Source organism: Salinivibrio proteolyticus (assembly GCF_001996165.1).
Taxonomy (GTDB): Bacteria; Pseudomonadota; Gammaproteobacteria; order Enterobacterales; family Vibrionaceae; genus Salinivibrio; species Salinivibrio proteolyticus.
Window position 1 is genome coordinate 1 of sequence record NZ_MUFP01000024.1, and the last position, 57671, is coordinate 57671.

52 protein-coding genes, 2 tRNA genes and 3 pseudogenes are annotated in these 57671 nt (G+C 50.1%); 31 read left to right on the forward strand and 26 right to left on the reverse strand.

Going from position 1 to position 57671, the window contains the following annotated elements:
• Positions 1 to 185 (forward strand): annotated as a pseudogene (locus tag BZJ19_RS14950) (IS4 family transposase); the annotation flags it as partial.
• Between the two features lie 38 nt (positions 186 to 223).
• On the opposite strand, the gene BZJ19_RS14955 reads toward BZJ19_RS14950, so the two are convergent.
• Positions 224 to 1129 carry a LysR substrate-binding domain-containing protein gene (locus BZJ19_RS14955; RefSeq protein WP_069589352.1) on the reverse strand — a complete coding sequence of 302 codons (906 nt, stop codon included), beginning with the start codon at positions 1127 to 1129 and terminating at the stop codon, positions 224 to 226.
• A 203-nt stretch (positions 1130 to 1332) separates the two neighbouring features.
• Here BZJ19_RS14955 and focA point away from each other — a divergent pair, with 203 nt between their 5' ends.
• On the forward strand, positions 1333 to 2790 hold the full coding sequence (gene focA, locus BZJ19_RS14960) for a formate transporter FocA (protein WP_077676226.1): 1458 nt from the start codon (positions 1333 to 1335) through the stop codon (positions 2788 to 2790).
• A 93-nt stretch (positions 2791 to 2883) separates the two neighbouring features.
• On the opposite strand, the gene BZJ19_RS14965 is transcribed toward focA, so the two are convergent.
• Positions 2884 to 4071: an MFS transporter gene (locus tag BZJ19_RS14965; protein ID WP_077676227.1), complete on the reverse strand. Its 1188-nt coding sequence runs from the start codon at positions 4069 to 4071 to the stop codon at positions 2884 to 2886.
• A 228-nt stretch (positions 4072 to 4299) separates the two neighbouring features.
• The gene (locus BZJ19_RS14970; protein WP_069589348.1) at positions 4300 to 4965 is read right to left on the reverse strand and encodes an energy-coupling factor ABC transporter permease; all 666 of its coding nucleotides are present in this window, start codon (positions 4963 to 4965) and stop codon (positions 4300 to 4302) included.
• A 172-nt stretch (positions 4966 to 5137) separates the two neighbouring features.
• Between BZJ19_RS14970 and BZJ19_RS14975 the strand changes: the two genes are divergently transcribed.
• The 3 genes from BZJ19_RS14975 to BZJ19_RS14985 all read left to right on the forward strand — a co-directional run bounded on the left by BZJ19_RS14975 (position 5138) and on the right by BZJ19_RS14985 (position 7577).
• Entirely contained in the window at positions 5138 to 5638 is a 501-nt protein-coding gene (locus tag BZJ19_RS14975) for a YfbU family protein (protein WP_069589346.1), read from the forward strand.
• Between the two features lie 143 nt (positions 5639 to 5781).
• Positions 5782 to 6630 carry a 23S rRNA (guanine(745)-N(1))-methyltransferase gene (gene rlmA / locus BZJ19_RS14980; RefSeq protein WP_077456176.1) on the forward strand — a complete coding sequence of 283 codons (849 nt, stop codon included), beginning with the start codon at positions 5782 to 5784 and terminating at the stop codon, positions 6628 to 6630.
• A complete protein-coding gene (locus tag BZJ19_RS14985; protein WP_077676228.1) occupies positions 6627 to 7577 on the forward strand; it encodes a ChaN family lipoprotein in 951 nt (316 codons plus the stop codon). Before rlmA ends, BZJ19_RS14985 begins: the two co-directional genes overlap by 4 nt.
• Positions 7578 to 7742: 165 nt before the next feature.
• Here BZJ19_RS14985 and yfbV read toward each other — a convergent pair whose 3' ends face one another.
• A complete protein-coding gene (yfbV, locus tag BZJ19_RS14990) occupies positions 7743 to 8192 on the reverse strand; it encodes a terminus macrodomain insulation protein YfbV (RefSeq protein WP_069589343.1) in 450 nt (149 codons plus the stop codon).
• Between the two features lie 357 nt (positions 8193 to 8549).
• Between yfbV and BZJ19_RS14995 the strand changes: the two genes are divergently transcribed.
• The 3 genes from BZJ19_RS14995 to BZJ19_RS15005 all read left to right on the forward strand — a co-directional run bounded on the left by BZJ19_RS14995 (position 8550) and on the right by BZJ19_RS15005 (position 13273).
• Positions 8550 to 9746, forward strand: a complete 1197-nt coding sequence (locus tag BZJ19_RS14995; protein ID WP_069589341.1) for an acetate kinase — start codon at positions 8550 to 8552, stop codon at positions 9744 to 9746.
• 107 nt (positions 9747 to 9853) lie between these two features.
• Complete coding sequence (gene pta / locus BZJ19_RS15000; protein WP_077479046.1) at positions 9854 to 12001, forward strand: phosphate acetyltransferase; 2148 nt, start codon at positions 9854 to 9856, stop codon at positions 11999 to 12001.
• Positions 12002 to 12118: 117 nt separating this feature from the next.
• Positions 12119 to 13273 (forward strand): amidohydrolase, encoded by a 1155-nt coding sequence (locus tag BZJ19_RS15005; protein WP_077676229.1) that lies wholly within the window; start codon positions 12119 to 12121, stop codon positions 13271 to 13273.
• A gap of 90 nt (positions 13274 to 13363) precedes the next feature.
• Here BZJ19_RS15005 and BZJ19_RS15010 read toward each other — a convergent pair whose 3' ends face one another.
• Positions 13364 to 15631, reverse strand: a complete 2268-nt coding sequence (locus tag BZJ19_RS15010; RefSeq protein ID WP_077676230.1) for a TonB-dependent receptor plug domain-containing protein — start codon at positions 15629 to 15631, stop codon at positions 13364 to 13366.
• A gap of 118 nt (positions 15632 to 15749) precedes the next feature.
• Complete coding sequence (locus BZJ19_RS15015) at positions 15750 to 16373, reverse strand: LysE family translocator (protein ID WP_198536735.1); 624 nt, start codon at positions 16371 to 16373, stop codon at positions 15750 to 15752.
• A gap of 266 nt (positions 16374 to 16639) precedes the next feature.
• On the opposite strand from BZJ19_RS15015, the gene metN reads away from it, so the two are divergent.
• The 3 genes from metN to metQ all read left to right on the forward strand — a co-directional run bounded on the left by metN (position 16640) and on the right by metQ (position 19279).
• Positions 16640 to 17674, forward strand: a complete 1035-nt coding sequence (gene metN, locus BZJ19_RS15020; protein ID WP_069589335.1) for a methionine ABC transporter ATP-binding protein MetN — start codon at positions 16640 to 16642, stop codon at positions 17672 to 17674.
• Positions 17664 to 18350, forward strand: coding sequence for a methionine ABC transporter permease (locus BZJ19_RS15025; protein WP_077661809.1), 687 nt, complete (start codon positions 17664 to 17666; stop codon positions 18348 to 18350). The genes metN and BZJ19_RS15025 overlap by 11 nt, the downstream gene beginning before the upstream one ends.
• Before the next feature lie 113 nt (positions 18351 to 18463).
• On the forward strand, positions 18464 to 19279 hold the full coding sequence (gene metQ / locus BZJ19_RS15030; protein WP_069589332.1) for a methionine ABC transporter substrate-binding lipoprotein MetQ: 816 nt from the start codon (positions 18464 to 18466) through the stop codon (positions 19277 to 19279).
• Between the two features lie 132 nt (positions 19280 to 19411).
• Here the strand turns inward: metQ and BZJ19_RS15035 are convergent, their stop codons facing one another.
• The 3 genes from BZJ19_RS15035 to BZJ19_RS17470 are packed head-to-tail and all read right to left on the reverse strand — an operon-like array spanning position 19412 to position 22193.
• Positions 19412 to 20428, reverse strand: coding sequence for a CNNM domain-containing protein (locus BZJ19_RS15035; RefSeq protein WP_077676231.1), 1017 nt, complete (start codon positions 20426 to 20428; stop codon positions 19412 to 19414).
• The gene (locus tag BZJ19_RS15040) at positions 20425 to 21798 is read right to left on the reverse strand and encodes a hemolysin family protein (RefSeq protein ID WP_077676232.1); all 1374 of its coding nucleotides are present in this window, start codon (positions 21796 to 21798) and stop codon (positions 20425 to 20427) included. The genes BZJ19_RS15035 and BZJ19_RS15040 overlap by 4 nt, the downstream gene beginning before the upstream one ends.
• Positions 21795 to 22193 carry a 3-keto-5-aminohexanoate cleavage protein gene (locus BZJ19_RS17470; RefSeq protein WP_420876442.1) on the reverse strand — a complete coding sequence of 133 codons (399 nt, stop codon included), beginning with the start codon at positions 22191 to 22193 and terminating at the stop codon, positions 21795 to 21797. Before BZJ19_RS17470 ends, BZJ19_RS15040 begins: the two co-directional genes overlap by 4 nt.
• On the opposite strand from BZJ19_RS17470, the gene BZJ19_RS17300 reads away from it, so the two are divergent.
• A complete protein-coding gene (locus BZJ19_RS17300; protein ID WP_235608252.1) occupies positions 22122 to 22295 on the forward strand; it encodes a hypothetical protein in 174 nt (57 codons plus the stop codon). The two genes, BZJ19_RS17470 and BZJ19_RS17300, sit on opposite strands and share 72 nt — an antisense overlap.
• Before the next feature lie 167 nt (positions 22296 to 22462).
• Here the strand turns inward: BZJ19_RS17300 and BZJ19_RS15050 are convergent, their stop codons facing one another.
• Positions 22463 to 22774, reverse strand: a complete 312-nt coding sequence (locus BZJ19_RS15050; RefSeq protein ID WP_077676233.1) for an ArsR/SmtB family transcription factor — start codon at positions 22772 to 22774, stop codon at positions 22463 to 22465.
• Positions 22775 to 23121: 347 nt separating this feature from the next.
• On the opposite strand from BZJ19_RS15050, the gene BZJ19_RS15055 reads away from it, so the two are divergent.
• The 10 genes and pseudogenes from BZJ19_RS15055 (at position 23122) to BZJ19_RS17145 (ending at position 31760) form a co-directional block, all read left to right on the forward strand.
• The gene (locus BZJ19_RS15055; RefSeq protein ID WP_077676234.1) at positions 23122 to 24663 is read left to right on the forward strand and encodes an MFS transporter; all 1542 of its coding nucleotides are present in this window, start codon (positions 23122 to 23124) and stop codon (positions 24661 to 24663) included.
• Between the two features lie 153 nt (positions 24664 to 24816).
• A complete protein-coding gene (locus BZJ19_RS17165) occupies positions 24817 to 25215 on the forward strand; it encodes a hypothetical protein (protein WP_077676235.1) in 399 nt (132 codons plus the stop codon).
• A 59-nt stretch (positions 25216 to 25274) separates the two neighbouring features.
• Positions 25275 to 25517 (forward strand): addiction module antidote protein, encoded by a 243-nt coding sequence (locus BZJ19_RS15065; protein WP_235608254.1) that lies wholly within the window; start codon positions 25275 to 25277, stop codon positions 25515 to 25517.
• 322 nt (positions 25518 to 25839) lie between these two features.
• Positions 25840 to 26013 carry a homocysteine S-methyltransferase family protein gene (locus BZJ19_RS17055; protein WP_420876443.1) on the forward strand — a complete coding sequence of 58 codons (174 nt, stop codon included), beginning with the start codon at positions 25840 to 25842 and terminating at the stop codon, positions 26011 to 26013.
• An 85-nt stretch (positions 26014 to 26098) separates the two neighbouring features.
• The gene (locus tag BZJ19_RS15070; RefSeq protein ID WP_077676236.1) at positions 26099 to 27109 is read left to right on the forward strand and encodes a Gfo/Idh/MocA family protein; all 1011 of its coding nucleotides are present in this window, start codon (positions 26099 to 26101) and stop codon (positions 27107 to 27109) included.
• An 8-nt stretch (positions 27110 to 27117) separates the two neighbouring features.
• Complete coding sequence (locus BZJ19_RS15075; protein WP_077676237.1) at positions 27118 to 28623, forward strand: SgrR family transcriptional regulator; 1506 nt, start codon at positions 27118 to 27120, stop codon at positions 28621 to 28623.
• 153 nt (positions 28624 to 28776) lie between these two features.
• Positions 28777 to 28980: pseudogene (locus tag BZJ19_RS15080) on the forward strand (addiction module antidote protein); the annotation flags it as partial.
• Between the two features lie 338 nt (positions 28981 to 29318).
• Positions 29319 to 30356, forward strand: a complete 1038-nt coding sequence (locus BZJ19_RS15085) for an adenine-specific methyltransferase EcoRI family protein (protein ID WP_235608260.1) — start codon at positions 29319 to 29321, stop codon at positions 30354 to 30356.
• A 9-nt stretch (positions 30357 to 30365) separates the two neighbouring features.
• The gene (locus BZJ19_RS15090) at positions 30366 to 31445 is read left to right on the forward strand and encodes a GmrSD restriction endonuclease domain-containing protein (protein WP_077676239.1); all 1080 of its coding nucleotides are present in this window, start codon (positions 30366 to 30368) and stop codon (positions 31443 to 31445) included.
• Positions 31446 to 31595: 150 nt separating this feature from the next.
• A complete protein-coding gene (locus BZJ19_RS17145; RefSeq protein ID WP_157891207.1) occupies positions 31596 to 31760 on the forward strand; it encodes a hypothetical protein in 165 nt (54 codons plus the stop codon).
• A 258-nt stretch (positions 31761 to 32018) separates the two neighbouring features.
• Here BZJ19_RS17145 and BZJ19_RS15095 read toward each other — a convergent pair whose 3' ends face one another.
• The 5 genes and pseudogenes from BZJ19_RS15095 to BZJ19_RS15110 form a co-directional block, all read right to left on the reverse strand.
• Positions 32019 to 33872 (reverse strand): ATP-binding protein, encoded by a 1854-nt coding sequence (locus BZJ19_RS15095; RefSeq protein ID WP_157891208.1) that lies wholly within the window; start codon positions 33870 to 33872, stop codon positions 32019 to 32021.
• Between the two features lie 177 nt (positions 33873 to 34049).
• Positions 34050 to 34472, reverse strand: a complete 423-nt coding sequence (locus BZJ19_RS15100; RefSeq protein ID WP_025674526.1) for a CBS domain-containing protein — start codon at positions 34470 to 34472, stop codon at positions 34050 to 34052.
• The gene (locus BZJ19_RS17410) at positions 34469 to 34819 is read right to left on the reverse strand and encodes a P-II family nitrogen regulator (protein ID WP_069587355.1); all 351 of its coding nucleotides are present in this window, start codon (positions 34817 to 34819) and stop codon (positions 34469 to 34471) included. The genes BZJ19_RS15100 and BZJ19_RS17410 overlap by 4 nt, the downstream gene beginning before the upstream one ends.
• Positions 34820 to 34840: 21 nt before the next feature.
• Positions 34841 to 35608: pseudogene (locus BZJ19_RS15105) on the reverse strand (DUF1538 domain-containing protein); the annotation flags it as partial.
• Positions 35608 to 36333 (reverse strand): DUF1538 domain-containing protein, encoded by a 726-nt coding sequence (locus tag BZJ19_RS15110; protein ID WP_077676242.1) that lies wholly within the window; start codon positions 36331 to 36333, stop codon positions 35608 to 35610. The gene BZJ19_RS15110 and the pseudogene BZJ19_RS15105, both read right to left, overlap by 1 nt.
• A 235-nt stretch (positions 36334 to 36568) precedes the next feature.
• Between BZJ19_RS15110 and BZJ19_RS15115 the strand changes: the two genes are divergently transcribed.
• Positions 36569 to 37462, forward strand: coding sequence for a TIGR01777 family oxidoreductase (locus tag BZJ19_RS15115; protein WP_077479685.1), 894 nt, complete (start codon positions 36569 to 36571; stop codon positions 37460 to 37462).
• 133 nt (positions 37463 to 37595) lie between these two features.
• Here BZJ19_RS15115 and BZJ19_RS15120 read toward each other — a convergent pair whose 3' ends face one another.
• Together BZJ19_RS15120 and BZJ19_RS15125 are read right to left on the reverse strand one after the other, a co-directional pair.
• Entirely contained in the window at positions 37596 to 40037 is a 2442-nt protein-coding gene (locus tag BZJ19_RS15120; RefSeq protein WP_077676243.1) for an ABC transporter permease, read from the reverse strand.
• Positions 40027 to 40713: an ABC transporter ATP-binding protein gene (locus BZJ19_RS15125; protein WP_077479687.1), complete on the reverse strand. Its 687-nt coding sequence runs from the start codon at positions 40711 to 40713 to the stop codon at positions 40027 to 40029. Before BZJ19_RS15125 ends, BZJ19_RS15120 begins: the two co-directional genes overlap by 11 nt.
• Here BZJ19_RS15125 and tesA point away from each other — a divergent pair.
• From tesA to BZJ19_RS15140, 3 genes are all read left to right on the forward strand, one after another.
• On the forward strand, positions 40712 to 41326 hold the full coding sequence (gene tesA, locus BZJ19_RS15130) for a multifunctional acyl-CoA thioesterase I/protease I/lysophospholipase L1 (RefSeq protein WP_077661817.1): 615 nt from the start codon (positions 40712 to 40714) through the stop codon (positions 41324 to 41326). The genes BZJ19_RS15125 and tesA overlap by 2 nt on opposite strands.
• 11 nt (positions 41327 to 41337) lie before the next feature.
• Positions 41338 to 42183, forward strand: a complete 846-nt coding sequence (locus tag BZJ19_RS15135; protein WP_077676244.1) for an SDR family oxidoreductase — start codon at positions 41338 to 41340, stop codon at positions 42181 to 42183.
• 392 nt (positions 42184 to 42575) lie between these two features.
• Positions 42576 to 43430, forward strand: a complete 855-nt coding sequence (locus BZJ19_RS15140) for a co-chaperone YbbN (protein WP_077479690.1) — start codon at positions 42576 to 42578, stop codon at positions 43428 to 43430.
• A gap of 21 nt (positions 43431 to 43451) precedes the next feature.
• Here BZJ19_RS15140 and cueR read toward each other — a convergent pair whose 3' ends face one another.
• Positions 43452 to 43898, reverse strand: coding sequence for a Cu(I)-responsive transcriptional regulator (cueR, locus tag BZJ19_RS15145; RefSeq protein WP_077457310.1), 447 nt, complete (start codon positions 43896 to 43898; stop codon positions 43452 to 43454).
• Positions 43899 to 44005: 107 nt separating this feature from the next.
• Here cueR and BZJ19_RS15150 point away from each other — a divergent pair, with 107 nt between their 5' ends.
• Positions 44006 to 46948: a cation transporter gene (locus BZJ19_RS15150; protein ID WP_235608258.1), complete on the forward strand. Its 2943-nt coding sequence runs from the start codon at positions 44006 to 44008 to the stop codon at positions 46946 to 46948.
• A gap of 12 nt (positions 46949 to 46960) precedes the next feature.
• Complete coding sequence (locus tag BZJ19_RS15155; RefSeq protein ID WP_077676245.1) at positions 46961 to 47398, forward strand: DUF411 domain-containing protein; 438 nt, start codon at positions 46961 to 46963, stop codon at positions 47396 to 47398.
• Positions 47399 to 47586: 188 nt separating this feature from the next.
• Here BZJ19_RS15155 and BZJ19_RS15160 read toward each other — a convergent pair.
• Together BZJ19_RS15160 and BZJ19_RS15165 are read right to left on the reverse strand one after the other, a co-directional pair.
• Positions 47587 to 47663 (reverse strand) — tRNA-Pro (locus tag BZJ19_RS15160).
• Between the two features lie 141 nt (positions 47664 to 47804).
• Positions 47805 to 47881: transfer RNA gene (locus BZJ19_RS15165), tRNA-Pro, on the reverse strand.
• A gap of 306 nt (positions 47882 to 48187) precedes the next feature.
• Here BZJ19_RS15165 and BZJ19_RS15170 point away from each other — a divergent pair.
• Together BZJ19_RS15170 and smrA are read left to right on the forward strand one after the other, a co-directional pair.
• Positions 48188 to 48325, forward strand: a complete 138-nt coding sequence (locus BZJ19_RS15170) for a DUF3149 domain-containing protein (RefSeq protein ID WP_069587366.1) — start codon at positions 48188 to 48190, stop codon at positions 48323 to 48325.
• Positions 48326 to 48472: 147 nt separating this feature from the next.
• Positions 48473 to 49057, forward strand: a complete 585-nt coding sequence (gene smrA, locus BZJ19_RS15175) for a DNA endonuclease SmrA (protein ID WP_077457314.1) — start codon at positions 48473 to 48475, stop codon at positions 49055 to 49057.
• A gap of 100 nt (positions 49058 to 49157) precedes the next feature.
• On the opposite strand, the gene BZJ19_RS15180 is transcribed toward smrA, so the two are convergent.
• The 6 genes from BZJ19_RS15180 to BZJ19_RS15205 form a co-directional block, all read right to left on the reverse strand.
• A complete protein-coding gene (locus BZJ19_RS15180; RefSeq protein ID WP_069587367.1) occupies positions 49158 to 49772 on the reverse strand; it encodes a LysE family translocator in 615 nt (204 codons plus the stop codon).
• An 18-nt stretch (positions 49773 to 49790) separates the two neighbouring features.
• Entirely contained in the window at positions 49791 to 50264 is a 474-nt protein-coding gene (ybaK, locus tag BZJ19_RS15185) for a Cys-tRNA(Pro) deacylase (protein ID WP_069587476.1), read from the reverse strand.
• A gap of 98 nt (positions 50265 to 50362) precedes the next feature.
• Positions 50363 to 52036 carry a bifunctional UDP-sugar hydrolase/5'-nucleotidase UshA gene (gene ushA / locus BZJ19_RS15190; RefSeq protein ID WP_077676246.1) on the reverse strand — a complete coding sequence of 558 codons (1674 nt, stop codon included), beginning with the start codon at positions 52034 to 52036 and terminating at the stop codon, positions 50363 to 50365.
• Between the two features lie 309 nt (positions 52037 to 52345).
• A complete protein-coding gene (locus BZJ19_RS15195) occupies positions 52346 to 53692 on the reverse strand; it encodes a Na+/H+ antiporter NhaC family protein (RefSeq protein ID WP_077676247.1) in 1347 nt (448 codons plus the stop codon).
• A 321-nt stretch (positions 53693 to 54013) separates the two neighbouring features.
• A complete protein-coding gene (locus BZJ19_RS15200; RefSeq protein WP_077676248.1) occupies positions 54014 to 55561 on the reverse strand; it encodes a DHA2 family efflux MFS transporter permease subunit in 1548 nt (515 codons plus the stop codon).
• Positions 55562 to 55563: 2 nt separating this feature from the next.
• Positions 55564 to 56604, reverse strand: a complete 1041-nt coding sequence (locus BZJ19_RS15205; protein WP_077676249.1) for an HlyD family secretion protein — start codon at positions 56602 to 56604, stop codon at positions 55564 to 55566.
• A 131-nt stretch (positions 56605 to 56735) separates the two neighbouring features.
• Between BZJ19_RS15205 and BZJ19_RS15210 the strand changes: the two genes are divergently transcribed.
• Positions 56736 to 57662 (forward strand): LysR family transcriptional regulator, encoded by a 927-nt coding sequence (locus BZJ19_RS15210; RefSeq protein ID WP_077676255.1) that lies wholly within the window; start codon positions 56736 to 56738, stop codon positions 57660 to 57662.
• Positions 57663 to 57671: the final 9 nt, after the last annotated feature.

The following is a 57671-nucleotide window of genomic DNA, read 5'->3' on the forward strand; positions in this document are numbered from 1 at the left end:
TGAGTCAGTTGCAGGTGCTCCCGGCTGTCGCACCTGGAAGGTACCCAGAAGTGCTCCGATATATCCTCGACATGGCAGAGAGCTTTGTACTTCCAGAGAGGCGAGAGAGGACATACCCAAGAGCAGTAAAGAAAAGGCCCAATCGCTATGCGACTAGGCCTTCTAAAAGACGCAACTCAGCTTAATTCACATGCATTAGCCATTTTGGGCCGGCTTTTTTGTACTACATATCACGGCGACGCGCTTTGGTCATCCGTGTTGCTTCGCGAATAATACAGTCGCGTAACGGGTTCGCTGCCGCATCCGCGCGCCAAATAAACGAAAGCGTCCGCCGCATATTCAGCTCAGGGACATTCAAAGCCACCAACTCGTCGCGCTCAATCCATTTTTCTACGTCCAAGTACGGTAAACAGCTGAGATAACTCGAGTTTGCGACCAAGGTTCTCAGCACAGGCACTTGCTCATACTCGCGGCGCACATCCAGATCTTCAATCACACCGTGAATCGCACTATCAAAGCTGTGCCGCGTTCCTGCGCCGGGTTCACGCAATACCCATTGCGCCTGCTCGAGTTGCGCCAAGCTAACGTGGTCAAGCTGCGCATAAGGATGATGCTTTGCCGCAACCACGACAAGATGATCATGGCACCAAACTTGTTGCTTTAAGCGGCTGTCGTCGCAACGCCCCTCGATGATCCCCAAATCATGTTGATACTGGCGCACACTGTCGATCACTTTCTGGGTGTTTTTCACCGTAAAGTCGATTCTAAGCTCTGGAAAGTCACTATCAATAATACTGATAAGGTCAGGAATAAGATGCTCGGCCGCCGTTTGACTGGCAATTAAGGCAATATCGCCACTGACCACATGCTGGCCGTCAAATCCTGCTTCAATTTGCTGCGCATCAAACAATAACTGACGCGCCTTCGGACGTAGCCACGCTCCCCAGTAGGTCAGCTGCATTTGCTTTCCCTGCCGTTCAAACAGCGGCCGACCCAATAATTTTTCCAATTGTGACAAGGCCATACTGGTTGCCGATTGCGTCAGTGCCAATTGGTCGGCGGCTCGACTCACACTGCCACTGGCTGCAACCGCTTCAAAAACGGCTAATTGCTTCAGTGAGTAGCGCATGTTTTTTACCCTTCTACGATGCCTGATTTCAATGACACCACACTATCAACTTTTGTGATTATTACCCTAAGCAATATCAATTTTACTCCTTATATCGCGCCGCTTAGTCTGGATGTATTCACAATCCGTCTAAAAAGGAGTACAACCTGTATGTTGATATGTCTTAGCCCTCGGGCAGAGTGTGCCGCCAGAGGAGACAGCCAATGGTGAGTGCAACTCAAATCAAAAAGCCCGAAGGGCCAGCGGCGTTACTCGCCCAAGCTGAAGAGTATGCGGTGAGCAAAACCCGCAAATCTACCCGGATGGCGATTGGGCTTGCCATGATGGCCGGCTTGTTTATCGGGTTAGCATTTGTGTTTTATCTCACGGTTACCACTGGCAGCAACGCTGGCTGGGGGATCACCCGCTTGCTGGGCGGATTAGCATTCAGCATGGGCTTGATTCTGGTGGTACTGGGCGGCGCGGAATTGTTTACCAGTACCGTGCTCTCCATGCTGGCGCGTGCCAACGGCAAGATCTCAACCGCAGGCTTACTGCATACCTGGGCGAGAGTCTATCTCGGCAACTTACTCGGCGCCTTATTGCTGGTGTTGATCGTGATGACCGCGGGGTTATATCAGCTTGATGACGGCCAATGGGGACTCAACGCGCTGCACGTTGCCCAACACAAGCTCCATCACACTTGGATCCAAGCCTTTGCACTGGGTGTGCTTTGTAACTTACTGGTTTGTCTTGCGATTTGGATGACGTTTACCTCGCAAAACCCACTTACTAAAGCGGTAATGGTGATCTTGCCCGTAGCCATGTTTGTCAGTACCGGCTTTGAGCACAGTGTCGCCAACATGTTTATGGTGCCACTGGGCATGAGTATTGCCACCTTTGCCCCTGACAGTTTTTGGCAAGCGGTGGGAGCCAGCCCAGAGGCATTTAGCGATTTAAACTTGGCCCGATTTATCAGCGCCAATCTGATCCCTGTCACCCTTGGCAATATCCTTGGGGGCGCAGGACTGGTCGGCATGGGGTACTGGCTAATTATTAACCCTGAAAGAGAAAAGAAAACAGCGCAGATTGCTTCACTCGCTCTGCCTTCGGCTTCCTATTCTGAGAGTGCGATTATGACCCAAGAAACATTAACCATCGAAAAACACATGAAACCCGCTCAGTGTGCATTGAGCGCACGCCAGTATGTCGCCGATGCATTAGAAAAGCTCAACCAATACCAACTATCCGGCGCTCCAGTTCTCGACGATGATGGTGATCTGGTGGGCTTTTTCTCGGTACAAGATGTTCTGGTCGACCTGTGGTGGAACGATTACCAGCCGGATATGGATGCAAAAGTAGAATCCCTGATGCGCACTGAAGTACAAACCGTGGACGCCGATCAATCGGTGATCGAACTGGCGCAATATATGAGCATTGATAACAAAGTGGTTTATCCGGTCAGCGATACCGGGATCGCCACCCACTTTACCAATCAATCCGCGCTAGAGCGTGCGAAAACACAGACGGTCTCGCGTCCTTACATCTATCCAGTGATGCGCGATAATCAGCTAGTTGGTGTGATTACTCGAGCCGATGTGGTCCGAGCGCTAGCCCCCTTGTATGGCAATGCCATGGATATCTTGCCAGCCGACGCCAAAGAGGGGCTTGTCACCGCGTAACACACAGAGACGCTAAGCCTCATACAACAACGCCCCAGCCAATGACTGGGGCGTTTGCTTTATCGTTTGTTGCCTTATCTGTTCTGAACGATGTCAGGCCGCACTGAGGTCGGGCATTTGACGACGCTCTTTCACATACATCACCAACATATAAACCGCCGTACTTAACAAGCAAATGGCCAAATAAGTCATCAAGCCATTAGGGCCAGAAAATGCATTATCTGCCAGCAACGGGCCTGATACGGAGCCGACGCTGTACGCGAGCAGCAATACTTCGGTTGCCGCCACGATTTTCTCAGCTGGCAGCCCGACACAGGCATAGGTAATCGCCACAGGATAAATTGCAAACACAGCGGCACCCAACACGACTAATCCGATGCCCATTTGCCATTGGCTACCCGCAAAAGCAATTAAGGCGACAGCCCCGGTGCCAATCACACATAGCCATGTCATCAGCAGCACTTTACTCATTCTTGCCGATGCGAGACCAATAACGGGCTGTACGGCCATTCCGCCGACAATCACGAGCGCCATCATCGCACCCACTTGTTGATGATCACTGACTCGCTCAGCCAAATACAATGGCAATAAGCCATAAACGGCACCGAGCGTCAGCCCAGACACCAAGCAACCAATATAGGCCGCTTTACGCAAAGATTTGAGCGATCCTAAACGTGCACTATGTCCTTCCTCACGGCGAGGTTCGCCATGACGTGCAAACAAAGGCACCATGATCGCAAGCGTGATCAGTCCACCAATGAGCCAATAAGGCTGATTGCCGGTCACACCGACATAACCTACGCCGAGCTGTCCCAAGGCATTACCGCCGTACAAGGCCGCCATGTAAAAACCTAATCGCTTCGCACGCTGGCGATCAGAGTCGGCCATCAGCAACCAAGACTCAACCACCACAAAGACACCGGCAATGGCAACGCCCGCCACAAAGCGCGCAAGTAACCAGACACCTTGCCCTTTAATCGCCGCCATGGCGGTAATAGAGAGCAGCACAATACCCAAAAACATCACCAGCGCACGGCGATGCCCCAACATAGCAACAATACGTGCACTGAACGTCGCACCCAATAACAAACCGGCGTAAAACGCACTGGCTAGCCATGCGGCCAGATGCGGCGCCAACCCCAAAGGTGCAAGGGCAAGCGGAATCAAGCTCATCAAATAGCCACTGGCAATCGCAAAGCCGGTTAAACTCACCAACGGCACCCAAGGGAAAGCCGACGGAGTCACGCAACCACCATGAGACACAGAGGAAGTCTTGTTCATTTAAGTACGCTCATTATATTGGAGAAATCAGGCACGAACGGGCCGAGACGCGCGCACTATGACGCCGCTTTTCGCCAAGGTAAAGCGAGTAATTTCTTTGCTGATGATAAAAAAATTTGATGGAAGGATTCACGGGCGCCTATAGATAAAAACGCCATAAAGTCAGAGGGATAAACGTAACACCTGCCCGCTTTTTTAACGACTTTGTCAGCAGGTGTCACGTCTTTTTTATCGCTCAGGCGATAAATACTCGCGATCATAAAAGGTGCGTAACCAATGCGGCCGATACACCGCCATCACGGTCACCGCCATCCCATTTAGTAGCGCTTCAGGGAACCACATCAGCAACGCAATTTGCAGATAATTGTGCACAATTTCTTGCCAGCTATAACGGTCCGCCGCCCAATACCATAGCGAACTCACCGACAGCTGAAACACAATGGTCAGCGCAGCGCCCAAAAAGGCGGCAATAAAAATGTAGATAAATAAATGGCGCGTTAAGTAATGGTAACTCAGCGCAAAAATGGCATAGCTAAACAGAATGGGGAGCACGGCTGTGGTCAAGGCCGTCATACCAATATCGCCAAGAGGCACAAACCCAAACACCGCCATAAGCGTCAAAGGCACCGTGGTAATCCAAATGGCGATTCGCCAGCCGTGGCATAGAGCCAGTGTCGTGACACCTAAAAAGTGGATATCGAGCCCTTCYTTGATCCCTGCTTGCAAGGCCCAAAGCACAAACAGTACAACCGCGGACGAAAACGCCAAATGCTGGTAGCCAACTTCCTGACGGAGTTTAGGGAAAAACTCCCGTGGGTAAGTGACATAAAGCACCGCCACAAACACAATCCAACCCAGCCATTGCCAGCCACTTAGCGCGGCTAAATCACTCATATCGCATCCTTACTAAAGGCAAAATCAACAATTGCACATGAGCGGGTGAAAAACGTGCTACGGACATGGTCCAGATCAAGATTTGCCCATCGCGCAACTGATAATCTTCTCTTATTGTTTGTCATCTTTGATAGACGCTATTTTACCTTTATTAGTGAAGAGGCCAACCGCGATGGATATGACCCCTGCTCAACGTCTTATTTTATCTAACCAATACCAATTGATGTGCCACCTCGATCCCTCAAACAGTGAAAAATATCGCCGTTTGCAGACCATTATCGAGCGCGGCTACGCATTACAAATGGCAGAGGTGATCAGTCAATTTGAAGCACTGTGTGAAACCCAGTGTCGCGAAGTGATTGATATTATGGAAATGCACCACGCAATGCAGGCCTCTTACAACCTATTGGATGACGCCAGCCAAGCCGCGTTGTCACCACGCCGCGTCCAATTCTGGGGCTTTGATGCCGCTACGGAAGGCGCGTTAGTGCACTACGTGCGCTTCTTGGTTGATACCGAAGGGCTATACACCCAGTTCGATCAAGGCGAGCATCGATTTAATAGCCAGATGCCCATGCTGGAAAAATACCGCCGAATGCTCGAAATTTGGCGTCACTGCCCGCGCCAATTCCACCTAAGCCTGACCGAGATTGAGCGTATTCTCAACGCGTAATGTCTCGCCGCTGAACCTCAGCATCAAGCCGCCTGATTGGGCGGCTTTTTGATGGATTACCCTCTTGGTTGGCTTATCTGGCTTGTCGAACCGTTAACAACGCCGTACCCTAAAGCGCATCAAAGCCAAGATTCTGACCAACCATGATTTATCGATGCCCACTGTGCCAACAAACCTTGCACACTAACGCGCGTGGTGTTCACTGCGACGCCAACCACCAATTTGATCAAGCCAAAGAAGGCTACCTGAACCTACTGCCGGTTCAATTTAAACGCTCCAAAGATCCGGGTGACAACAAAGCCATGACGCAAGCGCGTCGCGCCTTTCTTAATGCAGGGCATTATGCGCCGATGCGCCAAGCGATGATTGATGCGCTAACCCAAGCGCTGGATGGCGAGCACAAGGCTATCTTGGACGTAGGCTGCGGCGAAGGCTACTACACCCACGCGATTGCCGACCAAACTGCGGACAAACACTGGTCCGTACACGGCCTTGATATCGCCAAGGTGGCGGTCCGTTATGCCGCCAAATGGTATCCACAGTGTCAGTTTTCAGTGGCCTCCTCACAGCGACTGCCCTTTCACGACAACAGCCTCGATGGCGTCGTCCGTATTTATGCGCCCTGTAATGGCGAAGAGCTCGACCGCGCGGTAAAACCGCAAGGTGTGGTGGTCACCGTCACCCCCGGCCCTCGTCATCTTTATCAACTCAAAGCGGGGATTTATCAGGATGTGCGGTTACATGAAACACCGCCAGAAACGCTTCCCAACTTTGTGCTTGAGAAGGAACAATCCCTGCACTACACCATGACGCTCGCCGGTGAGCAAGCACTCACCTTACTGCAAATGACACCGTTTGCGTGGCGAGCCAGCGACGCGTGGCGTGACACCTTAGCGAACAGCGACGCCTTCGAGTGCGAAGCAGACTTTACATTGCGCGTCTATCGTCACCAAGGTACGGACAGCCACTCAGAGGAGACCCCCAAGCCATGAATCGAACGTTTGCTACAAAAGCGCGTCGTTGGCTGTTAGCCGCTAGCTTGGCTTGTCTGGCATCAACAGCCAGCGCCGCCCCACAAGCGCTTAACACCCTATTTGATTATCAAGTCAGTACCTCCGACGGCGAAGCACTGACCTTAGCAGAGGTCGCCAAACACGTGGATGATGCGGATATCGTTTTAATCGGTGAATGGCATGGTCATCCCGGGGTACACCGCTTTCAAACAGAGCTGTTGCAAGCCTTGTCCGAGCGTCATGCTGTTGCGTTGTCCATGGAACAATTTAGCCGCGATGCCCAGCCTGTGCTCAACCGCTATCTGGCTGACGAGCTGGGCGAAGATAGCTTTAAACGCGAGGCCAACGCATGGGATAACTATGATGGCAGCTACCGTCCACTGATTGAATTTGCCAAACAGCATAATATCGACGTGCTTGCCGCCAACGCCCCCAAACGCATGGTGAGCTGCATTGGTCGACAAGGGCTGAGTTATCTCGAAACACTTCCTGCGGCGCAACGTGCATGGTTTGCAGACACCATCGACACCCGTGACTCAGCGTACAAATCGGTTTTTAAAGCCAATATGCACCACGGCACCCCGAGTCAAACCGAATCGCAATACGCGGCCCAATTAGCTTGGGATGCCACCATGGCCGAGAGCATGGTGCGCTATCACCAAACGCATCCTGAGACACAAATTGTCCATGTGGCTGGCCGCTTTCACATTGCCGAAGGGCTTGGCACCGCACAACAAATTCGTCAGCGCAACAACAAGCTGCGTATCGCATTAATCACCCCCGTCAGTGATGAGGCGCCGCTTGCCGATAACGCCCCAGACCTCCGCTTGAAGGTGCAGCCTCTTCCTGCACGTTGGCGCTCAATGGATGAAATGCGTGAGGCCGTTAGCGCTATGAAAGGTACCTCTTCCTCGGTGTGTGAGTAACGCGTCCTCACGCTGTTGACCCCCTTAGGCTAGCTATTGGTCAGCGCTGGCTGTACGCAAAAAGCCTTTGTGCTGCAAAACGCCTAGCTACTAAAAAGCTCCCATAAAAAACGCCGACCTGCGGGTCGGCGTTTTCGTATTCTCAATATCAAAAAGGGTGAGCGGCTAGAACCAACGCTCCAACGCGGCACGGTCTACTTTAAACGCGCGACTTAACGCTTGGGCCAACTCTTTATAGCGGGGTTGGCTTTTCAACGGTTGCATGGCATGGCCTTGGCTGGTGATCTTCTGATGCAATTCGCGGTACCAGCCCGCTAACGCCGGCGGCAGTGGCGTATCACGACGCTTACCCAACCACCAAAGCCCTTGCAGCGGCAAACTCAGCGCAAACAACGCCACAATCATGGCTTGCGGCATCCCTTGGTAGTTATAGGTCGCCATTTGCAACAACACGCTGATGGCAGCAACGGCAGGCATTACTTTCATCGCAAAACGCGTGGTTTTAATCACCCGGTTTTCTGGGAATACCGGGGTGAGCTCCTTACGCATCGGCCACTCTTTCATATACTTTTGGCCGTCTTGCAGGCAGCGCCAGATTGACTTGTTCGTTGCCATACCTACCTCACTTGCTTAGCGTGACCGCGATGGCTGTCACTAAACTTTTACAATAAAAACTAAACAAAATGTTCAAAAACTTTCAAAAATAGCCAGTATTACTCAAAAAATTTTTGTTATCTGTATCAAGTCCCGCTATCCTTAGCGCACTTTATCATTGTTGCTCGGATTTGATTGTCTCGCAACCTAATCCGGTTGTGCTCAATGGAGCGAATGCCTATCCAGGACGGATAAGATGCATCCTTTCCCCGCGACAAAGCATGAGATAATTCTTTCTTGAAAAGGTAGTGTCTCAGTTTGTCCACTATCCTTTTCAGTTACACACTCTACTTCTCACGACAAAATAGGTAGTCATACATGTCAAAGCTGGTTCTCGTACTCAACTGCGGAAGCTCCTCTTTGAAGTTCGCGATTGTCGATGCACAATCTGGTGAAGAGCATCTTACCGGTCTTGCCGAATGTCTTAACCTTCCAGAAGCCCGCATTAAGTGGAAAATGGACGGTAAACACGAAGCCCAATTGGGCGCTGGCGCGGCCCATACCGAAGCCCTGACCTTTATTGTTGACACCATTCTCGCCTCAAAACCTGAGCTTGCCGAGAACCTGGGCGCGATTGGTCACCGTGTAGTACATGGTGGCGAGCAATTCACCCAATCAGCCTTGATTACGGATGAAGTGCTAAAAGGGATCCAAGATGCAGCAAGCTTCGCACCGCTGCACAACCCAGCACACATCGTGGGCATTGAAGCAGCGAAGAAAGCCTTCCCTGCGCTGAAAAACGTGGCCGTGTTCGATACTGCGTATCACCAAACCATGCCAGAAGAGTCTTACCTTTACGCGCTGCCATACAAGCTCTACAAAGAGCACGGTATCCGTCGCTACGGTATGCATGGCACCTCTCACTTCTTTATTGCTAACGCGGCCGCTGAGCAGCTTGGCAAGCCAGTAGAAGAAGTGAACATCATCAACTGTCACCTTGGTAACGGCGCGTCTGTTTGTGCGATTAAAAACGGTAAATCCGTTGACACCTCAATGGGTATGACCCCATTAGAAGGCTTGGTGATGGGTACGCGTTCAGGTGATCTTGATCCTGCGATCATCTTCCACCTGCACGATGCACTGGGTTACAGCGTTGAGCAAATCAACACCATGCTGACCAAAGAGTCTGGCCTGCAAGGCTTGACCGAAGTGACCTCTGACTGCCGCTTTGTTGAAGACAACTACGGTGAGAAAGAAGAAGCGACCCGTGCCATGAACGTATTCTGCCACCGTTTGGCGAAATATGTTGCCGGTTACACTGCTAGCCTAGACGGCCGTCTTGACGCGATCGTCTTCACGGGTGGTATCGGTGAGAACTCTGGCCCAATCCGTGAATTGGTGCTTGAGCGTCTTGGTCTTCTGGGTGTGGAAGTGGACAAAGAGCGCAACCTAAAAGCACGCTTCGGCGGCGAAGGTGTGATCACCACTGACAACAGCCGTGTACCAGCCATGGTTATCTCTACCAACGAAGAGTTGGTGATTGCGCAAGATACTGCGCGCCTGACTGGCCTGTAAGGCTCACTTTTCCAACGGCTGATTCCACTCAGCCGTTTTTGTATTTGTGCCGGCTTTCCGGCACATTCATCAGATAGTAAGAGGAAGTCAACGTGTCCCGTACTATTATGCTAATCCCAATCGGCTCGGGTGTCGGTCTGACAAGCGTCAGCCTCGGCGTAATGCGAGCGATGGAGCGTAAGGGCGTTCGCGTCTCGTTTTTTAAACCTATTGCCCAGCCACATCACGGCAGCGACACTGATGTGACTGACCTCACTACCGAAATCATTCACGCTAACAGTGACATGAAGGTAGCCGAGTCCATGTCGATGCACGAAGCAGAAAACCTGCTGCGCTCTGATCAGGAAGATGTCCTGTTGGAAGAAGTGCTGGCTCGCTTTACTCGTGCGACAAAAGACGCGGAAGTAGCATTGGTTGAAGGCCTGGTCACTACACGTAACCACCCATTCGCTAACCAAATCAACTACGAGATCGCTAAAACGCTGGACGCGGAAATCGTGTTTGTGACCACCCCAGGCACAGACAACCCGGCCCAGCTGAAAGAGCGCATTGAATTTGCTTGCACCAACTTTGGTGGCAGCAAAAACGGCAACATCTCTGGTGTGATCATCAACAAGCTTAACGCGCCTGTTGACGATGCTGGCCGTACCCGTCCAGACCTATCCGAAATCTTTGATGATGCGGATGCTGCACGCCCAACCAACGTTGAAGTTATGCAAATCTTCAACTCTAGCCCAATTCGTGTGCTAGGTTGCGTGCCGTGGAAAATCGACCTGATTGCCACCCGTGCTAGCGATATGGCGAAACACTTGAATGCCACCATCATCAACGAAGGTGAAATTCACTCGCGCCGTATCAAGAGCATCACCTTCTGTGCGCGTTCAATTCCAAACATGGTTGAACACTTCCGCCCGGGCTCATTGCTGGTGACCTCTGCCGACCGTCCTGACGTGATTGTCGCTGCTTGCTTGGCTGCGATGAACGGCGTGGAAATTGGTGCCCTGTTGCTGACCGGCGGCTATGCTATCCCTGATCAGCTTAAAGCACTGTGTGATCGTGCTTTCGAAACTGGCCTGCCAGTATTCACCACCGCGGGCAACACATGGCAGACCTCTCTCAACCTGCAAAGCTTCAGCCTTGAAGTACCGGCTGACGACAAAGAGCGTGTTGAGTTTGTGAACGACTATGTAGCGAGCCACATTGACGGTAACTGGATTGAGTCTCTGTCTGAAGGCTCTAACCGTGAGCGTCGCCTAAGCCCACCGGCTTTCCGTTATCAGCTGACCGAATTGGCTCGCCAAGCGGCGAAGCGTATCGTACTGCCTGAAGGCGATGAGCCTCGTACCATTAAAGCAGCGGCGATTTGTGCTGAGCGTAAAATTGCGGAGTGTGTGCTGCTGGGTAACCCAGAAGAAATCAAACGTGTTGCTGAGCAGCAAGGCGTGACACTGGGCGCTGGCGTTGAAATTATCGATCCGGCCAAAGTCCGCGACAAATACGTTGCCCGTTTGGTTGAGCTGCGTAAGAGCAAGGGTATGACAGAGGTGATCGCGCAAGAACACCTCGAAGATACCGTGGTACTGGGTACCATGATGCTTGAAGCCAACGAAGTTCAAGGTCTGGTCTCTGGCGCGGTTCACACCACCGCCAACACCATCCGTCCACCGCTGCAGATCATCAAAACTGCACCGAACGCCTCATTGGTATCGTCAGTGTTCTTTATGCTGCTACCTGAGCAAGTGCTGGTTTACGGTGACTGTGCGATCAACCCGGATCCAAACGCGGAACAACTGGCTGAAATTGCTATTCAATCTGCAGACTCTGCTGCGGCATTCGGCATTGAGCCTCGCGTAGCGATGATCTCCTACTCGACCGGTAGTTCAGGTAAAGGGGCTGACGTGGACAAAGTTCGCGAAGCCACCCGTATCGCGAAAGAGAAGCGTCCTGATCTCGTGATTGATGGCCCGCTTCAGTACGATGCTGCGATCATGGAAAATGTCGCGAAATCAAAAGCGCCTGATTCCCCAGTTGCGGGTAAAGCCACTGTGTTCGTCTTCCCAGACTTGAACACAGGTAACACCACGTACAAAGCGGTACAGCGTTCTGCTGAGCTGGTTTCAATTGGTCCAATGCTGCAAGGCATGCGTAAGCCAGTCAACGACCTGTCTCGCGGCGCCTTGGTAGACGACATTGTTTACACTGTCGCACTGACCGCTATCCAAGCGAAACAAGCAGAAGACAACGGCCAAGCGTAAGCCTCGCCTCGTCTTGATTCAAAAGCCAGCACTCGTTGCTGGCTTTTTTGCGTTTGGGTTCACAACGCGATGTCCTCACCCGATCTAGCATAAGGGTCCATCCTTGTTTTGGAGTCGATGATGGCCACTCTATTTGATCCCGTGAGCCTGCGCCGTACCCTGCACCAATACCCTGAACTGTCCAACCACGAAGTGCAAAGTGCGCGCACCCTTGCCGCCCAATTGCGCGCCTTCGGATTTACGCCTCACACCGAGATTGGTGGACATGGTATTGTGGTTGAGATTGCCGGCAAGGCAGCCGGCCCCACCACCTTACTGCGTGCCGATTTTGATGCGCTTCCCATCCATGAACGCACCCACTGTGCCTATGCCTCAAACCATGAAGGCGTCATGCACGCATGCGGCCACGATGGCCACGCCACCGCTTTGTTAATGGTGGCGCACACCCTCGCGCAACAACCGCCACAGCGAGGCAAGGTACTCCTTGTTTTTCAACCTGCCGAAGAAACCGGTGAAGGAGCGGCACGCATGTGTGCTGATCCCTGCTTAGCGACGCAAGAGATAGATCAAGTCTATGCCTTTCATAATCTGCCGGGCTTTGCTCAACATCACATCGTAGTGCGTTCAGGCACCTTTGCCTGCGCGTCAACCGGCGTCGCGATACACCTTCGTGGCAAAACCTCCCATGCCGCTTATCCAGAACGCGGTATCAGTCCAGCCAGTGCCATGACCGAGGTTATGACCGCCTTAATGCAACTGCCGGAACAACATCACCCAGCCTTTAGTCTGGTCACCTTAGTACACGCGCAGTTGGGTGAACCCGCCTTTGGCGTTTCGCCCGGTGATGCCACCGTGATGGCTACGCTACGCAGCGATGACAACGCGACCTTCCACGCGATGAAAGCCAGCCTGACTGCCACGATTAACGCAATCGCGCAGCACGCGGGGCTAGAGGTATCCATTGCATGGCACGAGCCTTTTGTCGCCGCCTACAACCATCCGGATCATCACGCCCATGTGGTTGACGCCGCTCAAACTCTTGGGTTGTCAGTTCAAGCACTTACCGAGCCGATGCGATGGTCAGAAGATGTGGCCGAATTTCTCGCCCGATGGCCCGGCGCGTTGTTTGGGATTGGCAGCGGAGAGCATCACCCACAGCTGCACAACCCGGACTATGACTTTCCGGATGCGATTTTATCGACTGCACATGATTTATTCTGCGCCTTGGTGGCACGGCATCATGGTATGGCGCCGCCTCCGGCGACAGAGTGAACACTGGCAAAACAAAAAACAGGCCTGTTACGGAATCCGCAAAGGCCTGTTCATCCTGCTCAACGCCAAGTCAGCGCTAACGCATCACCCTTAGAACGACCACTGGGTGCCGATGGTAATGGTGCGGCCCGGGTCCGGCATGCTCACCACCGAGCCAGGTTGAATGGTGTAACGGTCCGTTAGATTATTGACCGTAATAAAGACACTGGCATCCGGCGTGATGTCGTAGTGGCTATAAATATCGACCAAGTATTCTGATGGGATTGCCACCACAGGACTTGCGGCACCGGTGCCTGTTAGCCAATCGGCAGGGTTCGACTTGCCGCTGTGGTAACGCACTGTAGTACCAATATCGAGCCGATCATCCAACCATTTATGGCCAATATTTAGGTGCCATTTACGCTCAGGTGGAATACGAGTCGGTGTGGTGCCCCACGCAAAGCCTAAGCTGTTACAGCGGTCCATGCCTGAACGTTCGGCTTGATCTTGCGAGCACACCAGCACCCTATCGTAAAACGTGGCAGAGAAGTGGCTATAAAAGCCTTGGTACGCGTAATGTGCCTGCAGCTCAATGCCAGACAGCGACAGCTCATCATAATTGGTGAAGGTAAAATTGCTGCGCCAAGACGGCATACCCGGCGTGCGATCGAGGACACCACCCGAAATAAAATCACTGACATGGTTATTAAAGTAAGACACCGTCATGGCGGCGCGACGTGTTTGCGCCAGTCCTAATTCCTGCAACCAAGCTCGGCCATCTAAGCTAACACCGTACTCTTGGTTAAACGACACTTCAGGATCCAGCGGGTTATACGGGTTGTAGCTAAATACCTCGTTAGAAATGGTCACTTCATACAAGCTCGGCAACCGCGCTGTGCGAGAGAGTTTGGCAAACACAGACGCCGAAGCGTTGATGTCATAATGCAACTCACCCATCAGGTCCCATTCGCCGCGATAGTGTAGGGATTGCTGGGTTTGCTTATCCAGCGATTGCGCCTCATGCCAGTTCACCCCAAGCTTTGCGGTCACCGGCGCGAGATCGATTTCACTATTGGCAAATATGCTCCACTCCGAGCGTTTTCCGTGGCGGGAAGTCGGTTCAGTAGTATAAAACTTGTCGGTGTCACCACGCGGTTCAAGGGTTTCTTTGGTGTAAGACACACCATAATCCACACTCACCGGCACACTCGACCATTCACTGCGGTTGACGATACTCGCGCCATGACGGTCGTTTTGATACTCATGCAGATATTGCTCTGCATTACTGCCTTTCGCCCAGAGCCCGTTGTATTGGTTCAACTTGGCGGACGTGTGCCACGCATTCGCATGCAGATTCAGCCAGCTTTGCGACGGCGACGTATAGCGATAATTCGCACTATAAGCATCCACATCCGCGGTTCCTAGCCCCCACTGTGGCATCAAGGTGTCGCCATCTTTCTCGTAGGTATACCAGTAGGCCATCAGCACCTCGCCCGCCTCTTGGCGGTGGTGCCGATAGCTGATATCCGCCTGATGACCATTGCCGAATTCTTTGTCCAATTTGGCGAGCCAAGAATCACTCTCAAAACTGGTATTACCCACCTCTTGGCCTGCACCAATCACGGGCTCTTCGTAGCGTTCAATACCCTTTTTGCCGGCAAAGTGGTTGCCTTTTTTGCGATGGCTAAATGCCAGCACACCACCAAGCCCATCACTCTGATAACCCAGCCCTACCATTGCAGACCCGTTATCAAATCCTTGATGATCACTGCGGTCGGCCAAGCGATAACGCATTTGCTCTTGGGCATCGTCACTCACTCGCGGCGAACGGGCGTTATTGTGGGCACGTAGCTTCACCACCGCACCAAAGCCCTCGCCATCACGAACAATATCTGTCGCATTGAGTGTGGTAGCAGTAATGGTGCCGCCAATCGCACCACTGGCATAAGGCGACCGCCCAATAGTGGCACCTTTATCCACCGACAGCGACGACAATAAGTCGGTATCAATATAGGTACGATCACTCACTCCCTGATAACCACGCGAGGTATGCGTCGACTGCAAACTGCCATCAATCAGCATCGCAACCCGCCCATGCCCCTGCAAACCACGAATACCGGGATCAATCGCACCGGCTTCGTTGTGCATGTTATTGAGCTGAATACTGGTGTTTCCCGAAAAGACATCCGCGTTACTGATCCCGCGAACCTTATCCAAATCCTCGCGCATCATCAGCGCATCGGAAAAGCGATCGGCATTGACCACCACGGTATCGATCGGCGCATCGTTTTCAGGCGCATCCTCTGCCGGTGCGGCAAGCGTGAGAGAAGGAAAAGCAAAAAAGGTAAGAATAAAAGAGGCGATTGGCTTTAACTGCATTGAACATTCCCCGTCAATAAAAAGCGACGGGGATGATAATGCAAATGGTTATCGTTTGCTAATCTTATTTAACGCAGATAATAAAGTAATAAAATGCTCAACAACACCATGAAAGCTTTTATCCCAACGCCAACCAAAATCCGACCCCGATCATCAGGGTGCCGGCGATTCGATTCAGCAATTGCACATTGCCCTTTTGCTGCAAAAACTGACGCAAGGTACGCCCACCGCTGGCATACAGCATAAGACAACTGAATTCCGTGCAAAGAATGATCAACACCAGCACGCTCAACTGGCTGGGTAGTGACATTGCAGGGTTAATAAACGGCGGCAACAGCGAGATCATAAACGCCCAACCTTTTGGGTTGGCAATGGCGGTCACAAAGCCTTGCGCGGCCAACGACAATGCCGAGGCTTCATTGGGGGTATCGTCATCATCATTTGGGATCGCCATCTTGCCGCGAGAGCGCCACATTTGTACGCCTAAATACGCCAAGTACACACCACCGACATATTTAAACACCTGAAACACCGCGGGATAGTTCAGCATCACCGTCGCCACACCAATGACAGAGGCGATCGCAACCAGCCCCACGCCGATAAGCTCGCCCCACATCATATGTAAGCTACGCTTAACGCCAATTGTCATGCCAAGGGTCATCGATAATGTCATGCACATGCCGGGCGTGACCGACACGAAAAAAAAGGTAGGGATGAACAGCGTCAGCATGGTGGTATCAATTAAAAGCGGAGACATAAAAACAACAGTCTTAACAGTTAGGTACAGGAGCTGTCAGTTAACGCGCTTTGCCTGCAGAGATCAAGCCCTTCGCTCACTTTATAACCGGACGGTTAGACTTATTGCCATTTGGACGTCTAGAAGTAAAAATATCCATTGACTTGTTTTTAACGAACCCATAGCATCAATAACCAGAGAGACCCGACAGCCAAGGTGCAAGGCGCTGGACAGCTGCGCGATGTCATAAGATTTATCGCTAAGGACATGTGATGATTGAGATAAAACAACTCAACAAGGTATTCGAACTCGGGGAGCGCCGAATTCATGCCCTTAAAGACATCAATTTATTTATTCCGAAAGGAAAAGTGTTTGGTGTGATTGGCGCCTCTGGCGCGGGCAAAAGCACGCTGATCCGGATGGTTAACCTGCTTGAACGCCCAACCAGCGGCTCAGTGACCGTGGGCGGCGTCAACCTTACTGCGTTGCCCAACCGTGAGTTAACCCAAGCGCGCCGTAAAATCGGCATGATCTTCCAACACTTTAACCTGCTGTCGTCGCGCACCGTGTTCGACAATATCGCCCTGCCGCTGGAGCTCAGTGGTACTCGCCGCGATGAGATTGAAACGCGCGTCAGCGAGTTGCTGGATTTGGTCGGCTTGGCCGATAAGCGTGATGTGTATCCTGCTAGCCTCAGTGGTGGACAAAAGCAGCGTGTCGCTATCGCTCGCGCGCTGGCGCCAAGCCCAAATGTATTGCTCTGTGATGAAGCAACCAGCGCGTTGGATCCAGCTACAACCCAATCAATTTTGTCGTTGCTGCAAACCATTAATGAAAAGCTCAACCTCACCATTTTGCTGATCACCCACGAAATGGATGTGGTGAAGCGCATTTGTCACGACGTAGCGATTATTGGTGATGGCGAACTGGTTGAGTCTGGCCCCGTGGGCGATATTTTTGCTCATCCTAAATCCGAGTTGGCGAAAAACTTTATTCGCTCCACCTTGGATTTGTCGGTGCCACACGACTACGCCCAACGCTTACAAAAAGACTACTTTAAAGGCAGCTATCCGCTGGTACGTCTAGAATTTACAGGCGCCACCGTCGACGAGCCACTGATCAGCCAGATGTCGCGCTTATTTAATATTGATATCAGCATCTTAAGTTCTGACATTGATTACGCCGGCGGCGTGAAATTTGGTCTACTCTTGGCGGAGATTATGGGCCCGAAAAGTGCTGTTGATGATGCGATTCACTACCTAAACAAACACCATGTCGCCACGGAGGTACTTGGCTATGTCGATTGATGCGTTAACCCAATGGATTGGACAAAACCAAGCACTGATTGAACTGCTGGCCGATGCCACCGGCCAAACCATTTACATGGTGTTGGTCTCAGGACTGCTTGGCTTTGTATTCGGGATACCACTTGGCGTGCTGTTGCACATCACCAAAAAAGGCGGACTGAAAGCACAGCCACGGGTTAATCAAATTTTGGGCGCCGTCGTGAACATCGGCCGTTCCATTCCGTTTATTATTTTGTTGGTGGCTATCATCCCATTCACTCGCTTTGTGGTGGGCACCTCCATCGGCACCGCGGCAGCCATTGTGCCGCTGACAGTCGGCGCGATTCCATTTATTGCGCGTTTGGTGGAAGGGGCGCTTTTAGAGCTGCCCGCAGGGTTGGAAGAAGCCGCAAAAGCGATGGGCGCAACCCCAACGCAAATTATTTACAAAGTGCTGCTGCCCGAAGCGCTGCCGGGGATCATCAATGGTGCCACCATCACCTTAGTCACCTTGGTGAGCTATTCCGCCATGGCGGGCGCTGTCGGCGGTGGCGGCCTCGGGGATGTGGGCATTCGCTACGGTTATCAGCGCTTTGATACCACCGTCATGCTGATCACGGTTGTGATGCTGGTCGTGCTGGTACAAGCGATTCAATCATGCGGAGATTACTTAGTGCGTCGCACAAATCACCGCTAAACACCCAAACACATAAACACAACATTTGTCCCAGCCACTTGGGATGCCACACGGCCACAAGTGGTACGGGACTACCGTCAAAACGGATACGTTTTTTAAAAGGGAGACAGACAATGAAAACCACGATTAAAACACTGCTTGCCACACTCGGACTGGCCTCAACCCTTGCCCTTACCGGCTGTGGTGAAAAAGAAGCTGCCGTGCAAGACAACAGCAAAATCACCGTTGGCGTCATGGCCGGTGAAGAAGCACAAGTGGCCGAATATGCGGTTCAAGAAGCCAAAAAACTCGGCCTTGAAGTGAAGCTCATTACCTTTACCGACTATGTGTCCCCTAACGCCGCCCTCGCCGATGGCTCTGTGGACGTGAATGCCTTCCAGCACAAACCGTACCTCGACGCACAAATCAAAGACCGTGGCTACGAGTTTGCGATTGCAGGCAACACCTTTGTGTATCCGATTGCGGCCTACTCTTACAAACTCGATAGCGTGGCCGATTTGCCTGAAGGCGGCAAAATTGCCGTACCTAACAACCCATCGAACCTTGGCCGTTCGCTGGTATTGCTGGAACAACAAGGCATTATCAAGCTCAAAGAAGGCGCTGGCATTAACGCCACTAAACTGGATATCGTTGAGAACCCGAAAAACGTGGAAATCATCGAGCTAGAAACCCCACAACTGCCTCGCTCACTGGAAGACGTGGACATTGCGATCATCAACAACACCTTTGCCGCGGGCGTGGGCCTAACCCCAAGCAAAGACGGCCTGTTTGTTGAAGACAAAGAATCGCCTTACGTGAACCTGATTGTGGCGCGCAAAGACAACGTAGACGCTGAAAACGTGAAAAACTTTGTTAAAGCCTACCAAACCGACGCGGTTTACAACGCCGCAATGGAAGTTTTTGACGGCGCAGTGGTAAAAGGCTGGTAAGACAACCGCTCGAAAAACATTCGCGCCTTGGTTCAGGCATCAAGCCTTATCACCATCGTTCGCAATAGAAACGATAGCAGTAAAAACGCCACAATCACTTGTGGCGTTTTTTTTAACCATAGCGCACTGTCTTTAACTTGCTGCCGTGACCGGAAGCACGCGTTTTAATATATCCGCAAGCGTCACCACGCCGATCATTTCCCCCTCTTTACTGACAACCGCAAGCTGAACGCTGGCCTCACGCATGCGCGCTAGCGCTTCGTAGATGGGGGTGTTGGCATCTAACACATACGCATTGCGAGCGACATCGCGTGCGAGTCGGTCTGCCGGTTCGAGTAGCGTATCCCGCACGTGCACCACCAACGGCTTAAGTCCCTCTTTGCCAGTCATTAAAATACGCAGATGCCCTGACGCCACGGCGACAGCACGCACCTCTGCCACCGTTGCATGTTTATCAACATGTGCCATCACCTGCCCCTGGGTGACCAAGGTTTCGATTGCAATCGAACTCAGATCGATCAACCCCGACAATTGCCGTTGAATCGCTGGTTGCAAAGTTCCCACTTGCCCAGAATGCTCAACCAATTGACGAATGGTCTGAATATCTTGTCCCCCGACCGCGGCGCTTTCTACCGGCTCAACCCCTGAGGCTTTCACCAAGCGATTGGCAATACGATTGATCCAGCGAAGTAACGGACGTAACGGCCACACATAAGCGCGCGAGACAACACCGATTGCCAAGGCTGACTTTTCTGGATGAGCAATCGACCAAGACTTCGGTGCCATCTCACCCACGACGAGGTGCAAAAATGTCACCACAAACAGCGCAAACCCGAAGGCCGCCGCATCAGCCGCCCAAGCGGGTAAACCAACCGCGAGAAAGACAGGCCCTACCCAGACATCCACCGCTGGTTTGGTGACCGCCCCGAGAGCAAAGGTACAAAAAGTGATCCCTAATTGCGCCCCTGCCAGCATCAAGGTCAAATCATTCATCCCACGCAACGCTGCCCGCGCCGACCCACTCTCTACCGCCATTTCTTCCAGACGATGTCGACGAGCGCCCATCAAGGCAAACTCGATAATGACAAAAAAGCCACTCAACACAATCAAAGCCAGCGTGATCACACTGACCACTAACGGATCGGTCATTGATTATCCTCCACAATGGGCTGCTCAATAAGAATGACCCGCACCGACGTGGGAATGTGCCGTTCAATGCTTAATACATCCACTTCAAGATGGCGCATAATTGGTTGACTCTCCGCCAGTTCGGATGGGTCAATCGGCAGCGCAATGGTCACCGTATCCCCTACGGCTGGCAATGCGCCACACGCCGCAATCAACACGCCAGCAATGGTTTCGACATCGCCCCGCGGCAGATCATAGCCAATCGCACGCTCCACTTCGTCGATGTGCACATCACCGTCCATCAACCAGACATTGTCGCTTTCAGGGACAACCGCCTCGGCATGATCACTATCATGCTCGTCGGTAATTTCCCCCACGATCTCCATGGCCAAATCTTCAATCGTTAATACACCAGCAAAGCCGCCATATTCATCAATCACACACGCCAGTTGATTGGTCGTGCGCACCAACTGATCTAGCGCATTTGGCAACGGCATTAATGTGGGGAGGACACTGGCAGGACGCATCACTGACGCCACGGTATCATTTGAATCCGCCTCTGTTTTCGCGAGGACATCTGACAGGTGAACCACACCCACAGGCGCATCATTATCATCAAGCACAGGATAACGAGTATGGGCTTGCGCCATCAGCGCCAACAATTCGGACAGCTTGGTTTCTGGCGACACCCAATCAACTTGCGAACGCGGCACCATCGCATGCTCAACATCGCGCGCAGGAAAATCCAGGATCCGATCCATCATCAGTGACAACTCCACCGGCAAATCCCCGCTCTCTCGCGAGTCGGCGATAATATGGTGTAAGTCGTCTTCTGAGGCACTCATATCAAGATCATGCACCGGTTGAATCCCCACCATCCGTAGCACCAGGTTGGCGGATTTATCAAAGAAACTGATGATCCAACCAAACACCGACATATAAATCAGTGTCGAACGCGACATCATACGCGCCATGGGTTCAGCATTGGCAATGGCTAAGTTTTTCGGGTAAAGCTCACCCATAATCATTTGCACAATCATCGCCACCGCAAGCGTCGCCATGGTGCCAATCGCGATCCCCGCTTCCAGCGACAAGCCTAGTTGTTGCAATAAAACGCCCATCGACTCGCCGACCAACGGCTCGGCAACAAAGCCCAACACCAAGCCGGTGACCGTGATACCAAGCTGCGCGCCAGATAACATAAAGCTCGTCCGCTTTGTCACCGCCAGCGCCCGCTTTGCCGACGCATCGCCCGTCGCAGCTAAGGTCGCAAGCTTTGCGCGATCAACCGCCATATAGGCAAACTCTTGCGCCACAAAGTAGCCATTGGCGGCAATAATTAACAAAATAAAGAAAAGACCGAGCAGGAGGGTAATCATAGGTTCAATCATGACTGCATCCTTTGTTGGTGACAACGTACCAGTGAAGGGGAGTGACAATCGACGCGTGTTGGATCCACAAAATATGCCTTATGCAGAGATAGGAATTGGAGTATATTCTGGTGATATCGATACAGTCTAGTTAATTTTTGTACACCGTTCGCGGAAGAAATAATCCCATTCAGGAAAGACTTCCACCCCGCTTGACCCTCACCACCACTGCCAGTGATGTTCGTGACAATATCGACGTCTGATTCGCGAACTCGCTCCATCACCTCACGGAAGTGATCTATGTTGTGGCTAATGCCGCCCATTTCAGGATCACGCATGTGAATATGAGCGACACTGGCACCAGCACGCGCCGCTTCAATACAGTTATCGGCAATCTGTTTTGGCGTGATTGGCACATTGGGGTTTTTGCCCGTGGTATCGCCCGCACCGGTAACGGCGCAGGTAAGAATGACGCTGCGATGAAAATCTTTGACGGCGCAGTGGTAAAAGGCTGGTAAGCCAGTCCGCTCACCACACTAAAATGCTTAAGCCCGCGCTGAAAAGTGCGGGCTTTTTGGTCGAGTGAATAATTTAGTTAAATCGATCTCTAACGGTACGATTTTCATGACGCCTTCCTCTTACACCAATTTCCCTCGTCATGCCACTCCGCTTACCTACCAACACATCAATAACTGCTTTTTAGCATATTCAACAGACCCGGATAAGCCGCTTCTAACTCCTCCCTTCGAAGTTTGGCGAATGACCGATTACCGCGATCAACATGACTAATTAGCCCTGAATCTTTCAGAACTTTAAAGTGATGTGACCGCGTTGCCTTCGTAACCGTCAGGCCAAAAGAGGTGCAATGCCTTTCTGCATCAGCCTCATCATTGATTAAGTCAACGATAATTTTCAACCTAATGGGATGTGCGAGCGCCTTCAAGATCTCCAGCAGCTCGTCTCCGCTGTTCTGCGTTCCTGTTTCAACTTTTGCCATGACATTCCTACCTGCTCAAAAACACAAACATATTGACATGCTTTTCATACATACGTAAGGTTCGAAACTTATCGAACGTATGATGAAACACAAACATATGTATCTTCTCATATGAATGTGTTTTTTCAAACTTTGAAATGAATAAGTCAAAGCGTTACGACATCTTTTAGTAACGCGCAGAGAGGTAAGAGGTATAGATGGAACTTAGAGGTGCAACAATTTGTTCGAGGCTAAATCAGCCACAGCGCAGTTCAGTGGAAGACGGCTCTATATCATGGTCCGAGGGTATTATTTTAAGACGCCCTAACAACCTTCCAATAATTACAAGTCTATAGGGTTCATAATCTATGACTACACTTAATAGAAGTACAAATTCATTAATCTTGTTTTCCGTACTATTAGCTGTATTTGTTGTACCAAGCTCCATTTCAGGTACCGCGATTGCACTGCCTTATATTAGCGCAGATATACAATCTGATCTCGCAAGTCTTCAATGGGTAGTGAATGCGTTCAACCTGACGTTCGCTTGTTTTACACTGATTTGGGGGAAACTCTCTGATATTTTTGGTCGAAAGCGCTCTTTTATTGCTGGTGCATTGATTTACACATTAGCATCAATTGGCTCTGTTTTAGCCAGCAATGCGCTGTGGCTAGATATTTTCCGAGCTTTATCTGGTGTAGGAGGAGCCGCTATTTTCTCATGTGGTAGTGCCATTTTTGTACATGTATTCGAAGGAAAGCAACGTACCAAAGCATTCGCATTATTTGGGACGACAGCAGGATTAGGCATTACATTGGGTCCTACAATTTCAGGACTACTATTAGAAATGTGGAGCTGGCATGCCATTTTCGCCATGCATGCAGTCGCGCTTTTTGTTGTACTGCTGGTTAGTACTAAAATCCCTTCAGATCAAGCAGAGGATGCATGCCTTTCACAAGTAGATATATTGGGTTCACTACTTTTCATTTCAAGTATGTTCTTACTAATGCTTACTCTGTCAAAAGGTTATGATTGGGGATGGGAAAGCTCAGAAATCCTGCTAACATTAACTAGCGGAGCTATACTGTTTATTCTATTTATTATCCGCGCTCAATTAGCCAAAAATCCTGTACTTAATTTAAGTCTACTTAAAAATCGTAAGTTTTTAGGTTTTATCTTAGTTCCAGTCGTTGCGAGTTTCACTTTCGTCACTTTGTTAACCTATTTCCCGACCTATCTGACAGGCCCTATGCAGCTAACAGCCTCAAAATCTGGACTAATGATGCTCTTTCTAACGTCACCAGTTCTAATATTTCCTTTGATTGTCGGGAAATTGGCATCAAGAGGAGTGAGTTCTAAGCTTCTAATGTATATAAGTATTTTAAGCATGTTGATAGGAACGTCACTACTGTTATCATCCATTGATATTGTTCTTAACCTCCCAGTTTTATCTATCTCTTTATTATTAATCGGGATAGGTATGGGAATGTCCGCCGGACTTGTAGATGGAGAAGCGCTAAGTTGTGTTGATTCAAATGAAATAGGTATGGCTGCGGGATTATTGAATACCTTTAGACTAGGAAGTGAAGCCATTGCAGTCGCCTTGTATGGGTCATTACTCAGTTCAACCTTGTCTAGGATTGTTCCTGTTAACTTACATGCTTTTGAATTACCAAATATCGACGAATGGGTGAATGGCATTACATCCGGTAACTTTGTTTCAATGGTTGAAGCAATCTCTGGAGTCAATCAAGAGTCTCTATTAAAAGAAGTGATTACCACCTATAACGATGCGTTTACAGCCACAAATGTTGTACTCGTTTCAATCGCCTTACTGGTTAGCTTAATGGTATTCGGGCTCTTGCGTAAAGAGCCGAAACGATCACCTGCCGAAGCTTTAGATATATAGGATATATCATTGATGAACTATCGCTAAAACACTGATAAAATTTTCAACCTGTAACGCCATTCGGTTGGAATCGAGTGGCGTTTCTGTTCTTTCTCTACACTGGCAGGCATTAATCGTGTATTCTGACGGCAATTAAGTTAATGAGGACACACTGTGAAGTCAGATAAGTACCTTTCAGTCATCACCTTTTACGTGATTATCTTAGCGCTATCAATTGCAAGCGGCTATCAGTACATTGGTGACTTTATTGAAAAGGGGGTAAACTCAGCAGGTACCTTCATTAGCTATTTTGTGTTAATTGCTTTGTTTTCTATTTACAAAGGCGTTTCGTTATTCACTCGAAAGCAACTGCTTTTTCTCGCCGTTTTATCAGTATTGACTACCCTCACCTCTTACTTATATCCGTATTTTAAATACTCAGAGCAAAATCCAAGCGACTTAATGTCAACGTTCATTTATGACCTCGTAATAAACGTAATCATTTTTTCTTTGCTTTTTAAAGAATCAAAGCGTGAAAGGAGCCAAAGCACTCCCGAGCAGAAGATTATCTAGTCCCAAGCTACACTGTCATCAGCAACCCGATTGATCTATTCGCATGGAGACAGATCGTTATGACAACAACGCCCAAACATCCATTGAGTGCTTTTTATCCAGCGGTGTTCTTGGGCAACCAAGAAGCACTTCAAGCTTACTTAGACGAAGCGGTGCAAACGGGCGATCCCGCATTTATCGCCGATGCACTAGGTGTGTTCGCACGTGCCAAAGGAATGGCAGATATCGCCAAGCACACCGGTCTTTCGAGAGAAACGCTCTACCGCACACTCAGACAAAAAGGCAATCCCTCAATACACTGATCGCGATTGTGAATGCGTTAGGGCTGGCGTTGAGGCTTGGTGTTCCGAAGTCACTGAAGTCATAGTGCTGATAGCGGAACTGCTATCAAATGCGTGATGTCACTCAGCTGGTCATTCTGTGAAATGAGCAATCCCGCGCTAGACAGTGCGGACTTTGGGTGATGTAACGCGAAAAGATAAGTCGACGTCATTATGGCTTGGAAATGAACAGGAATTTGTCAGTGATTTTGCTAATTTAGTGAACCACGGATTATCTAAGATATAGAAACTCTGGTTAGCATAAGACAATAAACTTAAAGCATTACTTTCCGTTCGCGCGTAACTGCGCTTCAGCACCTCTGACCGAGTAGCTCCCGAGGTGTTGGCTAGGTATCGCTGGCAAGCACTTGGCGCAAATACTATTGGTGACTGTTGTGACATCGCCCCAAAGCACATTAAAGCCCTAGCCGATTGGACTCCGCCCCATATAGATCTTCAACTTGAATGGAATAAATAGAGAACAAATTGAGAATTTTGTTCTCTATTTATAAGCGCTCTCTCTACGTACACTCATAAAAAACAACGAACTGAAGTGGTAACTGATGAGCGACACACAACGGAAAATTAAATGGGGTATTGCAGGCCTAGGCAATATCGCTAATCGATTCACAACGGCATTAACAGAGCATTGCCTGCATGGTGAACTCTATGCACTTTCAGCAAGAGACCCTTCACGCGCAGCCACATTTGCCAACAAATTTGGTTGTAAAAAGGCTTATGGTTCTTATGAAGAGATGGCTAAAGATCCAAAGGTTGAAGCCGTTTATATCGCCACGGTTCACCCATACCACAAACCACTAGCCAAATTGTTTCTAAGCAATAACAAGCACGTATTGGTCGAGAAACCTGCGTTTACCAACCTTGCTGACTGGCTTGAGATGAAAGCCCTCGCGAAGCAAAATGGCGTAATGTTACTAGAGGCGATGAAAACCGTCGTGTTTCCCGCGTATCGCGAGCTCAAATCATTCTTGGTCGACAACGACATTCAGATAGATTCAATAGAAGCCAGCTTTGGCAACCAGCATGACTATGATCCTGAGTTGTTTATCTTCAATCCTGATTTAGCAGGCGGAGCAACGCTTGATGTGGGCGTATACGGGCTTTGGTTCTTCTACGACTTATGCCGCATTCTGGAAGTGACTCCTTCAAAACCTCGGGTCAAAATATCGTGCCTTAATGAAGGCTCGAATGTCGATACCGATGCCTGCTTTGAATTCTCAGGAACCATTAGCGGCACGATATCAGCATCAATAGTTCAAAATCTTCCTCGCTCCGCACGTTTGACTGGGCCTGATATTGACATCACCATTCAAGAAAAATGGTGGAATCCGGCCTGTATTGAGATTGAACATCGAGGAAAAAAGTCGACCATCGACCATCGAGTGAAGGGGAATGGATTCGAGTTTGAAATCGATCATTTTTCTGAGCTGGTTCTTCAAGGCAAAACTGAATCGGATATCCTAAGCTCAGAGATCACCTCTCGCGTTCTCGATACGATGGAAAAAGCACTCATTGATTCTGGCTATCAACATTTAACTCAACCTCGTCGTTAGGAAAAAAATTGGGCAACCTTAAGCGCAAGCTGGAACTGTATGAAAAGATATTTCAGGCTTTCGGGCCTGGAGTATCACACTGTCAAGTCAACCAACTGGCCGCACTGCTGCACGTAAGTGAACGTCACGTTCAAACCTTACTCAAAGCAATGACAGCGCAAGGCTGGATTGAATGGCAAGCCAGTTCAGGTCGCAGAAAGAAAGCACGACTAACTTGTCTCGTTGAGCCCATTGAAGCATGTTACCGATACGCACAAATCCAAGCTGAAGCAGGCAACATAGAACAAGTGTTTAACACGTTAAGCTTCAATGGCCGAAATTCAGGCTCTGAACTGCAAGCTTTTCTCAGCAGTACCAATCAATCGGTACAGAATGTCGCCTATATCCCCTTTCACCGAGAATTAGAGGAGCTTCACCCTCAACGTGTTCTTAGACGCACTGAACGGTTTTTGGTGATGCAAATTTGCCAACGCCTAACGTTCGTTCAACACGATAAAGTCTGTGGTGATTTAGCTTATCACTGGCAACACAATCACGACGCCACGCAATGGCGATTCCAAGTTCGTAATGGTGTGCAATTTCATAACGGTCGAACGCTTGAACCTCAAGACATAGCACACTGCCTTAACCTACTCTCTCAAAGCCAAAAATGGCACCGCTGTTATCAGCATATTAAGGAGGTCTCTGTCTCGGAAGACAATGTTATCGTGGTGAATTTGAATCAGCCTGATTGGCATTTACCACGCGCACTTTCCAGAGCAGAGGCTTCGATTTTTGAATACGCATCAACCGAACGTCTGATTGGTTCTGGCGCTTTCTCATTAGAGATTTTCTCGAGCAAAATGCTGAGATTGAGCCGCAATAGCGCTTATTCTCACGGCACACCTGTTCTCAATCGAGTCGAACTGTGGGTCTATCCTGAGTGGGCACAAAGTAAAGCTTGCGCTCAGAATCAGATATGCGTGAAACTGCCCGAAAAGACGGTCACCGTGAGTGGTGATGGCTATTCTTCTCAACAGAATTTCAGTTCAACGTTTTTCAAAGTTCAAAACCCAACCTTGTCTAACGCACTTTGCGAGTTCAATGTTGAAGATACCTCTGAATGCCAAGTCCTATTCAAGCAATTATCAGCGCCTGGCCAGAACTGCGTTAGTGTGGAATATGGACACTACCTAACCGACAAAGACGCTTCGGTATGCAGCATTATTGACGAGAACAACACCTTTGCCTCGTGGTTGAGCTTCTTCCATCGCTTCCCATTTGAGAACTTAAGGCTACCTGTTGAGATGTTAGATACAATCGAGCAAGGCTTGGCTTCAATTCGACAGGAGCCGAACGTTGAGATAGCGACGGACAAATTATTAGCGCTTCGAGATTGGTTAAATGATTCTGGAATAGTGGTCGAGCTCAAGCAAGAAGTATTCAATTTGAACGTTTCTGAAAAAATACACGGTGCAGAAGTGAATGGTTTTGGTTGGTGCGATCTAGACAAGTTGTGGATTAACCATTTGTAAATGGTGATCATGCTAAAGGTAAGCTATTAGGCTCAAGGACTTATCATTGACGCTCCGGTGAGAGAAAGTTAGGCAAGACTCAACAGCTCCTATACTAATGACTCATTACCTGAAATAAGGACACAGGTGTAACCCTCCCCAAAAACAGGCGATCCCACATTTATCACCGATGCACTGGGCGTGGTCGCTCGTGCCAAAGGAATGACAGATATCGACAAGCAAACCGGTCTTTCACGAGAAACGCTCTACCGCACACTCAGCCAAAAAGGCAATCCTAACCTCAAGACACTGATCGCGATTGTGGATGCGTTAGGAGTCGAGTTAAGGCTTGGTGATTCGAAGTCAGTGAAGTCATAGCGGCGATAGCGGTGCTGCTATAGCAAGCCCCGCATTGAAAATGCGAGCTTTTTAGTGGTGTAACGCGAAAAGGATAAGTCGGACGTCGCTCTGACTTGGAAATGGACAAAACCGAGTTACGAACCAAAGCACGCTCTGATTGTTCGGATTACCTCAGGTATTGCAACCATGCGCTCAGCAGACACGAAGGTAGCCAAATTCACTTATCCACTACAGGAGCTGCTAAGGTTATTGCGTAAGTAAGAGCAAGTAATGAACATGGTGGCTTTGCCTAAGTGTTTGATTTTATGTGTTACGTGGTTTTTTGTGATGAACTTTGTCGACGAAAACCCTTGATTATGCAAAAATGCGCAAAAGATTTTCAAGAAATTTTGTGTAAGATGGCAAACGAAAATACTGGGCTTCATTCTGCAAAGCGAAATAAAAAAGACGAGTTTTATACGCAGTTAACCGATATTGAAAGAGAGCTACGTCATTATCGGAAGCAGTTTCAAGGAAAAATCGTATACTGCAATTGCGACGACCCGTACATAAGCGCATTCTTTGAGTATTTCGCCAAAAACTTCGAGTACCTTGGGCTAAAGAAGCTTATTACTACGTGCTACAAAAATCAGAGATTTGATTTATTCAGTCAAGGCGATTCTGAAGCCGCCATCAAGTTGGAATATACTGGTGGGGCAAAAGATAACCTTCCAACCCCAGACGATATAGGCGTTACTAATCTGCAAGGTGATGGCGACTTTAGAAGTGACGAATGTATTGAGATATTAAAAGAAGCAGATATAGTTGTTACTAACCCTCCGTTCTCTTTGTTTGGAGAATATGTATCTCAATTAGCTGCCTACAACAAGAAATTCATAATCATAGGGCATCAAAACGCCATTACCTACAAAGACGTGTTCCCACTAATTAGGGATAACCGAATGTGGCTGGGTTATGGTTTCAAACGAAATATGGCTCACTTTGTAGCACCTCACTACGAAGACACAGCTTCGGATAATGACCATAAAGAAGGAATGATTCGAGTTTCGGGTGTAGTCTGGTATACCAGTCTAGATCACAATAAACGACACGAAGAGATGATTCTAGTTAAAAGGTACTGTGGCAATGAGTCAGATTACCCTTACTATGACAACTTCGATGCGATTGAAGTGTCTAGAACGCAAAACATCCCAATGGATTATGAGGGGGCTATGGGGGTTCCAATTACATTTCTAACAAAATATAACCCCGATCAGTTTGATATTCTAGGGTGTAGCTATTCTTACGGTGAGCCGATTGGCTACCATAAAGAGGGTTGTGGTTACGGTGCTAGCGTAGATGGAAAGCAAATTTACAAAAGGCTCTTCATTCGCAATAAAAATCCGATTAATTAAGAGATTTGAATGGACATTGAATTAGAAAAAATTACGATCAGGCAGTTGGTTAATAACTATCAGGACAACGAAGAGGCTGGAGTTACAGGATTTGATGGTTTATTGAACATTCGTCCTCCTTACCAACGTGAATTCGTTTATAGTGATAAGCAAAGAGAAGCAGTAATTAACACTGTAACTCGAGGCTTTCCGCTAAATATGATGTACTGGGCGGTTACTGATAATGGCTTTGAAATAATTGATGGTCAGCAGCGTACCGTGTCTATTTGTCAGTTTGTAGACGGGGTGTATTCGTACAACAATAGATACTTTCATAACCTTCAGAAGGATGAACAGGATGCGATTCTTGATTATGAGTTAACCGTTTATAAATGTAGTGGCACGGATAGTGAAAAACTGGATTGGTTCAGAACAATCAACATTGCTGGAGAGAAGCTTACAGAGCAAGAACTGCGAAACGCAGTTTATTCTGGTTCATGGACCTCTGATGTAAAACGATATTTCTCCAAAACCCAGTGTGCTGCTTATCAGCTTGCTGATAAATATATGTCAGGTTCGCCTATTCGCCAAGACTATCTTGAAACTGCAATWTCTTGGATAAATGAAGGTGATGTTGATGGATATATGGCTAAGCATCAGCATGACCTTAATGCCACACCTCTATGGCTTTATTTTCAGACAGTAATTAATTGGGTTACAGCTACCTTTCCTAAGTACCGAAAAGAGATGAAAGGAATTGCTTGGGGTGTTCTTTATAATAGACATAAAACAGATAGTCTTGACCCTAAAACCATAGAAGCTGAATTAGTTCAACTCATGAGTGATGATGAGGTTACGAAAAAGAAAGGTATTTATGAGTATTTGCTCACGCGAGATGAAAAGCATTTAAGCATAAGAGTTTTCACCGATAGTCAAAAGCGAACGCTTTATGAGCGCCAAAAAGGAATATGCCCCGCTTGTTCTGAGCACTTTGAACTAAAACAGATGGAAGCGGATCATATAACTCCTTGGTCGCAAGGCGGAAAAACAGATTTGAAGAATGGGCAAATGCTGTGTAGAGATTGTAACAGGCGTAAATCCAATAAGTAAAAAATGCGGGACGGTAACTAACTGTTATGCATCTTTAGTTGAATCAAATCAAAGAATTCGTCACTGTCCATCTAATCTAATACATTGCAGCCCTAGCGGGCTGCTGTTTGGTCTGGTGGTCGCACTGACTGTACAGCAAGTACCGAGATTATGGCGCATGAAATGATGATGCACGCGCTAGGGTTCTCCTCCCACTTTAATGGTTTTGGTGAAGGGCTTGCTTTCGGTGCTACTGCTAAAACGGCGTTGCGTACACTGTACAATAATCCAGCGCAAACTGACCCTGAAAACATGGAAATCTACCACTACGAGTAATTCCAGCCCAATTACTCAAAGCACTTCAATTGGAGTGTTTTTTGTATTCTCTTTAGACTGGTTAACAACATAGAAATAAAACAGAGCTATATTTGACCAGTGTGACGTATTCATTAGTTAAATTAGGGAAAACGGAAGGTTATAGATTCCATGTTTATAACCAGCTAGCAAGAAAAGGGGCAGAAATACGTTAGTGCAAATGAACTAACGTATTTATTTAGGGTAAGAAAAAGTATCTTAAAGCTTTAACGCTAGTATCTATTGGAGGTTCTCTTTTATCCTATCAAACCAACCACAGACCTCTTCGTAAGCTCCAAGCTGTCTGAGATCCTCGACAGTGACAAGCGGAGCTGCTTTTTCGGATAGAATCCTTTTTATCGATCCTGCGCCTTCACCAGCTATTTCATTATTGCCCGCAGCCTTTAGCTCCTTCAAAAATATCGATAAATCCTTTGGAATATTCTTATGTTTCCATTCATTTTCCCAACCATCCACTAAGTCAATGAAGTCATCGTCAATAGGGTAAACTTCTTTAAGCAAGCGAGGATGAATATAATTTTCTACCTCTAGCATATTGGTTAATGTAGCCCAAGATCCTTCTCTCTGGTTAACTTGATCGACAGCAAGCTGGTACTTAGATACATCATTATCATATATATGAACTTCGGGCTTATTCAATTTAGCTAAGTAGTTGTTATTAACCCAATGCATTAAAGTGCCACCGCCTAAGAATATCGTTAATATGCGGTCATCATTTTTCAAGTCTAGATCGAATAGTTTGCCCATATGACTAAAGAACTCAACATCAGTTGGCCCTTCCAGACAAAGGATGGTTTGCACACCTAAGTTATCTATTGAGAGCGATACGTCAGGTAACATACCTAACGTGTTTGCAATAGCCTCCAAGTTTTCTTGACTCCCTTTACGAACGATAGTAGAGCCGTCTACTCGATCAATAAATCGGATTTTATCTGTATTCACCAGCCCCGCCAGCGACGGGCTATGCGTAGTAATCAGCACTTGAGTATTAGAATTTTCCGATAGATCTACAAGAGCATTAAAAAGTTCAACCTGCCATGTTGGGTGCTGTGATGTTTCGGGTTCTTCAATTGCGTAGATAACGTTACGCTCTTCTGAGTTCTTACGCTCAGCTTCCGCACGGAAGTAATTAAGCAAAATTAACCGCCTTACACCACTCCCTCTTTTATTGATCGGAATGCCATCGTCACAGTTGAATGAGAACGAAAATAATGACTCCCAAGGTTTGTGGGTCATCTCAGGAGAAAGAACATCGGCAATCTCTGGACTCATTTCCTTGAGCTTTGCTAGTGTATTGTGTCCTAATTGTTCAGCTTTGATTCTAATTTGCTCTTTTACATCCTCAAGCTCAGCCTCTAATTGACTAATGGCTGTTTTTGTGATTGCTTTAAGAGGATCTTGAACTTCTTTATCTGAGTCTTTGTTTGCACGGTCAGATTGAAAAATAAAGAACAGCGGCAAGTCTAACTTTAATGACTCCCAAATTTTCTTCCCATCCTCTTTATCAATTGGGACTTCTATAACAGAAAAATCATTCAGATTTTCAACACCGTATATTGCTTGACGGATGGAAGAGCTTTTATGCTTCTTGACTTCGTTGACATCAAGCTGGTCTTTATAGTCATCTAGAAGTTTCTTTAAATCTGCAATTTTCTGGGTTATCAGAGGTGAGTCAAATGCTGTTGGGTAGTTGGCAACTAGATACGTTTTTAGGGATGATGCCGTTAGTTTATCTTTTGAACAATCCCATACTTTCTTTATAGATAGGTTGTTGTCACTATCTAGAAGATACTCCTTTTTCAGGTCTGTTGGTACGGTATCTATCGTGTATTCCTTATCTTCAGGCTTGAAGGAGACTTGAATTGACATGAAGTCTTGATCAGACGCATGAACGTTGTGGTCGTTAATATCTATTTTCACTGTATCATTATTGAAAAATATCTCTAATGCTTCGAGAATCGTAGATTTACCAATGTCATTTTTACCAATTATCACATTAAAATTTTCATCAAAATCGACAGACACATCCCTGTAACCACGAAAATTTTTCAACGTCAATTTTGTAATCTTCACCCCGTACTCCTTAAGCCAATGAGAAATGGATTGCTACCAAAGCCATAGACACTTTGTGGCATAAGAAAGAATAGGTCAAAGAATCTCATATAGAAATGAGGCGCAGAGCAGTCCTAGCTCAGAATGGGGCAAAAATGAGCTAGTACCCCACTCCCTCCAAAACCACTTGTCCGCTTCCTAATCCTTCCTATGCTGGCTCTCCACTTCTTCGGCGAGCATGCCGTAGATGACGATCAGGTTATAACTGACCATGCCGAGGACTTGGCCGTTTTCAATAACAGGGGCGCGGCTGATGCCGAAGCGTTCAAATAAACGGGCGCAGTATTTCACATTCATATTGGGAGAGACGCTAAGCGCGGGTTTGGTCATAATTTCATAAACATTCACCCGTGATGGGGCGCGGTTTTTGGCGAGCACTTTTTTGGCAATGTCGTTCATTAACACAATGCCGAATTCGTCATGCTCATCGCGTTTATTGACGATAATCGCTTTCACTTCTTGTTCGCGTGCAATGCGGATCGCTTCTTCGACCGTGGTGAGCCCATCAATACACACGGCATGGGCATGCATCACATCTCTTACCGTTTTATGTTGTTTCATAACTCGTCCTTCACCACTTCGGTTAATTCTCGCATTTGGTGGGCCACGCCCACGGCATCTTCCACATCAATTTGCACCGCAATGCCACTGCCGGAGGTGGCATCAAACTCGCCCACGTCATTAATGGTTTCGAGTATGGCGCGTGATAAGTGCTCTTCCACCAGGAAGATGGCCACGTCTCGCTGCACATCCAGCGTCAGCCCTAAAAAGGTTTTCTTTTTCACCAAGCCTTCGCCACGCGCGTTGTTAATGATGGTCGCGCCGGTAGCGCCGGCTTGTCTGGCGGCATCGAGCACCGCATCGGTTTTGGCATCTTCAATAAACGCCATGATTAATTTGAACCGCATAGGCTCTCCTTGCGATGAACGCTGTGCGTGCTTTTTCTGTAAATAGGCTGTGATTTGGGCATAGCCCATCACGGTGATCATCGGAAACAAACTGGCAAACGCAATTAAGCCAAAACCATCAAGCATCGGGTTTCTTCCCGGTACGGTAGAGGCTAGCCCTAACCCCAGCGCCGTCACCAAGGGTACGGTGACAGTTGAGGTGGTTACCCCTCCAGAATCATAGGCCAAGGGCACGATAAACGGCGGGGCAAAATAGGTTTGGATCACCACCACCACATAGCCGGTGATGATGTAGTAATGGAGCGGGTCGCCCACCACAATGCGATAGCATCCCAAGGCAATTCCCATTGCCACGCCAAGCGCCACCGAGGCCCGCAAGCCGTTCACTCGAATCGCCCCACCCGAAACCTTGGCCGCTTTGATCGCCACCGCGATTAATGAGGGTTCGGCCACCGTGGTGCTAAAACCTATCGCGGCACCAAATAGGTACACCCAGTAATAGGCTTGCCAGTTAATCTCGCCGCCCGCTTTGAGTGCTGCGCCGACAAAATCAGTGGCAGTGAGCTGCTCAGCCATCGAGGCCCCAAGCGGGAATAGCGCCAGCTCCAGCCCCATTAAAAATAGGCTCAAGCCCAAGATGACATAGAAAAAACCGAGAAAGATCCGTTTGGGGTTGTTGAGCGCTTTGCGCAATACAAAGAGTTGAAAGCCAAAGATGATCGCGATAATCGGGATCACATCGCGCACGGTGGAGAAAAAGGTGTCGATAAACAGGCGCAGAGCATCCATCACGCCACCACCATGCCGTAAGCCATTACAAAGATCATCGGTGATAGCGAGGCGAACGCAATCAAACCAAAACCATCCACCATCGGGTTACGCCCTTTAATCACGGTTGCCAACCCCACGCCGAGCGCGGTCACCAATGGCACTGTAATCGTGGAGGTGGTTACCCCACCCGAGTCATAGGCAATGCCGATAATGCTGGGCGGTGCCACCATAGTCATCGCCACCACCAGCAAGTAGCCGCCGATAATTAAGCGGTGGATCGGCCAACCTTTAATAATCCGCACTACGCCAAGCACAATCGCAAAGCCGACAGAAAGCGCCACGGTTAGCCGCAGCCCATTGGCGTAGCTGTCTTTGGCTGCCTCTGTGGTGTGTATCATCCCGCCGTTAGCGGCCACATCTGCCGCTTCCGCCGCCACCGCGGTGAGTGCGGGTTCCGCAATCGTGGTGCCAAAGCCAAGTAGAAAGGCAAACGCAATTAACCACCCTAAACTGCCTTTGTGGGCCAGCGAATGCGCCATCGATTCGCCAATCGGGAACTGCCCCATGTCTAAGCCGTACACAAATAAAGTCAGCCCAACGACCACGAGCACTAGCCCAATGGTGATGGATAACCAATTGGGCAATGGCTGGTTAAGGACAACCACTTGAAAGAAACCAATCACTAAAATGATGGGTAAGAGATCGCGAAAACTGCCAAGTAGTGATTTGAACAACGCCTGCATGTGGGTGACATGACTCCCTGCGTAACGAACATCGACCTTGAAAAGGCACAGTGTTTATATGCCTATTTATGTTAGCACTCCCAATGTGCGGTGCGAGTGACAAAGCAGAAAACTGCGCGATCAAACCAATTTTCGCTGCCACACGTAACAGGATACAAAGCAACCACTTGCGCTTAGTGGAAAAGCCCCTTAGCGTTAACAGCAGAGATTTCGTCACCCTTTTAGGACTCTAGGCATGAATATTTTAATCACAGGTGGCACGGGCCTGATTGGCAAAGCCTTGGTCGCCAAGCTGCAGCCTCAACATCAACTCACCGTGCTCTCGCGCGACAAAGAAAAGGTGACAAAGATATTCGGGGACTCGGTCGCCGCGATAGAGCGTCTTGACGACCTTCCCCACCTGAATGATTTTGATGCTGTGATTAACCTTGCCGGTGAGCCAATTGCCGATAAGCGTTGGAGCGAGCAGCAAAAAGGGATCATTTGTACCAGCCGTTGGGGGCTAACAGAAAAGCTGGTCGAGAAAATCCATGCCAGCAGCACGCCACCCCACACCTTTATTAGCGGTTCGGCAGTGGGGTACTACGGCGATCAGCAAGACCATCCGTTCGATGAAACCTTGGTGGTTCATGCCGATGATTTTGCCCAGCATGTGTGTCATCAGTGGGAAAAAATTGCCTTAAAAGGCGCCTCGCAACACACGCGAGTCTGCCTGCTGCGTACCGGTGTGGTGTTAAGCGCCGAAGGCGGCGCGCTAAAACGGATGATGTTGCCCTACCAACTTGGCCTTGGTGGCCCGATTGGTAAAGGCCAACAATACATGCCGTGGATCCATATTGATGATATGGTCGCAGCAATCATACATTTGCTTGACTCGCCTGCACTGCAAGGGCCGTTTAACTGTACCGCGCCAGAGCCGGTCACCAATAAACGCTTTAGTCAGGCGCTAGCCAGTGCCTTAAAACGCCCGCACCTTTTCTTTGTGCCTACCGTGGCGATTAAGGCCATGATGGGGGAAGCCTCGCACTTGCTGCTCGATAGCCAGCGCGCCCTGCCCCATGCTCTTGAAGATTCAGGGTTTAAGTTCCAACACCCCAAAGTAGAAGAAGCGATGGCGTCACTGTTTTAATCGCCCATTCGCTTTTCGCCTAAGCGTGTTGCTGGTTAGATTTCTCGGGCGTTCTCCACAAAAAAGCGGGTATCAAAAAAATTGATACCCGCTTTTTGCATATGAAAGACGAACGCTTATCCGCTGCCCTGTGTTAACGCCGCTGTGGATCAATCAGTTTGCGCAGCATTGAGGCGACCGTGACAAACACCAGCGCCACCGCCACAACAGGCAACACCGCCCAAAGCTCAGGGTGCAAGCGCACCTCCATTTCAAAGCCCCATTTCAGCAGGCCGACCATCGCCGCTTCTGCGCCCAGCACCGCCATCAGGCCCGATACAAAGGCCATCACGCCGTACTCGCTCCATAAGGTACGCTGAATACGGGTGCGGCTCGCGCCCAAGGTGCGATAGAGGTTTATCTCCTGCTGACGCTCACTCAGGCTGATACGCAGCAAGGTGAGCAGCAATAATAAGCCGCTGATCACCGCCAGCCCAGCCAACACCGAGAGCGACAAGCCAATTTGACGCAAAATCGATTGARTGCGACTGCTCATGGTGCGCAAATCAAGCAGCGTAACGGTCGGGTACTCCCGCGCCAAGCGATTGAGCAAAGGCGTTTGCGATTCATCAAGCCTGAAGCTCACCAGCCAGTTAGCCGGTTTATCGGCAAGCGTCTCGCGGTCGAAAATAAAGTAGAAGTTAGGCCGCATATTGCGCCACTCGACTTCACGAATCGAGTTCACCGTGGCAGTAAAGTCTTGGCCGGTGACGCTAAAGGTCAGGCTGTCGCCAATCTCAATTCCCAAGCGATCGGCAATGTCTGCCTCCACCGACACGCCATTCTCGGTTGGCCAGTCTCCGGCAATCACCTCATTGTGCGACGGCAAACTGTCTCGCCAAGTGAAATTAAGCTCGCGACGTAGTGCTTCATCCACTTCATCACGCTCAACTTCATCGGTTGGGATCTGGTAACGCTCACCGTTTTTGCCCACCAGCCGACCACGCACTATGGGATAAGCATCAGAGCGCATCAAGCTGGCGTCATCGAGTTCACCCACATAGCTTTGCTGCTCGCTCGGGGCAATATTCAGCGCAAACACATTGGGCGCATCGGGCGGCAGCATCCGTCCCCAATCAGCGAGCAAATCGGTGCGCAGTAGCCAGATGATAGCCAACAGCATAAAGGAGATCGCCAGCGCCCCTAACTGCACGCTGCTAGCCAATTTGTTGCGGGTAATTCGGCTAAGGGCCAATTTCACCGAGGGGGCACGCACCCGTGATTTCACCAACCGGAGCAAGCCTAACCCTGCCAGCGCCAGCAAGACGATCATCACTGCCATTGCCCCCAGCACTGTCCATAGCAAGGTGTTGTCAAACGCCCACAGTGCAAGTGCTCCCACTGGCACCGCGATTAAGATCGCCGCAGTGCCACGACGGCGACGTCCGCTGGCAGCCTGCGATTGCACCGCGGCCAACGCAGGCGCATCCAGCAATTTAAGCAGCGGCACGCCCAAGGCAGGTAACGCCACCAAAAGCGCAACACCGGGCGCAAGCACCCAAGGCACCCAGCCATAGCTTGGCAGCGGTGAAGGCAGCACATCGGTCAGCGGCAAGCGCAATAACACTTCAAGCGTGTACCCCGCAGCCAAGCCCACGGCGGTAGCAAGGACAAACAATAAGGTTAACTGCCGAGCCAACCAGCGCCGCACCCATTGTTGGCTGGCACCTAAGCTTTTTAGCATCGCCACCAAATCCGCGCGGCTTTTAGCATAGTGCTGACAAGTTAAGGTTAACGTCGCCGCGGCCATCACAATCACCAGCACCACGGTTAACGACAAATACTGACGGCTACGGTCCAGCATATCGCCAGTGCGATCGGAGGTGTTTTCATCCACCCAGCGCTCACCATCTTGCAGCGTGTAGCTGGCTTTAGCCGCACTTAGGCTGGGCTCGTCACCGGTTAAAAAGTAGCGATAACGCACCCGACTGCCTTCGCGTACCACACCAGCGGCAGGCACATCATCGCGATGGATCATTACCGCGGGCATTTGGCTAAAGGGGTTAAACGAGAGTTCCGGCTCCGCGGCCAAGGTACCGCTCACCGTTAAATCGAGGTTACCAATCGATACGGTGTCGCCCGCTTTCACATCCAGCAAGCTAAACACCCGCTCAGACAGCCATAGCTCACCGGGTTGAATGCGTCGGTCACCACCAATGGCTTGGCCGTTTTGCTCCAGCACCAAATCACCGCGCAGCGGGTAAAGGCTATCCACCGCTTTCACGCTCACCAGCTGCATTTTTTGCTCGCTGAACGCCATGGTGCCAAAACGGGTTTGGGCAGATACTGTGGCGCCAGCTTGTTTAAACGCCTCAATTTGCTCGGTGTTAAGCGGCTGACGGGTGCGCAGCACGGTATCGGCGGCAATCAGGTTACGCCCTTGCTGGGTGAGCACGTTTTCAATGCGATCGGCCAATGCTGATAGCGCAAACACACAGGTGATAATCAGTGCCAAGGCCACCGCCACGGGCCAAATTTGCCCGTGTAACAGTTCACGCCACGCCCAGCGATTGAGTAGTCCGTTTTTACTCGCCATTCACTCGCTCCTGTAGTTTGCCGCTGTCCATCATCAAGGTACGCTGACAACGCTTTGCCAGCGCCGGATCGTGGGTAACCAACACCAAAGTGGTGCCGTGCTTTTCGTTCAGCTCAAACAATAAATCGATGATGGTCGCCGCGGTTTTTTGGTCAAGGTTGCCGGTCGGCTCATCGGCAAACAGCACTTGTGGGCGAATAATAAACGCACGCGCCAAGGCCACCCGTTGTTGCTCCCCGCCAGAGAGTTGCGACGGCAAATGGCTCTCGCGCCCTTGTAGGCCCACCGAGGCCAACAGTTGCTTGGCGCGGGTTTCGTCTTCTTCCTCACCGCGAATGGTCAGCGGCAGCATCACGTTCTCAAGCGCGTTCAGTGACGGCACCAGTAAAAAACTTTGGAACACAAACCCCACCGATTCGGCCCGCAGCGCCGCACGCGCATCTTCATCCAAGGTGGAAAGCTTGTGGCCGAGCAGATCGACCTCGCCTTCACTGGGCGTATCTAATCCTGCAAGCAAGGTCATTAAGGTGGATTTTCCTGCGCCGGACACGCCCATTAATGCAATCGACTCGCCTGCCTCGATTTGTAGCGAGACATCCTGCAGAATGGTAAGCGGCTGTTCGCGTGTCACGACATGTTTTGCAATTTTTTCGGCTCGAATAACAGGAGAGGCCATGTTACGCATCCTTACTTTGTTGTGTTTTTTGTGGGTGAGCAGTGCCAGTGCACAAACGCTCCTTGTCCTTGGTGACAGCTTGAGCGCTGGCTACCAAATGGCGGCTGAACAAGCCTGGCCTGCTAAGCTGCCGCGCGCGCTCAACGACCATGATGTCGAGGTTGAGGTGATTAACGCCAGCATTTCCGGCGATACCACCGCCAATGGCCTGCAGCGTCTGCCTCAATTATTAGAACGCCACCAGCCCGAATGGGTGCTGATTGAGCTCGGCGGCAACGATGGCCTACGCGGTTGGCCGTTTAACCGTATACGAGACAACCTTGAGCAATTGATCACCCAAACTCGCGCGGCCGATGCCACGCCTTTATTGGTACAAATCCAAATTCCGCCAAATTATGGCCAGCGCTATGCACAAGGATTTGCTGATATTTATCCTACACTGGCAGAGCAAACACAAACCCCCTTGCTGCCCTTTTTTATGGAGACTGTGATCCAAAAGCCTGAATGGATGCGTGATGATGGCATTCACCCGATGCCGGAAGCACAACCTTGGATTGCCGATTTTATGGCGGAAAAGCTCGCGCCTTATTTGTCTGACGCGCCACAATCATGAGTGAGGATGTCATGGAAACGGCTTCGCCATTAAACAACGCCATTTTAATCACCGGCTGCTCCACCGGCATCGGCTATGCCTGCGCCAAAGCTTTGCATGAGCAAGGGCACACGGTGATCGCCAGTTGCCGAAAGCCTGACGATGTCAGCCGCTTACAGGAAGAAGGCTTAACCTGTATTCAGTTGGATGTGTCAGACACGGCCAGCATTAACCAAGCGGTCGACACAATCGAGCAAATGACAGGCGGGAAACTCTTTGCGCTGTTTAACAACGGCGCTTACGGCCAACCGGGCGCGCTGGAGGATTTGCCCACCGATGCCTTACGCGCCCAATTTGAGACCAATGTGTTTGGTTGGCACCATTTAACCCAAGCCTTGTTGCCGATGCTGCTCAATTATGGCGAGGGACGCATTGTGCAAAATAGCTCGGTGCTGGGCATCGTGGCATTGAAATATCGCGGCGCCTATAACGCCAGCAAGTTTGCGCTCGAAGGCTGGACCGATACCCTGCGTTTAGAGCTGAGCGATACGCCCATTAAGGTGAGTTTGATTGAGCCCGGCCCGATTGAAACCGCGTTTCGTGCCAATGCACTCAGCGCTTTTAAATACTGGGTCGACCCTAATAAAAGTCGCCACCAGCACGCATATCAAAGCCAAATCGACCGTCTTGCTGCAGACGAAGGCGGCAACAAATATACTCTGCCCGCCGACGCGCTCGTTGCACCACTGACGCATGCGCTGTTCTCGCCGCGTCCCAAGGTGCGTTATCGCGTAACGCAACCGACAGTGTGGATGGCAATCCTCAAACGGCTCCTTCCCAGCCGTTGGCTCGATCGGGTCTTGCTCAAAGGCAGTTAATGCAATGGGAAGATGAACGCAAAAAAAACGTGTTTGACGTCGCAATTGTCACATCAATGTCATAGATCGCGATTAATATAGCTTGCATGAGTGGAAGCGGCCACTTGCTGACACGCTTTCCTTCATTGGCAGCCAAGCTGCCAAGCCAATAACACCGACAATAATAAACAACAGGAGCCGGCTGATGACCTTGCATCAATTGAACTGGCTCTGCTTGAGCGTCGCTTTGTGCGTGGTGCTCGTGTTGTAACCCGCACTCGTCATCTTTGATGGACTCGCTTGCAGACCGACGAAATAGGCCACCCTTGGGTGGCTTTTTCGTATCTCAGCTGCTTGAATTTCGACGCATTTGCCCCCACCCTTATTGCAAACACACTTCGTCGGGATCCATGATGCACGCAAACTATATCGTTGAATTAACCGAACATAATTTTCAGCAAATTCTTGAGTCTTCTTCACGCACGCCGGTGCTGGTGTATTTTTGGGCAAACATGATGCCCGAAAGCGTTGAGCTGAAAACGGTTGTCGAGCAGGTGGCTCACGATAGCCACGGCACCTTTACGCTCGCCACGATCGACTGTGAAGCGCAGCAGCTGATTGCCGCCCAGTTTGGCGTCCGCGCACTGCCAACGCTGGCTCTGTTTAAAGATGGTCAACCGGTGGATGGCCTTGCCGGCCCGCAAAATGAAGAGACGGTGCGCGAAATGCTGAATAAGCACCTGCCAAGCCCAGAAGATCAAGCGTTTGACCAAGCGCGTCAATTGATGGCGGAAGGCAATTACACCGATGCCTTGGTGATCCTAAAACCCCTTGAAAGCAGCCACGGTGAGAAGGGAGACTTTAAACTGGCGCTGGCCGAATGTCTGGTCGAGACCCAGCAGTTTGATGCAGCGCAAGCCGTGCTCGATACGGTGTTGATGCAAGATCAAGACGCGACCTACAAAGGGCTGATCGCGAAAATTGAATTGCACAATCAAGCAGCTGACGCGCCAGAGATCCGCAACTTGCAAGATGCACTGGCTGAGAACCCAGATAATGCAGATATTGCCTATGAGCTTGCGGTGCAACTTAACCAAATCAATCGTAGCGAAGACGCACTTGAGCTGCTGATGAACATTCTCCGTCGCGATATGAATCACGCCGATGGAGAGGCGAAGAAAACCTTGATGGATATTCTGGCCGCATTGGGTCAAGGCAACGAGATTGCCTCACGTTATCGCCGTCAACTGTACTCGCTACTGTACTAATTTTTTACCCACGCTTGGCCGCTATTTCGCCGACGCTTGGCAGCACTGACTTTCGGTAAGACCAATGCTGCCTAGCTCACTGTCTCCGCGCAGGGCTTCGATGATCGGGCACTGCGCGTCACCATCACCGGGACACGCTTGGGTAAGCGCTTGAAGGGTGGTTTTCATCGCCGCCAGCTCGGCGATTTTTTCATCGATCTCCATCAATTTACTCTCGGCGCGAGCCTTCACATCGGCACTGCGTAAAGAAGGATCGCGCGATAACGCTAACAAATCCGCACTTTCTTCCAAGGTAAACCCCACCAATCGCGCCCGACGAATCATTTGCAACTCACTCACGTGCTGCGCGCGATAATCACGATACCCATTGTCGGCGCGGTGTGGCGGCGTGATCAGCCCTTTCTGCTCGTAAAAGCGGATGGTTTTGGTGGTTAAGCCGGTTTTTTCGGCGACTTGCTGAATTTTCATTCTCGCTCCTTGACCTTCCAGTAGCTATAAGGTTTATGGTTCAGTTTACTCGATGTTGCGACGTTTCCCCAACACGTGCGCCGTGTTGTGATCATTAAGGAGCGGAAATGACAACCATAGATACCACCATGACTTATTACACCTTGCCTCTCGACGGCCTGAGCTGCAACGGGTGTGTGAAAAAAGTGACCCAAGCAGTGGGAACAGTCGATAACGTCCGCATAGAAAAGGCGGATACACAAGCTATCTCGCTGGAAGTGCTCGGAGATAACCCTGAAGCGACGCTTAGACAGGCCGTCGACGCGATCGAGACACTGGGATATCAAGCCGGTTTTCGTCATGCCTTAGCGTTAAGTGGGCTGAACTGTGGGCGCTGTGTCGCCAAAGTCGAAGCGGCATTGGATGCCCTGCCCACCGTGTTTTCGCACTCGGTAACTAAAACCCATGCAGATATTCATACCAGCTTGAGCTTGGACTCCATCATCCAAACCATTGAGAACCTTGGCTATCAAGTCGGTTATCAGCATGAATTGGCATTGTCGGGGTTAAGCTGCAGTCACTGCGTGGCGAAAGTGGAGCGTGCGCTCGATGAAAACGATGCCGTTTTTGACTATCAAGTCAGCAAAGACGCGGCGACCGTGCGCACGACGCTCAGCGCCGAGACGCTGATTGAAACGATCGCAGCGTTGGGCTTTGGGGCCACACTCATCGATCCCAGCCAAGCAACGTCCTCATCAACCGAGCCGCATCAACCGCAAGCCGAGACCGCCGAGGTTGAGCAACAAGCCAAAGCCCAGATGCGCACTGAACCTTCATCCAGCCACTCACGCATGCAGTTTGTGTTATCCGGCATGACATGCGCAAGTTGTGTCAAAAGTGTTGAAACTGCTATCAGCAGTGTGGACGGCGTGGCCAATGTTAGCGTGAACCTTGCTGAGCGTAGTGCCATTGTTAAAGGCAATGCGACAGCAGCGACGATTATTCAAGCAGTAGAAAACGCAGGCTACGGCGCCGAAAAGGTGGAAGATGATAACGACCGCCGAGAACGCCAACAGATTCAGCAAGCCTCTGAGCTGAAAAGCTTTAAACGCAGTACCCTTGCAGGGTTAGGGCTCGGCGCACCACTGATGGCATGGGGGATATTGGGTGGCAGTATGACCATTCAATCGAACCAAGATCAGTGGGCGTGGGGCGTGATTGCCGTGCTAACGCTGATATTGCTTGCAACCGGTGGTCGCCACTTCTTCGCGAATGCATGGCAAGCGTTGATGCACAAACGCGCCACCATGGATACCTTGGTCGCGCTCGGCACGGGGGCGGCGTGGCTGTACTCAACCGCCGTCGTCGTGGCACCGGCATTATTCCCTGAACAAGCACGTCATGTGTATTTTGAAGCCTCGGCAATGATCATTGGTTTGATTAGCTTGGGCCATGCGATTGAAGCGCGCGCACGTGCTAATACCTCCAAAGCGCTAGACCAGCTGCTTGATTTGCAACCGCCCACTGCCCTAGTGATTGAAAATGGCCAAGAAACCGAGCGCCCATTAAGTGATGTGGAAAAAGGCATGACTCTGCGTGTGAAACCGGGTGCCAAAGTCCCTGTGGATGGTGAAGTGATTGATGGCAGCAGCTATATCGATGAATCCATGCTAACTGGTGAACCGGTACCGGTGCATAAGCAAGCCGGCGATACCTTACATGCCGGAACCGTGAACCAACAGGGTGGCTTAACCTTTAAAGCCACCGGCGTGGGCAGCGACACCATGCTGGCACGGATTATCGATTTAGTGCGTGAAGCCCAAAGTAGCAAGCCTGAACTAGCCAAGTTAGCGGATCGCATCTCCTCTGTGTTTGTGCCTGTGGTCGTGTGCATCGCGTTACTTACCGCTGCCATTTGGTATCTTGTCGGCCCTGAGCCTTCTGTGAGCTATATGCTGGTGACAGCGACCACGGTATTAATTATTGCTTGCCCGTGTGCGCTTGGGCTTGCGACACCGCTATCGGTCACCGCCGCGGTAGGACGCGCAGCTGAAATTGGGGTGTTAATCCGTGATGCGGACGCACTACAAACGGCCGCCAAGCTACATACCCTAGTCTTTGATAAAACCGGTACGCTGACACGCGGCCAGCCTGAGGTGACGCATATTCATTCTCTTCATGGCGAACAAGATCGCCTCATGGCTATCGCGGCGTCCATGGAACAACATTCCGAGCACCCCTTAGCAAGGGCGATTGTGGACTATGCCAAGGCACAGACACTCTCATTGCCCGAATCAAGCGACTTTAACAGTGAATCCGGCAAGGGGATCCAAGCCAAAATTGACGGCGAGCGTTACTACATCGGCAACCACGCATGGATGCGTGCACAAGGACTGGATACTCGCTCCCATCAACAGGATATTGACGCCATGACCCACCGCGGTGAGACCGCGATTTATCTTGCTAATGATCAGGCAGTGCTGGCGCTTATCGGGATCAGCGATCCGATTCGGGACGATGCGATTGACGCCGTCGCGCGGCTGCAACAACAAGGGCTCGAAGTCATCATGCTATCAGGCGATCACCCCGATACTGCCAATGCGATCGGTCGCCAATTAGGTATTGATCATGTAATTGCAGGTGTACTTCCGGATGGTAAGTCCGAGCAAATTCAAGCGCTGCAACAGCAAGGTAAGCGTGTGGCAATGGTGGGCGATGGCATTAACGACGCACCCGCCCTCGCTCAGGCGGATGTGGGTGTCGCGATGGGCGGCGGCAGTGATATTGCGATTGAAAGTGCGCAAATTACGTTAATGCACCAACATCTTGGAGCACTTGCCAACGCGATTGCTTTATCTCAAGCCGCCGTGCGCAATATGAAGCAAAACCTGTTTGGTGCCTTTGTTTACAACACGCTGGGGATCCCGGTAGCGGCCGGTATTCTTTATCCCTTTACCGGCATGTTACTCAGCCCCGTCATTGCCGGCGGTGCAATGGCATTGTCTTCGATTACGGTTGTCACCAACGCCAATCGACTACGTTTTTTCAAAATAAAATCAGACGAGAAGTAACAAGGAGTGATAATGAAGCGTTTACAACGACTTGTAGCAACCGTAGGCCTGATGAGTGCCTCAGCGATGGCCGCAAGCGGCGTGGTGTATAAATCGCCCAGCTGTGGCTGTTGCGACGACTGGGTTGAGCATATGGCGCAAGCCGGTTTTGAGCTGGAGGTTAAACCGCACAACAATATGGCGGCCATCAAACAAGAGATGGGTGTGCCTGCCAACATGCAATCATGTCACACTGCACGCATCAACGGCTACGTGATTGAGGGCCATGTGCCCGCACAGGAAGTGAAAAAGCTCCTTGCCACCCATACAGGCTATGAAGGTCTCGCTGTTGCCGGCATGCCGATCGGCTCGCCGGGTATGGAATATGGCGATCGTCACCAGCCATATACGGTGATGGCATTTGACGAGACAGGTCATATTGAGGCTTTCCAGCACTATCCTAAGCCTTAAGCACTCACCTGCAATAAAACGAAAAAACCCCAGCCACAAGGCAGGGGTTTTGCGTTGGTCGGTGAAGAGGGCTTCGATGGGGCGGCCTTCCGCTGGACCGGCTTCCGGACCCCGACCCTCTGCAAGCATAACTCCGATGCTCCATCTTGATATGAAAAAACCCCAGCCAAAAGGCTGGGGTTTTGCGTTGGTCGGTGAAGAGGGATTCGAACCCCCGACCCTCTGGTCCCAAACCAGATGCGCTACCAAACTGCGCTATTCACCGTTAATGCTTTTTACGTCAACTAAGTAACCTTCGATCACTCAGTTTAAAATAGTGGTCGGTGAAGAGGGCTTCGATGGGGCGGCCTTCCGCGCGACCGGGCTCCCGGACCCCGACCAAATACGCTCTCCACTAACTGAATAGTGGTCGGTGAAGAGGGATTCGAACCCCCGACCCTCTGGTCCCAAACCAGATGCGCTACCAAACTGCGCTATTCACCGACATATGACAAGTTTTACGAATTGACGTTTATCTTGTCAAGCGAAGGGCTATGCGACCAAGTGCATCCCCGCGCTGAGGTGGCCTATAATACTCAAGCCCACCGAAACCTCAAGCCCTGTCCGATAAATTTTTTCTTGTTCACGCTTAAGCGGTGAAAGAAACGTCAGTTACGCAGAGACTGTGATCCAATTCCCGTTAACATATGTTTATTATTTGTTCACCTCTCTGACTTGATCCTGATCAGTATTCAACTAACTGCCTATTGGCATTCTGACCCTACATTAACGGACACGAGGGTACAGACTATGGACTTTTGGCTTGATCTCCTTTTCGGCAATGCAGTCGGCTTGTCATCCATGATTGTCATCATCTGTACATTTGGCTTAATCAGTTTTTTTGGTGGTTACTTCATCTACAAAGTGATGACGTCCAAACCTCAGTAACCTGTTTTTTATTGCCTACCTAACTTTAAGCATTCTTGCTTAGTCCAGGGTCACATGGTTGGTCACAGAATGTGGCTCTGGGTTTCTTTTTTTAATTTCGTTTATACTGTCCCCAAATCGTATCAAACCACACATGGCATAAGAGCGATGAGTGATAAAAATGAGTTTGATTTGTTCCGCGAGATGATGTCTGACGTTGACCCCATTGAGCAGGACAAAGTAGAGACCCAACCGGCATCTCACCAGCCAACTGAAGCACAGCTGGCACGACAGCAAGCGGCGCAAAAGCTGGCCGACAGCGACCCTGAGTATTTGTCGTTGGATTACGCCACCATGGTGAAACCGGACGAAGTCATGGCCTACAAGCGCGCGGGTGTGCAAGAGGGCGTGTTCCGTAAACTGCGTTTAGGGAAGTATGACATTCACGCAAGGCTCGACCTGCATAAGATGTCGTTGGAAAAAGCGCGCGATGAAATTTTACGCTTTTTAAAACAATGTCAGCGTATGGATATTCGTACCGTGGTGATTGTGCATGGTAAAGGAGAGCGCAGTAACCCGCCGGCCATGATGAAAAGCTATGTGTGCCAGTGGTTACAGCAAATCTCAGATGTCCTTTGTTATCACTCGGCGCTGCGCCATCAAGGTGGCTCGGGAGCGCTTTACGTGATGCTGAAAAAAAGCCAAGAGAAAAAATTGGAAACGCGCGAGCGCCATTTGAGCCGCCGCGCCTAGCGAATGTACCCCAACACGACACGGCGCTGTCTTGCGCCAAAGAAAAAAGACTGGTGAGCCACCAGTCTTTTTTGTACTTATGTTTCGGCCGTTATGCGGTTTAAAGCGTCACCACTACCCGAACCGATAGCGCGATTAACACCACGCCTGAGAGCTTATCCACCCACACGGCATGCTGGCGTAGCTTATCGACCACACTGGCGCTGGAGAGCAGAAACGCGATCAGGGTATACCATAAGCCGTCAATCAATAGCGGTGTTAAAACAATGACACTGCGACTAAAGAAATCGGTACCAATGGCGACAAACTGACTAAATAAGGCAATGAAAAAGAGCGCCAGTTTGGGGTTAAGCATCGAGATCATTGCACCATCCCGCGCAGCCTCACCTAAGCTTGCCGGTTTACCCGCTTCAAGTTTGGACGCCACGCCACCTTGGCTCAACAAAGATTTGACGCCAAGCCACGCTAAGTAAGCCGCCCCTGTATAGGCAATCCCTGTAAAGAGTAACGGCGATTGTTTGAAGATCACAGCTAAGCCCAACATGGTGATCAGCGCATACAAACCGACGCCAAGCGCATGCGCCCAAGACGCAACAATACCGTGTAAGCGACTGTTGGCGAGGCTATGTTTCGCCATCACCACTAAACTCGGCCCGGGCGACATCGCGCCGAGCATACACACAAGCGCCAACGAGGCCCAAATGGTGAATGTCATACTGGATTATCCTTATGGTTATTCGCCGATCGCCGCGTACTTTCCCGCAGTCAACGCCAACAAATCCGCTGGCGATAGTTCTATTTCTAATCCACGACGACCGGCGCTGACACAGATCGTCTCAAACTGTTGTGCAGACGCATCAAGTAGCGTCGGCAAGCGTTTCTTTTGTCCCAGAGGGCTGATCCCGCCAACCAAATAGCCTGTCACCCGTTGTGCATTCGCCGGCTCCGCCATCACCGCCTTTTTACCGCCTGCAGCTTTGGCTGCCGCTTTCAGGTTGAGTGAGCCTTTCACCGGCACGACCGCGACCGCTAGTTGTTTACTGTCACCATTGATGCAAAACAACAGCGTTTTGAATACCCGAGCAGGATCTTGCCCAAGTGCTTGCACCGCTTCTTCGCCAAAGTGTTGGTTGTTAGGATCGTGTTCATATTGATGAACGTTAAACTTAATCCCATGTTTTTCAGCTAATTTAATCGCTGGTGTCATCATGCTTCTCTACAGCTAAAACACATCGCACTATCATTGCATAAAAAAAGCGGCACCGCATCGGTACCGCTTTGTTATCATGGCAATCTTAATCAGATTTACTTGTAAACAATTTCGCCCTTCGGTGCGTAGTCGTTCACATCAATTGGGCTGTGCGCTTCTAGGTAGTCTTTCAGCACTTCAGCATCCACGAAACCTGTGTTTACGTTACCTGGATGGTTGGTCAGTTTTGGATAACCATCACCACCCGCTGCGTTAAAGCTTGGCACGGTGAAGCGGTAAGTTTTGTCCATATCTAATGGCTCACCACCGATTTTCACATCGTGAACTTTACCGTTTTCAACCACCATCGAGATACCGGCAAACTGTACATACGCACCAGAATCAACCGGCTTAGTGCCGACAACATTCAGGTAGTCCAGCACTTCTTTACCGCTCATATCGGTGTACGTCACCATGTTGCCAAATGGCTGTACTTTCAATACGTCTTTGTAAGTGATGTCGCCAGCAGGAATCGAATCACGTACGCCGCCGGAGTTCATCACCGCAAAGTCTGCTTTCGCACGCTCCATGTGTGACATGGCGATCAGGCGACCAAGGTTGGTTTGTTGGAAACGCACCACATCACGATCACCTTCAAGCTTGCCATTGCTGTTAGCAATTTTGACGTTGAGTTTTTCTTGGCCTTTGTCTTGGTATGGCTTCAAGAAGTCATACAGCGCTTGATCTTTCGCGATTTCATCTTGGATGAAGACACGTTTCTTCTCACCGTTCACCTTGATTTTTTTCTTCAGGTTCACAGGGATCAGATCATAGCTAACGAGGTTCAAATCGCCGTTTTGGAATTCAAACTCCGCCTTACCGACATATTTGCCCCACTCGTGCGCTTGCATGATCCACGCACCGTTTTGCTGGTCTGGCGTACATGCATCACCCGGCTGGAAGTTTTTGTTGTACATGTTTGGACCTTCCATGCACACCGGCTCTTGCGAGTGTCCACCGATGATCAGATCCAAATCACCTTCGTCAATATAACGCGCGAGCGCCACATCACCCGGTGCGTTCACACCGCTTTTACCATCGGCATAGTGGCCCATGTGTGTGGCAGCAATGATGATGTCTGGGTGCTCGGTTTCTTTCAACTCTGCGATCAGTTTCTTCGCTTCCGCTTTTGGATCACGGAATTCCAATGAACCGATATACTCTGGGTTACCGATTTTGGCGGTATCTTCAGTGGTTAAGCCAATCACAGCAACTTTAAGGCCGTTGCGCTCAAACATTTGATAAGCTTGGAATTTGCGCTCGCCTGTCTCTTTATCATAGATGTTGGCTGACAGCATTGGGAAGTCGGCCCATTGCATTTGCTTTTCAAGCACGCTCAGTGGGTTATCAAACTCGTGGTTACCGATCGCCATCGCATCGTAACCAATTTGCGTCATGCCTTTAAAATCTGGTTCCGCTTGTAGCAAGTCAGACTCAGGCACACCGGTGTTGATATCACCGCCTGAGAGCAATAGCACCTCGCTGCCTTCTGCTTTTGCTTCGGCACGCAACTCATCAATCAGCGTTTTGCGCGCAGCCATGCCGTATTCGCCGTAGCGGTTGTGCCAGAAACGACCGTGGTGATCGTTGGTATGAAGAATGGTTAACTTATAAGTGGTATCTGGCGCCCAACCGTGTTCTGGTGTTTCTGAGCCTGTATTGGCGCACCCTGCCAATGACGCAATTAACGCAGCACTGACCGCTGCCTTCAAAGAAAGACGTTCCTTCATGATCTAAGACCTTATTAGCGATGGATAAGCCACCATCGACGACTGTCGACGATTAGAAAACGCCGACTAGTTTAAAAGAATTCATGCTATCCCGCTGGTCTATTTCATTATTTTGTTGCGATGATCACCGTCAGTTGGGCAAAAACCGTCACTTTGGTGATCGAGTCATAAGTTATAGAGCCTAAACTCTAATCAATGGCGAAATCGGCGCATCCTTTGCTTGCAAGTTCGCGAGGGCCAACAAAAAAGCCTTTGCGTGCGGCAAAGGCTTTGTGAGGTGAGCCATTTTAATAGCGCGTTATCAGACCATTACTGCTGACGGGCGTGAAACCAGTGTCGGCTGGCAATAGCAACCAGTGCAGAAATGGCAAGGAAGAAGCAGTAGTACGAGTGGCTTACAATCACCAGTGGCGAGAGGCCAAAGCTGGCACCCAGCAGCAGGATTTGCGCGCCATAGGGGATCATACCCTGTACCACACACGAGAAAATATCGAGCAGGCTGGCACTGCGTTTCGCAGGCACCTCGTGTTCACTGGCAATGTTCTTCGCCACTTGCCCTGACACTACGATAGCAACCGTGTTGTTGGCGGTACACACGTTGGCGAATGACACCAACAAGGCAATTCCAAACTCACTGGCCCGTGAGTGATGGTTACCTTGGTTTTTCTGGAAACGGGCAATCACTTTATTAACCGTGTTGGTTAAAAAGCTTAATCCACCTTGGCAGCGCATCAGCTCTGCAATACCGCCAATCATCAAAGACAAGATGAAGATCTCTTGCATGCTAGCAAAGCCGTCTTTGACATGCTGGCTAAAGCTCATCAAGGTAAAATCTGGCGTGCTCATCAGCCCGACACCCATCGCCAGCAAAATCCCCGCAGTCAGCACCACAAACACATTCAGCCCTGCGAGCGCCAAGACGATGATAGAAAGGTAAGGCACAACCGCGAGATAGTTAATGCTTTCAGGCGCGTCCACCGGCGCACTTTGGTTGTTGAACACAAATAAGATAATGGCAGCAATGGCGGCAGGAATGGCTATCCCGACGTTCTCTTTAAACTTGTCGCGCATGCTACAGCCTTGTGAGCGTGTTGCCGCGATCGTGGTATCGGAAATAAACGACAGGTTGTCACCGAACATCGCACCGCTGAGCAGCACCCCCGCCATCACTGCCGGTGACTGGCCGGTCGCGGTCGCCATGTTCAATGCAAAGGGAGCCAGTGCGGCAATGGTGCCCATTGACGTACCCATTGCCGTGGAGATAAAGGCCGCAATAACAAACAGTCCCGGCAGAATCAGGCTTTCTGGGATCAAGGTCAGCCCTAGGTTGACCGTCGCCTGCACACCACCCGTGGCGTCAGCCACTGATGAGAAGGCAMCCGCCAGCAGGTAAATCATACACATGGCGATAATATCACCATGGCCCATGCCACGGATAAGCTGTTCAATCGCGGTATTCAGGCGCTCACGGCTGAGAGCAAGTGCCACCATCACCGCCGGTAAAATGGCGACATGTGCAGGCAATTGATAGAAGGCGTAGTCCGCGCCTTCTAAGGTAAAGTAAACGCCTGCACCAATATAAAGGGTTAAGAATAATAATAGGGGCAGCAGTGCAAGGGCAGAAGGCTGCGGCGTTGTGTTTGCAGATGTTGTCATGGCAGTTTTTGTAATACCTCTTATAAAACTGTGATCCAGATTACAGCCCTCTAGCCATCCAGTCAACAAATAGACGTCTAAACATCTAAAAATCTTAACGGCTCGTACTCGCTGCTAGACAGTGTTTCGCAACCAAGGCTGATCTTGCCCGCAAGACGACCCCGAACAAATGACACGGCGGCAGACGAAAAGACAGCGACAATAGCCGAATGCATCGGACAACACCGTTTGTCGGTCAAGCTACTTGAACTTATCAGGAAGGATAGCGAAGGAAGCGGCAGTACACCGCTCCCATTTTGCGTGGTGACTATCGAGCGGGAGTTAGTCTTCGAGCGAGAGGATCAGTACGGCTGCTAATGCTAAAAAGCCGGTCATCACAATAAAGGCATCGTTGTACGCCATAATCGCGGCGTCACGTTGCATCACACTCAACACGCTGGCTTGTGCTTGATGCAACGCAGTGGTGGCATCACTGCCTGTGGCGATAAACCAATCTGTTTGTTGGTGCAAACGCTGCCAACCTTGCTCGCTCACTGTGGACAAGGTGGCTTTGATGTTCGCCAAGTGCAAGCGTGTTTGGTTATCTAGCAAGGTCGCTATCATGGCAATGCTAAACGCACCGCCCAAATTACGCATCACATTGGTGAGTGTGGAGGCATCTGGCGTGTCATCACGCTGGATATGCTTCAGTGCCACTATCGACAAAGGCACCATAATAAAGGGACTACCAATCGCACGCAGGATCATGGATAAAACCAGCTGCTGACCACCAAAGTCGACGGTCATGTGTGTATTGACGTAACAACTTAACCCAAACATTACAAAGCCAAATGTCACCATGTGAGTTGGGCGAAACACGCGCATTAACTTAGGCACGAGCGGAAAGAGTAACAACTGTGGCAGCCCCATCCACATCAGCACTTGGCCAATTTGCATCGCGTTGTAGTGTTGGATTTGGGTGAGATACAGCGGCAACACGTAAATCGAGCCAAGTAAGGCCATACCCAAAATTAAATAGGCAAAGCAGGATAAGGCAAATTGCTTGTCTTTCAGTAGCCGCAAGTTCACCAGTGGACGGGGGTGTTGCAGTTCGTTAATCACAAAGTAGACGATGTTCACCACGGAAATCGCACTGAGCGTGAGAATAAATGATGAGCCAAACCAATCTTCACGATTGCCCTCTTCAAGCACCACTTCTAAGCAGCCAAGCCCTAATGCCATAGTGGCAATTCCGACCCAATCGGCCTTTTTCAGCAATGACAATGATAACGGCGTATCCTCAAGCCCGTAGCGGATCATAGCTATCACCAGCATTGCTGGTGGAATATTAATGTAGAAAATATAGTGCCACGACAGATTTTCCGTCAGCCAGCCACCAAAGGTCGGTCCAATAGCAGGCGCAAACGTCGCCGTGACACCGAACATCGCCATACCAATCGCCCGTTTGTTGGCAGGTAGCAGTTGCACCACCAGCGAGAAAGCCAGTGGGATCAGCGCTCCGCCACTAAATCCTTGCATGGCGCGAAACACGATCATCGCACTCATGTTCCATGACAGTGAGCACAAAAAAGATGACAGCGTAAACACCGCGGTGGTCCATGTCAGATAGCGACGTACGCCCAGCGCCCGCGATAACCAGCCACTGAGCGGGATCGCAATCATCTCAGCCACCAGATAGGAGGTCGAGATCCACGAGCTTTCGTCCAAGGTCGCCGACAGCGCCCCTTGAATATCTTTTAGCGATGCATTGGTGATTTGAATGTCGAGAATGGCCATAAAGGCCCCAATCAACCCACCCAAGAGGGCAATCCAGTTTTTGAGCGGTACGTGATCGCTGTAGGCATCGGCCGTTAACGCAGTCGCGGTCATCTTCAGCCTCGTGTATCTACCGTTGCAATCACGGATAGCCCAGGCAATAACTTGGCTTTAAGTGGCTGATCGGGGATCCGGACTTTAATCGGCACCCGCTGAACAATTTTTGTAAAGTTCCCCGTGGCATTTTCAGGGGGCAGCAGCGCAAACTGTGCGCCCGTGGCTGGCGAGAAGCTATCGACCACGCCATGCAGTGCTTGTCCGGGAAACGCGTCCACTTCAATATCCACCGATTGCCCCGGCTGGATATGCGCAAGCTGCGTTTCTTTAAAATTCGCTTCAACCCACACCTCCCCTTGAGGCACCAAGCTGACTAACGGCATGCCCGGCTGAACCAACATGCCAACGCGCAAGCTCCGTTTACCAATCACCCCATCAACGGGCGCATAAAGGCGGGTATCATCCAAGTTAAGCTGCGCTTGTGTCAGCTTAGCGGTGGCGTCATCAATCGCAGCTTGGGCTTGTTTCAGCTCACTGGCTAACACGGCCAATTGGTCACTGGCGGCATGATGAGCAGCTTTGGCTTGCTCTAGCTGGGCGAGTCGTACTTTTTGCTGCGCAAGCTGGGCATCTAATTCATCTTCGGAGGAATAATGCTGCGCAATTAAACGCTGGGTACGGGCCACTTGCTGCTTGGCGCGATCGTACTCAGCTTGCGCGGATGCCATCTGACTCGCGGCTTGGCGGATCTTACTGTGCTGTAAGGTTTGCTGTGCGTGCAGATGCTCGACATTAGCGCTTGCCGAGGCGAGTGCTGCTTTAGCTTGGGAGACCGCGGCACGATAATCGCGATCGTCAATTTCCGCCAATAAGGTTCCGGCTTTTACAAACTGGTTGTCGTCGACATATCGGGCAACGATATAGCCAGAGACTTTGGGACTGATGGTAACGATGTCCCCTTTTAGGTAGGCGTTATCGGTCGACACATGATACTGCCCCTCTATCCACCAGTACCCGGCGCCAAGCACACCAATCACGATAAATATCAAGGTCGCCAATAGTGGCGCTTTAACGCGTTTCGAAGCGGTTGAGGCTGTCATGAGGTCTCACTAATGTTAATTAAATCAATACCAAGCAAAGTGTTTCGAATTGTAAACCAATCGTATTAATTAATAATCGCGCTATAATCAAAAACACTGTTGCACAAATTAATCTAATTAGAGGAAGGATGTTGGACTTCAATGCGCTCGCCATCCTAGTGAAAGTGGTGGAATTAGGCAGTTTCACGCAAGCGGCTGAGGCACTGGGAATGACAAAATCGACGGTCAGTCGAAAAGTCTCTGATCTTGAGCGCAATCTAGGTGTGCGTTTGATCACGCGCTCCACGCGCAGTTTAAAGCTGACCGCAGAGGGCGAGCGCTTTTACCAATCGTGCCTGTTGGCGAAAGACATCATGGAGCAGGCGGAAGTTGAAATCACCGCTCACCAAGAATTGATCCAAGGGGATTTAAATGTGGTGATGCCCGTTGAGCTCGGTCATCAGGTATTGGGGCCTTACATCAACGAGTTCATCAAGCTGCATCCGCATATTCGCGTACACCTTGAGATGAGTAACCGTGAAGTCGACATTATTGGTGAAGGCATTGATCTCTACGCGCAAGTGGGGACACGCAAAGACTCAAACCTCGTTTCACGCCTGCTCACCAATTCAACCCGTGTCGTAGCGGCAAGCCCAGCGTATTTGGCCGAAACTGGCATGGTGCAAAGCCCTGCCGATCTTCGTTCACCGCATCGCCAAGTCAAAGTGTATAACCAAGCGGTGAAACTTTTAGCATGGGAGTTGTATGACAAGCAGGGGCAGAGCTTTAGTGTMGACCTCCCCTATCAGCTGCGGGTCAACACCATTACAGCCTCATTGCAGGCATGCCTTGATGGCCTCGGCATTGCGGTATTGCCGACGTTCTTATGTCGTCCGCACTTTGAGTCAGGTCGTTTAGTCCAACTGCTTAGCGACTGGCAAATGCCGACGGTACCCATCAGCTTGGTGTATGCCAATCGTACCTTGATGCCCAAACGACTCCGCACTCTGATTGATTATTTAGTAACGCGCCTAAACGAAGACATGCAACAAGGTGTAAGTGCTACACGTATCGACTAATAGGCGACC

What these genes read in the sequence shown, in the direction of transcription:
- BZJ19_RS14955 (WP_069589352.1), bottom strand. Translation starts at nt 1,129, where the DNA reads ATGCGCTACTCACTGAAGCAATTAGCCGTTTTTGAAGCGGTTGCAGCC.
- focA (WP_077676226.1), top strand. Translation starts at nt 1,333, where the DNA reads ATGGTGAGTGCAACTCAAATCAAAAAGCCCGAAGGGCCAGCGGCGTTA.
- BZJ19_RS14965 (WP_077676227.1), bottom strand. Translation starts at nt 4,071, where the DNA reads ATGAACAAGACTTCCTCTGTGTCTCATGGTGGTTGCGTGACTCCGTCG.
- BZJ19_RS14975 (WP_069589346.1), top strand. Translation starts at nt 5,138, where the DNA reads ATGGATATGACCCCTGCTCAACGTCTTATTTTATCTAACCAATACCAA.
- rlmA (WP_077456176.1), top strand. Translation starts at nt 5,782, where the DNA reads ATGATTTATCGATGCCCACTGTGCCAACAAACCTTGCACACTAACGCG.
- BZJ19_RS14985 (WP_077676228.1), top strand. Translation starts at nt 6,627, where the DNA reads ATGAATCGAACGTTTGCTACAAAAGCGCGTCGTTGGCTGTTAGCCGCT.
- yfbV (WP_069589343.1), bottom strand. Translation starts at nt 8,192, where the DNA reads ATGGCAACGAACAAGTCAATCTGGCGCTGCCTGCAAGACGGCCAAAAG.
- BZJ19_RS14995 (WP_069589341.1), top strand. Translation starts at nt 8,550, where the DNA reads ATGTCAAAGCTGGTTCTCGTACTCAACTGCGGAAGCTCCTCTTTGAAG.
- pta (WP_077479046.1), top strand. Translation starts at nt 9,854, where the DNA reads ATGCTAATCCCAATCGGCTCGGGTGTCGGTCTGACAAGCGTCAGCCTC.
- BZJ19_RS15005 (WP_077676229.1), top strand. Translation starts at nt 12,119, where the DNA reads ATGATGGCCACTCTATTTGATCCCGTGAGCCTGCGCCGTACCCTGCAC.
- BZJ19_RS15010 (WP_077676230.1), bottom strand. Translation starts at nt 15,631, where the DNA reads ATGCAGTTAAAGCCAATCGCCTCTTTTATTCTTACCTTTTTTGCTTTT.
- metN (WP_069589335.1), top strand. Translation starts at nt 16,640, where the DNA reads ATGATTGAGATAAAACAACTCAACAAGGTATTCGAACTCGGGGAGCGC.
- BZJ19_RS15025 (WP_077661809.1), top strand. Translation starts at nt 17,664, where the DNA reads ATGTCGATTGATGCGTTAACCCAATGGATTGGACAAAACCAAGCACTG.
- metQ (WP_069589332.1), top strand. Translation starts at nt 18,464, where the DNA reads ATGAAAACCACGATTAAAACACTGCTTGCCACACTCGGACTGGCCTCA.
- BZJ19_RS15035 (WP_077676231.1), bottom strand. Translation starts at nt 20,428, where the DNA reads ATGACCGATCCGTTAGTGGTCAGTGTGATCACGCTGGCTTTGATTGTG.
- BZJ19_RS15040 (WP_077676232.1), bottom strand. Translation starts at nt 21,798, where the DNA reads ATGATTGAACCTATGATTACCCTCCTGCTCGGTCTTTTCTTTATTTTG.
- BZJ19_RS17300 (WP_235608252.1), top strand. Translation starts at nt 22,122, where the DNA reads ATGAGCGACACTGGCACCAGCACGCGCCGCTTCAATACAGTTATCGGC.
- BZJ19_RS15050 (WP_077676233.1), bottom strand. Translation starts at nt 22,774, where the DNA reads ATGGCAAAAGTTGAAACAGGAACGCAGAACAGCGGAGACGAGCTGCTG.
- BZJ19_RS15055 (WP_077676234.1), top strand. Translation starts at nt 23,122, where the DNA reads ATGACTACACTTAATAGAAGTACAAATTCATTAATCTTGTTTTCCGTA.
- BZJ19_RS15065 (WP_235608254.1), top strand. Translation starts at nt 25,275, where the DNA reads ATGACAACAACGCCCAAACATCCATTGAGTGCTTTTTATCCAGCGGTG.
- BZJ19_RS15070 (WP_077676236.1), top strand. Translation starts at nt 26,099, where the DNA reads ATGAGCGACACACAACGGAAAATTAAATGGGGTATTGCAGGCCTAGGC.
- BZJ19_RS15085 (WP_235608260.1), top strand. Translation starts at nt 29,319, where the DNA reads ATGCAAAAATGCGCAAAAGATTTTCAAGAAATTTTGTGTAAGATGGCA.
- BZJ19_RS17145 (WP_157891207.1), top strand. Translation starts at nt 31,596, where the DNA reads ATGGCGCATGAAATGATGATGCACGCGCTAGGGTTCTCCTCCCACTTT.
- BZJ19_RS15100 (WP_025674526.1), bottom strand. Translation starts at nt 34,472, where the DNA reads ATGAAACAACATAAAACGGTAAGAGATGTGATGCATGCCCATGCCGTG.
- BZJ19_RS17410 (WP_069587355.1), bottom strand. Translation starts at nt 34,819, where the DNA reads ATGCGGTTCAAATTAATCATGGCGTTTATTGAAGATGCCAAAACCGAT.
- BZJ19_RS15110 (WP_077676242.1), bottom strand. Translation starts at nt 36,333, where the DNA reads ATGCAGGCGTTGTTCAAATCACTACTTGGCAGTTTTCGCGATCTCTTA.
- BZJ19_RS15115 (WP_077479685.1), top strand. Translation starts at nt 36,569, where the DNA reads ATGAATATTTTAATCACAGGTGGCACGGGCCTGATTGGCAAAGCCTTG.
- tesA (WP_077661817.1), top strand. Translation starts at nt 40,712, where the DNA reads ATGTTACGCATCCTTACTTTGTTGTGTTTTTTGTGGGTGAGCAGTGCC.
- BZJ19_RS15125 (WP_077479687.1), bottom strand. Translation starts at nt 40,713, where the DNA reads ATGGCCTCTCCTGTTATTCGAGCCGAAAAAATTGCAAAACATGTCGTG.
- BZJ19_RS15135 (WP_077676244.1), top strand. Translation starts at nt 41,338, where the DNA reads ATGGAAACGGCTTCGCCATTAAACAACGCCATTTTAATCACCGGCTGC.
- BZJ19_RS15140 (WP_077479690.1), top strand. Translation starts at nt 42,576, where the DNA reads ATGCACGCAAACTATATCGTTGAATTAACCGAACATAATTTTCAGCAA.
- cueR (WP_077457310.1), bottom strand. Translation starts at nt 43,898, where the DNA reads ATGAAAATTCAGCAAGTCGCCGAAAAAACCGGCTTAACCACCAAAACC.
- BZJ19_RS15150 (WP_235608258.1), top strand. Translation starts at nt 44,006, where the DNA reads ATGACAACCATAGATACCACCATGACTTATTACACCTTGCCTCTCGAC.
- BZJ19_RS15155 (WP_077676245.1), top strand. Translation starts at nt 46,961, where the DNA reads ATGAAGCGTTTACAACGACTTGTAGCAACCGTAGGCCTGATGAGTGCC.
- BZJ19_RS15170 (WP_069587366.1), top strand. Translation starts at nt 48,188, where the DNA reads ATGGACTTTTGGCTTGATCTCCTTTTCGGCAATGCAGTCGGCTTGTCA.
- smrA (WP_077457314.1), top strand. Translation starts at nt 48,473, where the DNA reads ATGAGTGATAAAAATGAGTTTGATTTGTTCCGCGAGATGATGTCTGAC.
- BZJ19_RS15180 (WP_069587367.1), bottom strand. Translation starts at nt 49,772, where the DNA reads ATGACATTCACCATTTGGGCCTCGTTGGCGCTTGTGTGTATGCTCGGC.
- ybaK (WP_069587476.1), bottom strand. Translation starts at nt 50,264, where the DNA reads ATGACACCAGCGATTAAATTAGCTGAAAAACATGGGATTAAGTTTAAC.
- ushA (WP_077676246.1), bottom strand. Translation starts at nt 52,036, where the DNA reads ATGAAGGAACGTCTTTCTTTGAAGGCAGCGGTCAGTGCTGCGTTAATT.
- BZJ19_RS15200 (WP_077676248.1), bottom strand. Translation starts at nt 55,561, where the DNA reads ATGACCGCGACTGCGTTAACGGCCGATGCCTACAGCGATCACGTACCG.
- BZJ19_RS15205 (WP_077676249.1), bottom strand. Translation starts at nt 56,604, where the DNA reads ATGACAGCCTCAACCGCTTCGAAACGCGTTAAAGCGCCACTATTGGCG.